Below are 57,671 nucleotides of genomic sequence, written 5' to 3'. Positions count from 1 at the left end.
CTTATGCAAGAAGTGAGAAAACATAATATCAGAGTCAGCGCGTTAACGCCGAGCACTGTCGCTAGTGATATGTCTATCGAATTGAACTTAACAGACGGTAATCCTGAAAAAGTTATGCAGCCTGAGGATCTTGCTGAGTACATGGTGGCACAATTGAAATTAGATCCTCGTATTTTCATCAAAACAGCGGGATTATGGTCAACAAATCCTTAAAAATGAAAACCTGTCTTTCGACAGGTTTTTTTATTTGAATGAAATCAGTACCGGTAAAATGAGATATGTAAACCCTGGCAATCGTTTAAATTGAAGATAGCAGTAAATGCAGGCTATAATAGAACTAAGAAAACTATGTACCAAATGTTCAGTTGAAATTTATTTTTTCCGCTACACCTATAATCAGTAAACATGAAATGACTGGACTATCAGTCTTTAATATAAAGAAGGAAAACAATAAAAGAAAATTGAATATTTAGTACATAGTGTTGTCAGTGACAGAAGAAGGAGTGCATATGATGAAAGAAGAAAAAAGGAGTTCAACAGGCTTTTTAGTGAAACAGCGCGCATTTTTGAAGCTTTATATGATAACGATGACAGAGCAAGAGAGACTCTATGGGTTAAAGCTGCTTGAAGTACTTCGGTCTGAATTTAAAGAGATTGGTTTTAAACCAAATCATACAGAAGTATACCGGTCTTTGCATGAGCTTCTTGATGACGGGATATTAAAACAAATTAAAGTAAAAAAAGAAGGGGCTAAGCTCCAGGAAGTCGTCCTCTATCAATTTAAAGATTACGAAGCTGCCAAGCTATATAAAAAACAGCTGAAGATAGAGCTGGATCGCTGTAAAAAACTGATTGAAAAAGCTCTCTCAGATAATTTTTAATAGAAACAAACACCCGGCGCAGCAGTGTGAACCGGGTGTTTTCTGCTTTTCATTATACATATTTGTCGAAAAGAAACAATACAAATCAATGATGACCTTCAAACTTGACATCATTTCCTCACGTGGTAACATTTTAAACGTGTGAAAATGCGAACAAAAAAGCGAACAAAGGAGATGTTACCGATCTTTGATCAAAAGAAAGTTGCCTTTATAGGAGCAGGATCTATGGCGGAAGGAATGATATCAGGTATCGTTCGTGCCAACAAAATCCCGAAACAAAACATCTGCGTTACAAACCGCAGCAATACAGAGCGATTAACTGAACTTGAACTTCAATATGGCATTAAAGGCGCCTTGCCGAACCAACTATGTATTGAAGACATGGATGTGCTCATTTTGGCAATGAAGCCAAAAGACGCCGAAAACGCTCTGTCATCACTAAAATCACGTATTCAACCCCATCAATTAATATTGTCGGTCCTTGCCGGCATAACCACCTCTTTTATTGAACAATCATTGCTTAATGAACAGCCGGTTGTCAGAGTGATGCCCAACACTTCCAGTATGATTGGCGCTTCTGCAACAGCTATTGCCCTTGGCAAATATGTGTCGGAAGACCTGAAGAAGCTGGCCGAAGCATTGCTCGGATGCATGGGCGAAGTCTATACAATCCAAGAAAATCAAATGGATATATTCACCGGAATTGCAGGCAGCGGACCCGCGTATTTTTATTATTTAATGGAATTCATTGAAAAGACAGGCGAGGAAGCGGGCCTCGATAAACAGTTATCTCGAAGCATCGGCGCACAGACACTTTTAGGTGCCGCAAAAATGCTCATGGAAACAGGAGAACATCCTGAGATCTTAAGAGATAATATCACGTCACCGAACGGAACGACAGCAGCGGGGCTGCAAGCCTTGAAAAAGAGCGGCGGCGGAGAAGCGATTTCTCAAGCAATAAAGCATGCGGCTAAGCGTTCAAAGGAAATCAGCGAAGATATCGAAAAAACTGCAGCGCCGCTATCAGGAGTGATAAAGTGACGCCTGATACAAGCATGAAAAGAGTCGTTGTGAAGATTGGCAGCAGTTCATTAACAAGCCTTCATGGAGAAATCAGCATTCGAAAATTAGAAGCGCTGGTCGACCAGATCGTCAAACTCAAAGACGCCGGTTATGAAGTAATTTTGGTTTCCTCAGGCGCAGTGGCGGCGGGATATCGGAAGCTCGGATTTATCCAAAGGCCCGAGAAGCTTCCAGAAAAACAAGCATCAGCTTCAATCGGCCAGGGATTGCTGATGGAGGCTTATTCAAAGCTGTTCTTGGCACACGGCTATGTCGCATCCCAAATTTTAATTACGAGAAGCGATTTTTCTGATGAATATCGATACAACAATGTCAGGAATACAATGAATGTACTGCTCGAGCGCGGCATCATCCCGATCATAAACGAAAATGATACAGTTACCGTCAATCGGCTCAAGTTTGGCGACAATGATACACTCGCGGCAAAAGTCGCAGGATTGATTGATGCAGATATGCTTGTGATTTTATCAGATATAGACGGATTATATGACGGCAATCCGCGCACAAATCCAGAAGCGAAAAGGATACAGCGGGTGAGTGAAATAACACCTGACATCGAAGCATTCGCAGGTGACACTGGAAGCATCGTTGGCACCGGCGGCATGCGCTCTAAGCTTGATGCGTTTAAAATCGTAATGGCGTCTGGCATTAAAGGTTTCCTTGGTCAGGCAGATGCTGGCGATATTTTATATCACGCCGTTCATGAACAGGCGGAAGGCACCTATTTTGAAGCAGAAGGAACGCTTCCGTTGAATCAAAAGGAGAAATGGATCGCTTTTAATTCCGGTCCGGAAGGTGAAATGTTTTTATCAGATGACTGTTCACGAAAAATAACAAACGGCCAATCGAGTTTATACCTGGACGGTGTACAGAAGATTAAAGGGAAATTCAAAAGCGGTTCAGTTGTTCGGCTGATGGATTCAAAAGGGACGGAAATCGGCCTTGGAATCGTCAATTACTCTTCTGTACAGCTTCAAGAACCGGAAAAGAAAAAGGAACTGACAAACAGAGCTCTAATTGATCAAGAAGCCTTTGTTTGCCATGTGGATTTTTCTTTACCTGTAAATTAATTTGCAGAAAAAAACCCGAAGCTTCTATATAGAAGCTCGGGTTCATTTTTTTATTGATACTGCTCCAGCTTAGAGAAAAATTGAATGACAAACTCATAAAAATCATTCGCGGAAGGCGCAAGCTCTCTATTTTTCGGTTTAATGATTCCGACAGTCCGTTTTACTTGAGGGAACTCAATTGGAATTTTCACAGTAAAACGAGGTGTTGTTTCAGCAAAAGTACTTTCAGGCAGAAGGGTAACGCCCATTCCTGCGGACACTAACCCTTTGATAGCATCCAAATCCTCACCCTCCGTGGAAACGAGAGGAGCAAAGCCTGCTTGTTTGCAAGTATCGATTGCCATCTCTCTAAGTACAAATCCTTCCGGGAACAATACAAATTGGTCGTTGCGCAAATCGATTAAATGAACCGTTTTTTGTTTAGCAAGCGGATGATTTAATGGAACAAGCGCGTAAATTTTTTCAGTAAATAATATTTTTCCCGTTATGTCAGAGAAATTCGTCGGCACCGGTCCTAATAAGGCCAGATCAATATCGCGGTTTCTGACAGCTTCAATCAGAAACTTATAGGAGCCTTGGCGCAGCAAAAATTCGACGTGCGGATATTCTTCTTTAAACGCTGAAATGACAGTCGGCAAAAGCTGGCTGGCGAGGCTTGTAGGAAAGCCGATCTTTACCGTTCCGCGATGCGGGTCAAGATACTCATCAATTTGCTCTTTCGCATAATCAATGGCTTTCATCGCCGTTTTCACATGAATCAAAAATTCTTTTCCGATTGGCGTGAGTTTGATATTTCTCCCTTCACGCTCAAATAAGGTCACATTTAATTCTTCTTCAAGATTGGCAATTTGTCTGCTGATTGCTGATTGGGCCACATGCAAATGATCAGCGGCTTCTGAAACGTGTTCTCTTTCAGCCACCTCCATGAAATAACGCAGTTGGCGCAGCTCCATGTTTGTCTCACATCCATCTATCTCATTTTGAGATTCTTTTGATCTAAATTATATATTGTTTATATCGTTTTGAAAACCTACAATGATTATAGAGTTGTTAGATTTTATGACCGGTATTATCGGAAATTGATCGGGGGAGAGGAATTATGACGTACAATCAAATGCCAAAAGCTCAAGGTCTCTACCGTCCTGAATTTGAACATGATGCATGCGGAATCGGCCTATATGCACACTTAAAGGGCAAGCAGACTCACGACATTGTCAAACAAGGACTTAAGATGCTTTGCCAGCTAGACCATAGAGGAGGGCAAGGCAGTGATCCGGATACAGGAGACGGAGCCGGCTTACTGGTTCAAATCCCTGATGCTTTCTTTAGAAAAGAGTGCAAAGACATCAATCTGCCAGAAAAAGAACGTTACGGGGTAGGAATGGTCTTTTTCTCACAGAAAGAAGATGAAAGAAAAAAAATTGAAAAGCAAATCAATGCACTGATTGAACAAGAAGGCCAAGTCGTTCTTGGATGGAGAACTGTACCTGTAAATGTCGGAAAAATCGGAACAGTGGCGCAAAAAAGCTGTCCGTTTGTCCGTCAGGTATTTATCGGCGCAAATTCTGATCTAAAGGAAAATTTATCTTTTGAACGAAAATTGTATGTCATTCGTAAACAGGCTGAAAATTGGGGAGTAACGGAAGGTCTTGATTTTTATTTTGCCAGTCTTTCAAGCCAGACCATTGTTTACAAAGGCCTTTTAACACCTGAACAGGTTGATGCATTTTATTCTGATCTGCAAGACGAAGCATTCGTTTCTGCTTTTGCGCTTGTTCATTCACGCTTCAGTACCAATACATTCCCTACATGGGAAAGAGCGCATCCTAACCGCTATTTGGTTCACAACGGTGAAATTAACACCCTTCGCGGAAATATCAACTGGATGAGAGCACGTGAGCAGCAATTTGTTTCTGAAAGCTTCGGTGAGGACTTAAACAAGATTTTGCCGATTCTCAATGCTGATGGCAGTGACTCTTCCATTTTGGATAACGCATTTGAGTTTTTTGTGATGGCTGGACGCAAACCGGCACATACGGCAATGATGCTCATTCCAGAGCCTTGGACGGAAAATACGCATATGTCCAAGGAAAAAAGGGCGTTTTACGAGTACCATAGCTCCCTGATGGAGCCTTGGGACGGACCGACAGCCATTTCATTTACTGACGGTAAACAAATCGGGGCAATCCTTGACCGGAATGGTCTCCGTCCAGCCCGTTATTATGTCACAAAAGATGATTATATTATTTTCTCATCTGAAGTAGGCGTTATTGAAGTTGAACAGGAGAACGTTTTATATAAAAACCGCCTTGAGCCTGGGAAAATGCTTTTAATCGACCTGGAAGAAGGCCGTATTATCTCCGATGAGGAAGTCAAAACACAAATTGCAACTGAGTATCCGTACCAAAAATGGCTTGAAGAAGAGCTTGTACAAGTAAATCCTGATCCGGAGTCAAGAGAAGAAGAACAATTTAGTGATCTTCTTACTCGCCAGAAGGCATTCGGATACACATATGAGGATATCCAAAAATATCTAATTCCCGTTATTAAAGAAGGCAAAGATCCCCTTGGTTCAATGGGGAATGACGCGCCGCTTGCTGTACTTTCTGACCGAGCGCAATCACTGTTTAACTACTTTAAACAGCTGTTTGCACAAGTAACGAACCCGCCAATCGACGCGATTCGTGAGCAGCTTGTCACTTCAACGATGACTTGGCTCGGTGCGGAAGGCGATCTTCTTCATCCAAGTGAACGAAATGTTCGCCGGATTAAACTGTATACACCTGTTTTATCCAATGAACAGTTTTACGCATTGAAAACGATTGTTCATCCTGATTTAAAAAGCCAAAAAATTGATGTGCTGTTTTCAGAGGATCTTGAACGCGGATTAAAGGACATGTTCACACAAGCAGAGAAAGCCATCAGCCAAGGCGTAAGTTTGTTAATTTTATCAGACAAAAAGATGAACGAACGACTGACACCAATTCCGCCGCTTCTGGCAGTAAGCGCGCTGCACCAGCACTTAATCCGCAAAGGGCTGCGTACGAAGGTCAGCATTATTGTGGAATCGGGAGAAGCACGTGAAGTGCATCACTTTGCAGCGTTAATCGGTTATGGCGCAGATGCGATTAACCCTTATCTCGCTTATGCGACCTACAAGCAGGAAATTGATGAAGGCCGTTTGGATATCAGCTATGAAGAAGCGGTCAGCAAATATGGAAAAAGCATTACTGAGGGCGTCGTAAAAGTGATGTCCAAGATGGGAATTTCAACTGTGCAAAGCTACAGAGGCGCCCAAATCTTTGAAGCGGTAGGAATCAGCCGCGATGTGATCGACCGCTATTTCACAGGTACTGCATCACAGCTAGGCGGCATCGATTTACAAACAATTGCAGAAGAGGCACAGCGCCGCCACCGGGAAGCGTATCAGGATGATTACAGCAAAACGCTTGAACCGGGAAGTGACTTCCAATGGAGAAATGGCGGAGAGCATCATGCCTTTAATCCGAAAACGATTCATACTTTGCAATGGGCGTGCCGCAGAAATGATTACAATCTGTTTAAACAGTATACAAAAGCGGCTGATGAAGAACGCATCGGATTTTTGCGGAACTTGTTCGCATTTGACGGAAACCGCAAGCCTTTGAAGTTGGAGGAGGTTGAATCCGCTGAATCGATTGTCAAACGTTTTAAAACGGGTGCGATGTCATTCGGGTCCTTGAGTAAGGAAGCGCACGAAGCTTTAGCAATCGCAATGAACCGTCTTGGAGGAAAAAGCAACAGCGGTGAAGGCGGAGAAGATCCCAAACGCTTTGTTCCAGATGAGAACGGCGATGATAGAAGAAGTGCGATCAAACAAATTGCATCCGGACGGTTTGGTGTCAAAAGCCATTACCTCGTCAATGCTGATGAGCTGCAGATTAAAATGGCTCAAGGTGCTAAGCCGGGTGAAGGCGGTCAGCTTCCTGGCAACAAGGTATATCCATGGGTTGCCGATGTCCGCGGGTCAACGCCAGGTGTCGGATTAATCTCACCTCCGCCACACCATGACATTTATTCGATTGAGGATTTAGCCCAGCTGATCCACGATTTGAAAAATGCCAACCGTGACGCAAGAATCAGCGTAAAGCTGGTGTCAAAAGCAGGTGTAGGAACAATCGCTGCAGGTGTTGCCAAAGCGACTGCAGATGTCATTGTGATCAGCGGCTATGACGGAGGTACAGGCGCTTCTCCGAAAACCAGTATTAAACATACAGGGCTTCCGTGGGAGCTTGGCCTTGCAGAAGCACATCAAACACTAATGCTGAACGGACTTCGTGACCGTGTTGTATTAGAAACAGACGGAAAGCTCATGACGGGCCGCGACGTTGTGATGGCTGCCTTGCTCGGCGCCGAAGAATTTGGTTTCGCAACGGCTCCGTTAGTTGTACTCGGCTGTGTCATGATGCGTGCCTGCCATTTGGATACATGCCCTGTCGGTGTAGCGACACAAAACCCAGAGCTTCGCAAAAAGTTCATGGGGGATCCTGACCATATTGTGAACTATATGCTGTTCATTGCTGAAGAGGTTCGTGAGTACATGGCTGCGTTAGGCTTCAAGACATTTGATGAAATGATCGGCCGCACTGATGTACTTCATGTAAGTGAACGGGCGAAGGGGCACTGGAAAGCAAGCCAGCTTGATTTGTCTACACTTCTTTATCAGCCTGAAGGGGTGCGGACGTTCCGATCGCCGCAAAATCATAAAATTGATCAATCGCTTGATATCACAACAATTCTCCCGGCTGTACAAGAAGCCATCGAATCTGGAAAAGAAGCTGATATTTCGATTGAAATCAATAATACAAATCGTGTAGCCGGAACGATAACCGGCAGTGAAATCTCAAAGCGTTACGGAGAAGAAGGGCTTCCTGAAGATACAATCAAGCTGCACTTTACCGGATCAGCCGGCCAAAGCTTTGGAGCTTTCGTTCCTAAAGGGATGACGCTTTATTTGGACGGAGACTCAAATGATTACGTCGGAAAAGGGCTTTCTGGCGGTAAAATCATCGTCAAGTCACCAGAAGGATTCAACTCTGCTTCGGATGACAATGTCATTATCGGCAACGTGGCTTTTTACGGTGCGACAAGCGGAGAAGCATATATTAACGGACGTGCTGGTGAACGCTTTGCCGTTCGAAACAGCGGTGTGAACGTAGTTGTAGAAGGTATTGGCGACCACGGCTGTGAATACATGACTGGCGGCAGCGTTGTCGTTCTCGGTGATGTAGGCAAAAACTTTGCGGCAGGTATGTCCGGCGGAATCGCTTATGTACTGGCCGAAGATGTCAAAGCGTTTAAACGCAAATGCAACCTTGAGATGATTTTATTTGAATCATTAGAGGACGAGAAAGAAATCCAGCAAATCAAAGCAATGCTTGAAAGACATACTGCATATACAAACAGCCAAAAAGCAGAAGATTTGCTTGATCAATGGGAAGACAGTGTGAAAAAATTCGTCAAAGTCATTCCGAAAAACTATAAACAAATGCTTGCAAGCATCCAAGAGCAAAAAGCTGCAGGTTTATCAGATGAAGAAGCCATCATGTTCGCTTTTGAGGCCAACACGAAGCCAAAGCAGAATACAGCAGCATCGGGACAAAAACAAGCGGTAGTACAGTAAGGAAGGGGAGAGGAACATGGGGAAACCAACTGGATTTATGGAGATCAAACGAGAAAAACCTGCGGAGCGGGACCCTCTCACTCGCTTAAAGGATTGGAAAGAATATTCTGCTCCTTTTTCAGAAGAAGCATCGAAACGGCAGGGGGCGCGGTGCATGGATTGCGGTACACCGTTTTGCCAGATCGGTGCGGACATTAACGGATTTACATCCGGCTGTCCGATTTACAACTTAATTCCTGAATGGAATGATCTTGTCTACCGGGGCAGATGGAAGGAAGCATTGGAACGCCTGATGAAAACAAACAACTTTCCTGAATTCACAGGGCGGGTATGTCCCGCTCCTTGTGAAGGATCATGCACTTTAGCGATTTCAGACCCGGCCGTTTCAATTAAAAATATCGAGCGAACCATTATCGACAAAGGATTTGAGAACGGCTGGATTCAACCTAGAATTCCTAAAAAACGAACAGGCAAAAAAGTGGCCATCGTCGGGTCAGGCCCAGCCGGACTGGCGAGTGCTGACCAGCTGAATCAAGCGGGACATTCCGTCACTGTTTTTGAAAGAGCAGACAGAGCGGGCGGCCTTTTAACATACGGCATTCCAAACATGAAGCTTGAGAAGGGCATTGTAGAACGCCGAATTAAATTGCTGACGCAAGAGGGAATTGATTTTGTCACGAACACAGAAATCGGTGTTGACATTACAGCTGATGAGCTAAAGGAGCAATTTGATGCTGTGATCTTATGCACAGGCGCTCAAAAACAGCGGGACCTCTTAATTGAAGGACGCGACTCAAAAGGAGTCCATTACGCGATGGACTACCTCACACTTGCAACAAAAAGCTATTTAGATTCTAATTTTAAAGACAAGCAATTCATTGATGCCAAAGGGAAAGATGTCATCGTAATCGGAGGCGGAGATACAGGAGCTGACTGTGTGGCTACCGCTCTGCGTCAAAAAGCCAAAAGTGTGCACCAATTCGGCAAACACCCGAAACTTCCGCCAGCCCGCACGAATGACAATATGTGGCCTGAACAGCCACACGTCTTTACGCTTGAATATGCATACGAGGAAGCAGAAGCAAAATTCGGAAGAGATCCGAGAGAATACTCCATTCAAACGACAAAAATGGTCGCGGATAAAAACGGAAAGCTGAAAGAGCTTCATACCATCCAAATGGAAAAAGTGAAAAATGAGCATGGTAAATACGAGTTCCGCGAGCTGCCTGGAACGGAAAAAGTATGGTCTGCTCAGCTTGTCTTTATCGCTATCGGCTTTGAAGGCACAGAACAGCCGCTGTTGAAACAGTTCGGAGTTGATTCAGTAAATAACAAAATCAGTGCAGCATATGGGGATTATCAAACAAATATCGATGGTGTATTCGCCGCAGGGGATGCAAGAAGAGGCCAAAGCTTAATCGTATGGGCGATTAATGAAGGCCGTGAAGTGGCGCGTGAAGTGGATCGATATTTGATGGGGAGTTCAGTTCTTCCGTAAATAAAGGGGATTATCATATAAGAGAAACCGGTCTGGCTGCCAGCCGGTTTCTTTTTTTATTCCATTACGATCCCGATGTTTCCAAACTGTCTGCCTTCCTGCATTCTTTTATATGCTTCACATGCTTTTTCTAAAGGATATATCCGGTCAATTACAGGCCGCAGCTTATGTTTGCCAATGAAAGCGAGCATATCGTGAAATTCCTCACCGCTTCCCATCGAGGTTCCCAAAACATTGACCTGAGGAAAGAATAAAGAACGCACCGGAAAACTGAGATTATCCCCTGAGCTTGCCCCAAAGCTGACAATACGGCCATTTGGTTTTACATGGCGGAAGTATTCCGAAAAGAGGGCAGGTCCTATGCTGTCAAGAACAACATCCGCCTTTTTTCCCTGCAACTGCTCATCCCAATTGTTGTAGCTGTCAAATGCGTAATCAGCACCTAATTGCAGCGCCCTTTTTCTTTTCTCCTCACTGCGGGAGGTCACGCTTACTGTTGCCCCAATCGCTTTAGCCATCAATAAAGCGTAGGTTGCCACACCGCTGCCGATGCCGGGTATCAATAGATGCTCGCCTTTTTTTAATTGCCCCTTTGTAAACAGAGCCCGATATGCGGTTAAAGCGGATAAAGGTAGAACGCCCGCTTCTTCCCAAGATAAATAAGCAGGTTTTTTGATTGCATTTTGTGAAGGAATGATCACATATTCAGCAAGTGTTCCGTCTGAAGGACCTCCCAGAATCTCAGGTACAGGTGGAACAGTCTCTGTCAAATCCCAGTTCAATGTCGGGAAAATGACTACTTCTGTCTGAACAGTAACATTTTTCACGCCTTCACCAATCTCTTCGATGATACCCGCGCCGTCAGAACCCAGTATTATGTGAGGATCTTGTTCAGATTTGTTTTTCATAAGAAACAAGTCACGATGATTCAGGCCTGCAGATTTCAATTTAACCTTTACCTCTCCGTATCCAGGCTTTGTTGATGGAACGTCCTGAACTGATAACCCCAGAAGACCGGCTTTTCCGTTGTGAATTACAGCTTTCATGCTGTCTGCCTCCTCATTGAATTGTATTTTCATATCTTTACATATTTTACATAGCGGTTTTCTTCGAGTAAAATGAACAAATATGATAGCCAATATCACTTTTCATCATAGCAAGCAGGTGAGAGCGCGTGGAAAGCGGAGATTTAAAGATTTTTCAGGCTGTTGCTCGCGAAGGAAGCATAACGAAAGCAGCCCAAATGCTGAATTATGTTCAGTCGAATGTGACAGCCAGAGTGCATAACCTTGAGGAAGATTTGAATATCAGGCTTTTTCATCGAACGAATCGGGGAATGAAGCTGACTGCTGCAGGAGAAAATCTTTTACAATATGCAGATCAAGTATTATCGCTGTTAGACCAAGCTGAAAAATCAACCCGAATGAGCAGGCAACCAAAAGGGCCTTTGCGGATCGGGTCACTGGAAACGACGGCGGTAACGCATCTGCCTGAGCATGCAGCATCCTTCCTCAGGCGTTTTCCTGAAGTGGATTTATCAGTGAACACAGCTGATACGCATCATTTGATTCAACAGGTTCTTGATCATAAAGTTGATGGCGCTTTTGTATATTGGCCGGTTGAGCACGCTGCAGTTAGACAACTCCATGTCTCCCATGATGAATTAGTTTTGATTTCATCACGAGAAGGGACGGCAGAAGACATGCTTCAGCAGCCGATGCTCTTTTTTGGGGCTGGCTGTTCTCATCGTGACAGGGTCAAAAGATTACTAGAGGAAGCAGGCATACACAATCAAAAAATCATAGAGTTTGGCACATTGGAGGCTATTATAAAAGGTGTTTCCGCCGGGATGGGTACGGCGCTGCTCCCAAAGTCCGCTGTTGACTGCTCCGAGCATCGTACAAATGTATGGATTCATAAACTGCCGCCAGCATATCAAGACTTAGAGATCGTCTTTATATACAGGAAAGACTTTTTTATTACGAGTGCGTTTCAGACATTTCTTGATGAGATAAACGAAATGAAAAGATGAAGATAGACGTGCATTAGCAGAATAAAGATTTTGTCAAAGAAGCAGTCATCATTCTTGCAATCAGGGATACAGAGCATTACCAATGCCCGTTGTTATAAAGATCTGCATTAAAAAACTGTACTCATTTGAAGCGAGTACAGTTTTTTAATTTATTTACGTTTTAAATTAATGCCGATCGCCGCGCCGTTTCTGCTTGAATCAGCTACACCTTTAAAGGTGCCGTTTTCATGGTCGATCGATATGCTTTGCACGTTTCCAATATCCACCGGACTTGTGCCAAATTTGTGGCCCATGCCGTTCAGCTTGCTGAGGACATCTTTAGGAACTCCGTCTTCGTAACGGTAAGAGCTCATACTGTTTGTGTAAATTCTCGGCTCTTCAACAGCTGCTTTTAATTCCATACCATATTCAATGTGGTAGAGAATGGTTTGCAAAACGGATGAAATAATTGTGGCCCCGCCAGGAGATCCAACAGTGAGGACAGGCTTGTCATCCTTAAATAAAATCGTCGGGGTCATGCTGCTTAAAGGCCGTTTGTTTGGCTGTACTTCGTTAGCTCCGCCTGGTATCGCATCAAAATCCGTTAATTCATTGTTTAAAATAACACCGTAATCAGGGACCATAATACCCGTTCCGAATAGCTGTTCGATTGTTGTTGTGTAAGAAACAACATTTCCCCATCGATCAGCAACTGTAAAGTGGGTTGTTTGGCCTTCTACTTTGTCTTTCGGCTGTTCAACTTGTTTATAGTTTGCTGATCCTTCTTGGTATTTCCAAGGGTCACCGGCTTTCGGTTTTTTATTCACTTGATCTAGGTTGATTAATTGCTGGCGTTCTTTAATATAATCGGGATGAAGCAGGCCTTTGAGAGGAACATTAACAAATTCGGGATCACCTGCGTAAGACGCACGGTCGGCATATGACAAATGCATCGTTTCAGCAAGCAGCTGATATTTTTCCCATGAGCGGACATCGTATTGTGAAAGGTTAAAATCATCAAGGATTTTCAGCATTTGCAATAAGAAAATACCGCCGGAGCTTGGAGGAGGAGTAGTAGCGATTTGATAGCCTTGATAGTCTCCCCAAATCGGTTCATCAATCGTAATGTCGTAATTTTCTAAATCTTTTTCTGTCATTGATCCGCCGAAATCCTGGACAGTGTCAGAAAGCGTCTTGGCGAATTTTCCTTTATAAAAAGTGTCAGTGCCTTTGGAGCGAATAAGCTTAAATGTTTTAGCCAAATCCTTTTGAATAAGGGTATCTCCTTCTTTAAGCGGTTCGCCATTTGGTAAAAATACATCTTTTGCGGCAGTCCGTGAAAGCTTTTCCTGATAATCAGAAATGGCCTCTGCCAACACCGAATCAATCGGAAAGCCTTTTTCAGCGAGTTTAATAGAAGGGGTAATTAATTGCTTCATCGAACGGGTTCCCCATTTATCCAAGGCTTCTTCCAGCCCTTTCAGAGTGCCTGGAACACCAACGGCAGTACCTTTTGTTACACGTTCAGAGAAAGGAATTGCTTTGCCGTTTTCGTCCAGAAACATATCAGGAGTTGCGCCTGCTGGAGCACGCTCACGGCTGTCGATTATCGTTGTATCCTTCGTTTTTCCGTCATACACCATCATAAAACCGCCGCCGCCAATACCTGACATCATCGGCTCTGTTACATTGAGTGCAAATTGAATGGCAACCGCTGCGTCAATAGCATTTCCTCCTTTTTTCAGCACATCAGCACCGATTTCAGAAGCAAGAGGATGTGCGGTCGCAACCATGCCGTCTTTTCCAACATCTACTTGTTTGTACTCATCGTAGCTTTTGGGCGGTTTTTTAGCTTCCGCGTGAAAAGGGACACTTCCAGCGACTAACAGAACACTAAGCAGAGCTGTTAAACAGACGTTCCACGTTCTTTTCATGTTCTCCCTCCTATATGAAGCTGTATTGTTACAATCTTAGCGTAAAAAAATTACAGCGTTTTCACAAGTGACAAATGGTATATTATATAGTACATAAAGCCGTTTTTCTGTGCAAAATTGATTATATTGATATGAGCCATGTGCTATATTAGAATCAGCATACGGATTAAGAAGGGACTGCTATATGTATTTAACGATTGAAGAAACAGCAGAATATACAAATCTTTCAGAGGATTATATTAAAAGCTTGGTGCTCGAAGGAAAAATCAGAGCCGTTCATGACGGGGAGCAATTTTTGATTTATAAGGAACAGTTCAAAACGCATCTCGAACAGCTGGAGAATTACAAAGCACTGGTGCAGGAAATATTAAATGAACCGATCCCGGAAGATATTGATGTAAAGGATGAGGATTAGGACACAATTTGAAATTGTGTCTTTTTTTGTATATTTTTGCGGGAGCTCCAGAAAATTGGAAGTGTCAGATTTCGTTTTAAGAGGTTTTTTGATGATTAGTAGGGGGATAAGTATCCAAGAGGTTAAAAGCTTTATAAGAGTCTTTAAAGCTTATTTTATAGGGTGAAGGTTGGAAGAAGCTTTTTTAAAAGCTTATGTAACACTATGTATATTATGTTACATAAATGCCGCTGCACTTTGACATTCAACGTTTTTCAGCTATAATAGTAACATAGACCTCAAAACGTTACATAACGGTTTTTAAGGAGTTTTTTGATGCATATTGTACAGCCGATTCGCAGTCTAGAGAAAATCCAAGAAGTCAAACAGTATTTGCTTAACAAAAACAAGCGGGATTATTTTCTGTTTATCTTCGGCATCAACAGCGCGCTCCGCATTTCTGATATTCTGCCGCTGCAAGTGAAGGACGTTCAAAATAAAGATCATTTATGGGCGACTGAAAGCAAAACGAAAAAGAAAAGAAAGATTCTTATTTTAGAATCGCTGAAACAGGAAATATACGAGTATACAAAAGACATGAAGGAAAACGAATATCTTTTTAAATCAGTGCGGACCAGGAAGCCGATTTCCCGCATTCAGGCCTACAGAATTTTAAGAGAGGCTGCTGCGGCGTGCGGACTTGAGGAGATAGGGACGCATACACTCCGGAAAACGTTTGGCTATCATTTTTATCAGCGAACGAAAGACATCGCCGAGCTGCAGAGAATACTGAATCATTCATCACCATCAATTACAATGCGGTATATCGGTATTGATGAAGATACGACAAGAGCCGCATATAAGGTTTTTGGAGGGCTTTAATACAAATCGCTTGAAAATATTGATCATCAGAGCTACTATATAAATACCAAAAGCTCTAGTAGCACAGCGGATAGTGCAGCAGTTTCCTAAACTGCAGGTCGGGAGTTCGAATCTCTCCTAGAGCGTTATATTCACAAAAAGACAACAGGCACTTTTCGCCTGTTGTCTTTCTTTATGCAAACCAAATAAAAAACGCCCGCTTATACCGGGCGTTTTTCTTATATAACTGCGTCAAATTGATTGACTTTCCATTTTTTATTTTCTTTCACAAATGTCACTTTCCGTTTTGCAGAAGGGGATCCGTCTAATGTAGGGACGGTAAATTCGTATGTGATTGTGCTGCCTTTTTTAGAGATCAGTTTAGCAGTTGATTTTTTCCAATTCAAAAGATTGTCTCCGTCACCGATTGGAACAGCAAGTTTTCCTTTTGAAACAGTGAAATGATAATCTTTAAAGCCTTTTTCGATTGCTGTTTTTGTAAAAATAGGAGTTAAATAATTCACCGCTTTTGCTTTAGTGCCTAGATCGCTGCACATGTATACATATTGAAGATTTTGATACTCGAATGTGCCTGATGGGCAAACTGCTTTTTTCACCTTCGGATTGTGGCCGCTCATGGTGTTCCAAAAATGTTCTCTAGCGGATAATGCCAACTGTAATGCTTGTTTTTGTGATAAATCGCTTGATGTATTTTTCGCAAATGCATTTGTGCTTAATGACAGAATAAGTGCAATGGTTGTTAGAAATAGAAGACATTTTTTCATTATCGCTCTCTCCTTCAAAATCTCTTTCTCTTATGTTACAAATGTTACAATAATTACGGGTAGATTACAATACTTTTGCATAAATTATTTTTTTATTCTTTTACTCACAAAAAATACGCCATTACTTGCTAGTTTATTCTTCATAAGCTAAAAAGATGTGTAAAATTAGAAGAATCGGGAAGGGTTTCATATGTGCAGTGATGAATAATAACATGTTACATATCCTGTTTTTGTCAAAAAGAGGGCATGTTTAAAAACGATTTCAAATAAAGGAGTCCTTTAATATGGAAACATCACAAGAACCTCTTGTAACTCAAAAGAAAAGCAAACCATCAGTTTGGCGGTCGATGTCACTCTTTTTAGTGCCGCTTCTGCTGAGCAATGTGCTGCAATCAGTCGGCCAGCTAGTCGGGATGATGGCTGTAGGCAGATGGCTCGGTGTTGATGCAGTGGCAGCTGTATCATCCTTTTTCCCGTTATTTTTTCTTTTAATCTCATTTACAATTGGGATCGGTTCAGGAAGTTCGATTCTGATCGGACAAGCTTACGGAGCGAAAAATGAGGAACGGCTAAAGGCTGTTGTCGGGACGACGCTCACGTTTACATTTTTATTAGGCGTTGTGTTAGCCGTTATCGGCAGTATTTTCACCCTGGATATCCTTCGTTTAATGGGCACGCCTGAAAATGTCATTCATGTCAGCGCTAACTATGCACGTATTTTATTTTATGCTATGCCATTTATGTTTTTATATTTTGCATATACTACCTTTTTGCGCGGAACAGGAGATTCCAAGACACCGTTTTATACGCTGATTGTGAGCACGGTCATCAACATCGCGCTTTTGCCTGTTTTAATCCTTGGCATGTTTGGTTTTCCGAAACTGGGCATATACGGCTCGGCATATGCAACTGTCATTTCCACGATTGCGACTTTTCTCGTGTTAATGGTGTATTTACGAAAGCGAAAACACCCGCTGCAATTTGATAAAACAGTGCGTCGTTATTTGAAAATGGATAAGGAACTGCTGGTTCTCCTGCTGCGTCTTGGGGTCCCAGCAAGCATCAATATGATTCTTGTCTCATTATCAGAGATAGCGGTTATTTCATTCGTCAATCATTACGGCTCTAATGCAACAGCTGCATACGGAGTGGTCAACCAGGTGGCCAGCTATGTACAGATGCCGGCCGTCAGCCTTGGTATTGCGGTTTCTATTTTCGCTGCGCAATCGATTGGGGCAAACGAGTTTGACCGCTTAAAGCAGGTCATTCGCGTGGGGATTTGGCTGAATTATATCATTGGCGGCGTACTGATCATACTGATCTATGTTTTTTCACATCAGATTTTGTCGTTATTTTTAACCGAGCAAGAGACGCTTTACATTGCACACCGTCTTTTGATGATTACATTGTGGAGTTATTTGCTGTTTGGAAATGCCCAAATTATTTCTGCAACGATGCGGGCAAGCGGAACAGTTTTATGGCCGACCGTCATCAGTATTTTTGCAATCTGGGGAGTAGAGGTGCCTGTCGCTTTCGTCCTTTCTCACTATACAAAGCTTGAAATACTCGGCGTCTGGGTTGGTTATCCAGCTGCGTTTGCCGTCAGCTTGCTGTTGATTTATGGGTATTATCAATTCGTCTGGAAAAAGAAACAAATCACACGTCTCATCCAATAGCCTCCGAATCACACCGTTCATAAGTTGAACGGTGTTTTTTTATTTGATAGGGGAAAATATAAAATGGAGGAAATATGGTACAGTACATTGAATTCTTATACTAGCAATGAATCAAGGAGAGGTTGAGTAAACATGGCAAACTTTATTGAGAAAATCACGTATTTGGGAACGCCGGCCATCAAAGCGGGCAACGAACATCTAGAAATGATTGTTGTCCCTGAGTGGGGGAGCAACGTCATTTCTCTCGTGGACAAAAAAACAAAAGTCCAGCTTTTGCGTGAACCGGAAACAGCAGAAAGTTTTCACGACACACCAACATTGTATGGCATTCCAATCCTGTTCCCGCCTAACCGCATAAGTGACGGTACATTCAGTTTCCGGGGCAGAACGTATCATTTTGATATCAACGAGAAGGATAAACACAACCATCTTCATGGGTTTCTTTACCATGAAAATTGGAACGTAGTGACCGCGAAGAAAACTGATGAAGAAGTGATTGTTGAAACAGAAATTGATCTTTCTGAGCTCCCCCATGTGTATAAGCAATTTCCTCACCATGCCGTCGTTCGGATGACATACACGGTAAAGGGGAATACTCTATTTAAACATGCGACGGTCATGAACAAAGGAAAGGAAGCGTTTCCTTGGGGAATTGGTTATCATACTACATTTGTGTTTCCGGCAGAAAGCTCGTTATTCTCCCTGACAGCAGATCAGCAGTGGGAGTTGGATGAACGCCTGCTGCCGACCGGGAAACTGATGGATGTACCGAATAAAGAAGCTTTGCATGAAGGAATGGATTTGCGCCACAAGCAGCTGGATGATGTCTTTTTATCTTCTTATCAGAAGAGGGACGGAGAAAACCAGGCAGTCATTTATCATCAGCATGCACATATCAGCATTATTTATAAGGCAGATGAACAGTTTAACCATTGGGTTGTATACAATGCGGACGGAAAACAAGGGTATTTATGCCCTGAACCTTACACATGGGTGACAAACGCAGTGAATCTTGATTTACCTTCGTCACTCACTGGTTTACAAGTGCTGGAGCCGGGAGAAGAAACGACAGCTAAAAGCAGTATCACCATTGAACTGAATCATCAATAGCCAATGATGAAGCGCAGAGAGGCGGGGAAATGAATGAAAAAAAGCATAAAGCTTTATGTTGCTGTTTTACTGCTTTTCGTCGTTGCTTCGGTGCCTTATATGCATCAGGCTGCGCTTGCCGCTGAAAAACAAGATGCACTTTCCGAGCAGATCGATAAGATTTTAGCTGATCATCCTGCCCTCGAAGGCGCAATGGCCGGCATCACCGTTCGCTCTGCGGAAACAGGTGCTGTTCTATATGAACATTCAGGAGACACCCGAATGAGGCCTGCCTCTTCTCTAAAGCTTTTGACAGCGGCCGCGGCACTTTCTGTCCTTGGCGAGAATTATTCTTTTACAACCGAGGTCCGGACGGATGGAACACTGAAAGGGAAAAAGCTGAATGGTAACCTTTATTTGAAAGGGAAAGGCGATCCGACACTTTTACCATCTGATTTTGACAAAATGGCTGAGAAATTGAAACATTCCGGCGTAAAAGTAATTAAAGGCAATCTGATCGGTGATGATACGTGGCATGATGACATGCGATTATCACCTGATATGCCTTGGAGCGATGAATACACATATTATGGCGCGCCAATCTCCGCTCTAACAGCGTCTCCGAATGAAGACTATGATGCAGGCACTGTGATTGTTGAGGTCACCCCAAATCAAAAAGAAGGGGAAGAGCCTGCCGTGTCTATCTCTCCGAAAACCGATTATATAACGATAAAGAACGGTGCTGAAACGACTGCTGCCGGTTCAGAGAAAGACCTCACAATCGAAAGAGAGCATGGAACAAACACGATTACAATTGAAGGGAGCGTACCGGTTGACGCAAACAAGACAAAGGAATGGATTTCTGTCTGGGAGCCTGCCGGATATGCCTTAGATTTATTTAAGCAGTCACTAAAAAAACAAGGTATTACTGTGAAAGGGGACATCAAGACGGGTGAAGCACCTAGTTCTTCAGATGTGCTGCTCTCTCATCGCTCAATGCCTTTATCGAAACTTTTTGTGCCGTTCATGAAATTAAGTAATAACGGACATGCCGAAGTGCTCGTAAAAGAGATGGGGAAAGTGAAAAAAGGAGAAGGGAGCTGGGAAAAGGGGCTCGAAGTGTTAAACAGTACGCTTCCGGAATTTGGTGTTGATTCTAAATCACTCGTCTTAAGAGACGGATCAGGAATCTCACATATTGATGCTGTATCCTCAGATCAACTTTCACAGCTGTTATATGACATTCAGGATCAGAGTTGGTTCTCGGCTTATCTAAATTCTTTACCTGTTGCGGGCAATCCTGACAGAATGGTGGGCGGAACGCTGAGAAACCGCATGAAAGACACTCCTGCACAAGGAAAAGTAAGAGCAAAAACCGGATCGCTCAGTACGGTAAGCTCTCTATCGGGGTACGCAGAAACAAAGAGCGGAAAAAAACTTGTTTTCTCTATTCTTCTAAATGGATTGATTGATGAAGAGGATGGAAAAGATATTGAGGATCAAATCGCTGTCATTTTGGCAAATCAATAATAGCGGCAGACCTGTTTTCCAAGAGAAAACAGGTTTTTTTTATGTCTGTAATAACGCTTTGTCGAACCTTCCAACAATTAGAAGAATCATGCACAAAAGAAAATTAGTCCGATTAAAAAGTAGTGTATAAGACCTTATGTAAAACAATACTTTTATCACTTTATATCCGGAAATTTGATAAAAAAAGAAACGAAAAATAAAGAAATAATACTATATTCAAAAAAATGTTATAAAAATTTAATGTTTTTTATTGTACTTTAAAAAATATCCGTTAATATAGTGCATATATGGATTATATAGTCATATAATTTCTTTTATTGACATTTTTCTGCTTTTTTCTACTTTTTCTTATCCTCTTATTATGAGAACTGGAGGGAATCCGTTGAGCGAACATACTTATTCTTTAACCCATGCCCAAAGGAGAGTGTGGTTTACTGAACTGCTGGAGCCAGATACCAGCATTTGCAATCTCACAGCCTGTGTGAAATTCAAAGGCAATATTGAGCTTCATACTCTCGAGGGAGCGCTGAATCATTCCATCTCCCGCAACGACGCCATTAGATTTCAGCTGTTAGAAGGAGAAGAGCTTGAGCCGCGATTGCACCTTACTGAATATAAATATTATCCACTTAGAATAATTGATTTTTCAAATGTTGAAATGATAGAAATAGAGCAATGGATTCAGGATCAAGCGAGCATTCCATTTAAACTGTTCAACTCGCCTCTTTATCAATTTTACCTCCTTAGAATTGACTCTCATGAAGTTTGGCTATTTGCGAAATTCCATCATATCATAATGGATGGAATCTCTTTAAATGTGATGGGAAATCAAATTATAGATCTTTATCAAAAAATGAAAAAGAAAGATCCTTTACCTGATCAGCCGGAACCTTCTTACTTGAGTTACATCGAAAAAGAGAGTCAATATCTACAATCTCCGCGGTTTGCAAAGGACCGTTTATTTTGGACACAAACCTTTGAGCACCCGTTGGAATACCACTCGTTAGCCGACCAGACGTCCTTACAAAAACAGAGCACATCTGCATCCAGAGACACCATCATTCTTTCACCTGATCTAGAGCAAACGATTCGAAACTTCTGCGAAGAACACAAGATCAATATCATTTCCTTATTTATGGCTTCATTTTACATATGCATTAGCCGAATCACTTCTAAAAAAGATCTTGCCATTGGCACCTACTATGGCAACAGAGGGTCAAAGGCTGAAAAAGAAATGCTCGGCATGTTCGTTAGTTCTCTTCCAATCAGAATAACGGTTGATCCTGACACAGATTTTCTTTCCTTTGTCCGCACAATAGGCAGGGAACAGCTTTCTGTTATGCGTCATCAACGGTTTCCTTATAATTTGCTTGTAAATGAATTAAGAAATGAACAGAAGGATTTACACAACCTTATCGGTATATCTATGCAGTATCAGCCACTTCAGTGGCATAATGCAGATGATTTTGACTATGAAACAGCGCTTTATTTCAGCGGATACACCGCGAACGAGCTTTCAGTTCAAATACAAGAACGGATAGACAATGGAACCATTCAATTAAATTTCGACTATCAAAATACCTTGTTTTCTCTTGAGGATATTAAACGAATACAATCTCATCTGCTTACCATACTGGAAAACGCCCTTCAACATCCGCACAGCTTTATAAGAGAATTAGATATGACGAATACAAGAGAAAAGCAAAAATTGTTGTATGAGTTTAACAAGACGGAAGCTGTTTCGCCTAAAGCTTTCACCCTGCATGGGCTGTTTGAGCGACAGGCAGCTTTCACACCGGAGCGGCTGGCCATTCGCTTTTCAGGCGGTTCGCTGACATACGCTGAGCTTGATATGTACGCCAGCCGGCTGGCTGCGCACCTTGCGGCACGTGGCGTCACAAACGAAAGTATCGTCGGTGTCCTGTCTGAACGCTCACCTGACATGCTGATCGCTGTCCTTGCTGTATTGAAGGCCGGAGGGGCGTATTTGCCGCTTGATCCTGCGTATCCAAAGGAGCGGCTGAGCTACATGCTGAAAGACAGCGGGGCATCGCTCTTGCTGACACAGCCGGGATGCTCCGCACCGAACTTTTCCGGAGAAACGCTTGAAGTGGACATGACATCTCTTGCGAGCGAAAAAGCAGAAAACCATCTGTTTACTCCTGCTGACGGCGGTTCTCTCGCCTATGTCATCTATACATCGGGCTCTACCGGGCAGCCGAAAGGAGTGGCCGTTGAGCACCGTCAGGCTGTTTCCTTTCTGACCGGCATGCAGCACCAGTTTCCGCTTTCAGAAGATGACATTGTCATGGTGAAAACCTCTTTTTCCTTTGATGCGTCTGTGTGGCAGCTGTTTTGGTGGGCTCTTTCCGGTGCTTCGGCGTATCTGCTTCCGCCCGGCTGGGAAAAAGACTCCGCATTGATCGTAAAAGCCATTACTCAGGAAAAAGTGACAACGGCTCATTTTATTCCGGCTATGCTGAATAGCTTTCTGGATCAAGCAGAAATGTTAGCGCTTGGTGACGGGACAAACCTAAAGCGTGTATTCGCCGGAGGTGAACCGCTTGCGCCGCGTACGGCAGCCCGTTTTGCTTCTGTATTGCCGCAGGTATCATTAATCCATGGCTACGGGCCGACAGAAGCAACGGTAGACGCGGCATTTTACGTATTGGATCCAGAACGGGACAGAGACCGTTTGCGGATTCCGATTGGGAAGCCCGTACCTGGTGCGCGTTTGTATGTTTTAGATCCGCATTTAGCCGTACAGCCTTCCGGTGTCGCCGGCGAACTATACATTGCCGGAGCGGGTGTTGCCAGAGGTTATTTGAATCGGCCGGCATTAACGGAGGAGCGTTTTCTAGAAGACCCGTTTTACCCGGGTGAACGTATGTACAAAACAGGAGATGTGGCGCGCTGGCTCCCTGACGGGAATATTGAATTCCTGGGACGGTTGGATGATCAGGTGAAAATTCGCGGCTACCGGATTGAACCGGGAGAAATTGAAGCGGCACTAAGAAGTATAGAAGGTGTAAGAGAGGCGGCCGTTACCGTACGGACAGACAGCGGCGAGCCGGAATTATGCGCTTATGTAGAAGGGCTCCAAAGAAACGAAGTCCGAGCGCAGCTTGAGAGCCTGTTGCCGGGCTACATGGTCCCAGCCTATATGATAGAAATGGAACAGTGGCCGGTTACACCAAGCGGAAAGCTCGACCGAAACGCCCTGCCAGCTCCTGGCGGAGCGGCAGATGCGGAGACCTACACGGCGCCGAGAAACGTGACTGAGATGAAGCTTTCTCAGCTGTGGGAGGACGTGCTGAAAAATGGCCCTGTCGGGATTCACGATAACTTTTTTGACCGCGGGGGGCATTCCTTAAAAGCAACAGCGCTTGTCTCACGGATCGCCAAAGAATTCGATGTACAGGTGCCGCTAAAAGATGTGTTTGCCCATCCGACGGTAGAAGGACTGGCTACCGTTATCCGTGAAGGAACGGACAGTCCATATGAAGCGATTAAGCCCACTGAAAAACAGGAAACCTATCCGGTTTCCTCTGCCCAAAAGCGGATTTATGTCCTTCAGCAGCTGGAGGACGGAGGGACAGGCTACAATATGCCGGCTGTGTTAGAGCTCGAAGGGAAGCTCAACCCTGAAAGGATGGACAGAGCTTTCAAAGAGCTGATCAAGCGCCACGAGTCGCTTCGTACCTCCTTCGAACAGGACGCAGGAGGCGATCCGGTGCAGCGCATCCATGACGAGGTGCCGTTTACGTTACAGACTACAGTTCTCGGCGAACGAACCGAACAGGAGGCCGCAGCCGCATTTATCAAACCGTTTGATCTCAGCCAAGCGCCGCTGTTCCGTGCCCAAATCGTAAAGATATCAGATGAGCGGCACCTGTTGCTGGTTGATATGCATCACATCATTTCAGACGGTGTTTCCGTCAACATTCTGATTCGGGAATTCGGCGAGCTGTACAATAATCGGAAGCTTCCGGCACTGCGCATTCAATATAAAGATTATGCCGTATGGCAAGAAGGATTTAAAACAGGAGATGCGTACAAAACGCAGGAGGCGTACTGGCTGAAGCAGCTCGAGGGCGAGCTGCCTGTGCTGGATCTTCCGGCTGATCATGCCCGCCCGCCGGTGCGAAGCTTCGCGGGTGACAAGGTCTCATTTACGCTGGATCAAGAGGTTGCATCAGGCCTTCACAAGCTGGCACGAGAAAACGGAAGCACACTGTACATGGTGCTCCTTGCGGCTTACACCGCGTTCTTGTCACGCTTAAGCGGACAGGAGGATATCATCGTCGGCTCGCCAATTGCCGGCCGTCCGCACAAGGATCTTGAGCCGATACTCGGCATGTTTGTGAACACGCTGGCGCTTCGGACACGCCCGGAGGGCAGGAAGCCATTCGTACAGTATTTGCAGGAAGTGCGTGAGACAGCATTGGAAGCCTTTGAGCACCAGGATTACCCGTTCGAAGAGCTTGTCGATAAGCTTGAATTGACACGGGATATGAGCCGGAACCCAGTGTTTGATGCGATGTTTATCCTTCAAAATGTGGAAAAACAAGACATAGATCTGAGAGAAATAAAAGTCCGGCCTGCCAATTTCGCACATCACATATCTTTATTTGATATCACATTAATAGCTACTGAAATAAATGGATCTATTTGCTGCGAAATGGAATTTAGTACAGAAGTATTCCTGAAAGCTACGATTGAACGCTGGGCTGATCATTTTATCGAATTTCTGCATGAGGCACTTTCAACTCCTGAAACAAGCCTTGCACAAATAAACATACTTAGTGATAAAGAAAAACAAAAAATAGTCTTTGGATTTAACAAAACTCAGGTTGAATTTGCTCAAAAAGATGTTCCTTTTCATCGCATATTTGAAGCGAAAGCTGAAGAAATTCCAGAACATATAGCTGTTATTGATAACGAAACAGAGATTAGCTATCGGCTTCTAAATGAAAGAGCCAATCGTCTGGCACGAACATTGCAAAACAGAAAAGGACCGAAGCCAACTGTGGCTGTTTTAGCCAAGCGGTCAGTTGATGCAATTGTTGGAGTGCTGGCAGTGATGAAAGCTGGCGGAGTGTATATCCCAATCGATTCACATTATCCAAAAGCCCGTATTGAATATATTCTTCGTGATAGCGGAGCAGATATTCTACTTTCACAGCAGGAATTGAAGCATTTGATTTCAAACTTGCCTGAATCTGAGATGTCTCATATCTGCCTTGACGATGAAAGCACTTATGAAGAAAGTAACTGCAACCTTAACTTATCTCCTGCTCCTGAAGAGCCGGTATATATCATTTATACGTCAGGAACGACGGGTGCGCCTAAAGGTGTTATTGTCACCTATCAGAACTTTACTCATGCTGCTCTTGCTTGGCGTCAAATTTATGAACTGGATCGGAAGCCTGTCAGACTGCTTCAAATCGCGAGCTTTTCATTCGATGTCTTCTCAGGAGATTTGGCGAGAACATTGACCAACGGCGGGACTCTAATCGTTTGCCCAGATGAAACACGGCTGGAACCTGCTGAAATATATAAAATCATGAACTCTCAGAGAATCACGGTGATGGAGTCGACACCGGCTCTCATTATCCCGATGATGGAGTATGTATACCGTAACCAGTTCAAGCTCCCTGACTTAGACATACTGATTCTTGGTTCCGACATGGTGAAAGCTCAAGATTTCAAAACATTGACAGACCGCTTTGGTCAAAGCATGCGCATCATCAATAGCTATGGTGTCACAGAGGCAACCATTGATTCGAGCTTTTATGAAACAAGTATGAGTGGAGAGTGTACGGGCGATAACGTACCAATCGGCAGCCCGCTGCCGAATGTACGTATGTACGTACTCAGCCAGACTGATCAAATTCAGCCGATCGGCGTTGCCGGCGAGCTGTGCATCGGCGGGGCAGGTGTTGCGAAAGGCTATCATCATAAACCTGACTTAACGCAAATGAAATTTACAGAAAATCCATTTGTCTCTGGAGAAAGGCTGTACAGAACCGGTGATCGAGCATGCTGGCTTCCAAACGGAACGATCCGGCTTCTTGGCCGAATGGATTATCAAGTAAAGATAAATGGATACAGAATTGAAACAGAAGAAATTGAAAGTGTTCTGCTTCAAACGGGGCTTGTCAGAGAAGCTGCTGTTGCCGTTCAGCATGATAAGAATGGACAGGCTGGTTTGGCAGCATATATTGTGCCTTCAGACGTCAATACGAATGCTCTCCGTGCTGCTTTAACAAAGGAGCTGCCAGCGTATATGATTCCTGCACATCTGATTCCTTTAGAAAACATGCCGCTAACCCTAAACGGAAAGCTGGACAGAAATGCCTTGCCGGCTCCAAATAATTTGTTATCGCGTCCATATACCGCACCAGTTAACGACATACAAAAAACGATGGCGTATATATGGGAAGATGTACTGAGCATGTCACGAGTCGGCATTCACGATTCCTTTTTTGAGCTTGGCGGAGACTCAATTAAAGCATTACAAGTGGCAGCACGTCTGGCAGCTGAAGGCTGGAGCATGACAATACGCGACTTATTCCGTTATTCAACGATTCAGGAACTATGCGGACATATCACACCATTGGCATCTCAAGCGGACCAGGGACCTGCGGAAGGTGAAGCTGAACTCACCCCGATTCAGCGAAGATTTTTCGGACAGGTACATGCTTTTCACTATCATTACAACCAGTCCGTCATGCTTTTCAGTGAAAAAGGAATCAATGCTAACGCGCTTCATCTAGCGCTGCGTAAAATAACCGAGCATCATGATGCCATTCGCATGATTTTCCAACGTGACCAAAACGGCCATGTCATTCAGTTTAATCGCGGAATCAATCACAAGGATCATGAACTGTTTGGCCTTTATATTTCAGATTGGACAAAAGCATCGCTGGAAAGGGCTCACCTTGATGAAAAACTTGCCGCTGAGGAAACCGTCATTCAAAGCAAAATGAATGTAGAAAAAGGGCCTTTGCTGCAAGCAGGTTTGTTTAAAACGGCAGAATGGGATCATTTGCTGATTGCACTTCATCATCTTGTGATAGATGGCGTTTCTTGGAGAATTCTGCTTGAGGATTTAGCTGCAGCATATCAACAGTCTTTAGAAAAGAAAGAAATCCAATTACCGCCAAAAACGGATTCTTATTTATCCTACGCCGATGGTCTTACCCAAATAGCTGAAAGTAAACAATTGCATTCAGAGAAAACGTATTGGCAAACGATTTTAGACGCTCACACTGCTTTTCTTCCTAAGGACATAGAAAATGTGCCGGACAGACTCCAAAAGAACAGCGACGCAGCAGCGTTTGTACTATCCGGGGACTGGACTGAAAAATTGCAGTTTGAAACCCAGCAAGCCTATGGTACTGATGCCAACGAACTTTTGCTTACGGCTTTAGGAATGGCGCTTTCTGAATGGACTGGGCATGACCAAATCGTGATCAGCACTGAGGGACACGGTAGAGAAGGGCATGTGCCAAACATTGATATTTCAAGGACAGTTGGATGGTTTACTTCCATTTATCCTATTCTGCTAGACATGGGTATTCCCGAGCCTTTCGAGGATCAGCTCGCATACCGAATTAAGACGACAAAAGATATGCTGAGAAGAGTACCGAACAAAGGAACTGGATATGGATTGTTAACACACATAGGAGAACTGCGGCATAAAGAGCCTGAGGTCAGCTTTAATTATCTCGGTCAATTTAGCGAAGAGAAGGAAGCTGATACGTTTGAATTATCATATTACCAGCCCCGTCACGAAATAGCGGGTGAGAGAGAACGAGAGTATGAGCTGGACATCAATGCTCTCATTACGGACGGACGGCTTCAAGTAAAAGCGGTATACACCCAGGTGTTCAGCAAGCACTCAATTGAGTGCTTTATGGATCGTTTTCACAGGCATCTTATCGAGACGATTGAGCATTGTTCGCAGAAAAAAGCACGCGAAAAAACACTGAGCGATTTCAGCAATAAGGAATTAACGTTGTCTGCATTATCTAGCATCGAAGATCTCGTGAAAGATCTTTAACTTTTGAAAAGGTGTGTGGAATTGATGGCACAATCGGCACAAATTCAAGATATTTATCCGTTATCGCACATGCAGGAAGGAATGCTGTTTCATTCACTAATGGATTTCAGCTCGAAAGCATATATCGAACAGACCTCGTTTACGATCACAGGGAATCTATGCGTCGACTCGTTTCAAAAGAGCTTAAACCTTCTTGTTTCTAGATATGATATTTTCAGAACGATTTTCATTAAAGAAGTACCAGATCTTACAGGTCCGCAGCAGGTAGTCTTATCAAACCGGGAATTGACAGTATATAGAGAAGATATTTCTCGCCTGGCTGATCAAGAACAGCAGGCGCTGATGGATGCTTTTATGACTAAGGATCGGGAAAAAGGATTTGATTTGCAAAAAGATCCTTTAATGCGTCTTGCCCTTTTTGATAGAGGAGACAGCCAATATACATGTGTCTGGACACATCACCATATCATCATGGATGGGTGGTGTCTCGGCATTATTCTTAAAGAGTTTTTCAGCATGTATGATTCGCTCAAAAATAACTCACCTGTACAGCTTGGCAGCACGGTGCCGTACAGCCGTTATATTGAATGGCTCGGAGAACAAGATCAAGAAGAGACTGCTGCCTACTGGAGCGAATATTTGAAGGAGTACGGCAATACTGCTTCTATTCCCCGAATAAGGCGCCGCACGGCAGAGGGGGATTATAAAGCCGCCCAGGTCAGCTTTTCATTAGCGCCGGATATGGTTGAGAAACTGACAGAGGCTGCCCAAAACTGGGGAGTGACATTAAACACGCTGTTTATGAGTATTTGGGGCGTGCTGCTCCATCGATATAATGCTGCAGATGATGCCGTTTTTGGCTCCGTCATTTCGGGACGCCCGTCAGCGATTGACGGGATTGAATCAATGGTCGGCTTGTTTATCAATACTGTTCCAGTGCGAATCCGATCTGCGGAAGGCATAACGTTTTCTTCGCTGGTCAAAGCCGTGCAGGAGGATATTTTATCATCTGAACAGCATGGGTATTATCCGCTTTATGAAATTCAAAACCATAGTCCATTGAAGCAAGGGTTGATCGATCATATTTTTGTTTTTGAAAATTACCCTGTACAGCTTCATCAGGCATTAAGCGTGGAGAGTGCAAATGACGAAGGCGCTCTGAAGCTGAGTGACATTTCAATGTCGGAACAAACCAATTACGACTTTAATATCGTTATCGTTCCGGGAGAATCATTTTATATCAAATTCAGCTACAACGCAGACGTTTACGAGCGGGAGGAGATGCTGAGGATTCAGGGGCATCTAAAGCAAGCACTGGATTGCATTTTGACAAATCCCGATGTTGCCGTCAGTGACATCAATATCGTCCCGCCGGAGGAGAAACAGGTTATCCAATTGTTTAACGAAACTGAGCGTCCTTATGTGAACAAAACGATATCCCAATTGTTCGAGGAACAAGCCCGCAAAACACCTGAAGCGGCTGCATTAAAAATGGGAGACGATTGCTGGACCTATCGCCAATTAAATATAAGAGCTAATCAGATTGCGCACGCCCTGATAGAAAAAGGCGTTGGATCTGGAGATATCGTGGCTGTGATGATGAACCGGTCAATGGAAATGCCTGCAGCTTTGCTTGGGATTTGGAAAGCAGGCGGCGCTTATATGCCGCTTGATCCACATTTTCCAGAAGAACGCCTTTCTTTCCTGCTGAAGGACAGTCAAGCGGCTCAATTGCTGATAGAAGAAGACCTTATTTCCTTGATCCCTCCGTCCTATGAAGGAAATACGATAACGATAGAACATACAGAAAGTTACCAAACAGAAGCGCCAAATATGCCGCCAGGTGACCTAGCCTACTTGATCTATACGTCGGGAACGACGGGGCGCCCTAAAGGGGTTTTAGTTGATCATCACGGTATTGCCAATACATTGCAATGGAGACGGGAAGAGTATGGCATGACCGTACAGGATATATCCCTCCATTTGTTTTCGTACGTGTTTGACGGCTGTGTAACGAGCTTATTTACCCCGCTTTTATCTGGTGCGTGCGTACTGCTGACAACAGATGACGAAGCGAAGGATGTGCTGGCCCTTAAGCGAAAAATAGCTCGTTATAAGGTCAGCCACATGATCATTGTTCCTTCCCTGTACAGGGTGTTATTGGAAGTGATGACTGCTGACGATGCAAAAAGTCTTCGTATTGTGACATTTGCGGGTGAAGCGGTCACGCCTGATCTACTTGAGTTGAGTCAAATGATTTGTCCTTCTGCAGAACTGGCAAATGAATACGGGCCCACAGAAAACAGTGTGGCAACAACAATATTGCGGCATCTGAATGAAAAAGAGAGGATCACGATCGGACACCCGATCAGAAACACAAAAGTATTTGTTTTGCACGGAAATCAAATGCAGCCGATCGGCGCGGCGGGTGAACTGTGTATTTCCGGCGCGGGTCTTGCGAGAGGATACTACAAACAGCAAGAGCTGACACAGAAAGCATTCTCTGATCATCCATTCCTTGAAGGAGAGCGTTTATACCGAACAGGTGATGCAGGCCGCTTTTTGCCTGATGGAACGATTGAATATATTGGACGTTTTGATGATCAAGTAAAAATTAGGGGGTACCGTATTGAACTGAGAGAGATTGAAACAGTTCTTCGACAAGCACCGGGGGTAAAGGAAGCCGCGGTACTGGCCCGTGATGTTTCTGCTGAGGAAAAGGAGCTTGTTGCTTTTATCGTTCCAGAAAAGGGAAACAGCCTCCCAGATTTGTATCAGCATCTTGCCGGGACATTGCCGTCCTATATGATCCCAGCAAGTATTATCAACATCAGCCGGATGCCATTAACATCCAGCGGCAAGCTTGACAGGTTTGCGCTTCCTGAACCAGAAAACAATACGAATGTCACATATATGGCGCCCCGAACCTTAATCGAAGCTGATCTCGCACATATTTGGGAAGATGTGCTGAATAAACAGCAAATCGGCATTCGTGATGATTTCTTTCAGTTAGGCGGACAGTCCTTAAAAGCGGCCGCACTGGTATCAAGAATACATAAAAAGCTTAATGTCGAGCTGCCGCTCAGTGAGGTGTTTTCTTATCCGACGGTTGAAAGCATGGCGGTCAAATTGATGAGCTTAAAAGAACACGCTTTTACACAGATTGAACCTGCGGATCAAAGAGATGTCTATCCGCTGTCTTTCTCGCAAAAACGATTATATGCTCTTCATCAGCTGGCAGATGACAGCACAGGTTATAACATGCCAGCTGTACTTGAATTACGCGGAAGTCTGAATCGCCAGCGGTTGAGAAGCGTTCTCACAGAACTTGTGAATCGGCATGAAGCATTACGGACTGTTTTTGTGCTTGACAGAGACGAGCCTGTGCAGATCATTTACCCAGAGATAGCTTTTGATCTAAAAGAGCTTGAAATGGAATCAGAACAAATGCTTGAGTCTGCAATCGAGACCTTTATCAAACCGTTTGATCTATCATCCGGTCCGCTTTTTAGAGCATGTGTCATTACAATGGGCAATAATCGCGGCTTTTTGCTGCTCGATATGCACCATATTATTGCCGACGGTGTCTCGATGAGCACTCTTGTCCAAGAATTTACTGACTTATATTGCGGAAAAGAGTTGCCAGCTTTAAACCTGCATTATAAGGATTTTGCTGTTTGGCAGCAAGAGAAGCACCCGAAAGAGCTATACAAAAAACAGGAGGCCTACTGGCTCGGTCAGCTTGGCGGGAGTCTTCCTACACTAGAATTACCGCTTGATAAAACAAGGCCGCGTCTCCCTGATTTCAGCGGTGGAACAATTGAAGTCAACATTGATAAAGACATGGCTGATGAACTGCACCGTTTAATGGCTGAAACGGGAACAACATTGTATATGATTCTTCTGGCTGTCTATTCTATTTTGTTATCTAAGCTAAGCGGGCAAGAGGATATTGTTGTCGGTTCGCCTGCTGCCGGAAGACCGCACGCTGATCTGGAGCGCGTCATCGGGATGTTCGTCAATACATTGGCGATGCGCAGCAAGCCCGAGGGCCACAAAACGTTCAGCTCCTATTTGCAGGACATTCGCCACCTGGCTCTGACCGCTTACGAGCATCAGGATTATCCTTTTGAGGAGCTGGCAGATAAGCTCGATACAAATCGAGAGGTAAATCGCAACCCGCTGTTCGATGCGATGCTTGTGCTTCAAAGCAGTGAAGATTTCCGGTTCGAAGTGCCTGGTCTGTCGATTTCGTCTGTCACTCCTAAACATGATATATCTAAATTCGATTTAACATTACACGCTGAGGAGCATCCGAGTGGAATACGCTGCCGTTTTGAATACAGCACTGCTCTTTTTGAAGAAGAAACCATTACGCAGTGGGCATCCTATTTTATTGAATTGGTGAAAGGGGTAACGGCGGATACCGAGATGAGAATTTCGGACATGCAATTGCTTCCTGCTGCAGAGCGTAGGTTGCTCCTTGAAAAAATGGGACAGTATGCGGCTTATCCGAGAAATGAAAACATAGTAAGCTTATTTGAAAAGCAAGCCGCTAAATATCCGGAGCATATCGCAGTGGTGTGCGGCCATTCTCAGCTTACGTATGGAGACCTGAATGAAAAAACCGAGCGGGCAGCTGCTATGCTGATCAAACAAGGGGTGAGAACTGGCGATATCGTCGGTCTGATGCTCGATCGGTCACCTGATATGATCATTGGCGTTTTATCGATTTTAAAAGCTGGCGGGGCCTATTTGCCGATTGATCCTGAATATCCCAAGGAGCGTATTAGCTTTATGCTCAATGACAGCGGGGCAAAACGGCTGCTGACAGAGCGTGGTCAAAACAAACCTGCTGACTACAATGGGCATATTTTGTATATCGATGAATGTGAAAACGACTCAATTCCGGCTGATGTAAACATTCAAGAAATAGTAACAGATCAGCCCGCATACGTGATATACACATCTGGAACGACTGGCCAGCCAAAGGGAGTCATTGTCGAGCACTGCAATGTGATCAGTCTCTTGAAGCATCAAAACCTGCCTTTTGAATTTAACCATGAAGACATCTGGACGTTATTTCATTCTTATTGCTTTGATTTCTCTGTATGGGAGATGTTCGGTGCGTTATTGAACGGAGGCACATTAGTCGTGGTCTCTAAAGAAACAGCCCGTGACCCCCATGCATTCCGTTTATTGTTAAAAAAAGAGCGCGTCACTGTACTCAATCAGACCCCGACTGCTTTTTACGGCTTGATGCTTGAAGACCAAAATCATACAGATCATTTAAACATCCGCTATGTGATTTTTGGCGGCGAAGCCTTACAGCCCGGATTGCTTCAAAGCTGGAATGAAAAATATCCTCATACTGATTTGATTAATATGTACGGTATTACAGAAACAACGGTCCATGTAACATTCAAAAAATTGTCCGCAGCAGACATTGCAAAAAATAAAAGCAATATCGGACGGCCGCTTTCTACTCTGCATGCTCATGTGATGGATGCCCATATGAACCTGCAGCCGATCGGAGTTCCAGGGGAGCTGTATATAGGCGGAGAAGGTGTGGCACGGGGATATCTCAACAGAGATGAGCTGACCGCTGACCGTTTTGTATCCAATCCTTATCTTCCGGGAGACAGATTATACCGAACAGGAGATCTTGCTAAGCGCCTGTCAAATGGCGAGCTGGAATACTTAGGCCGCATTGATGAGCAGGTGAAAGTCAGAGGGCACCGTATTGAGTTAGGCGAAATCCAAGCGGCACTTCTTCAGTATCCAATGATTAAAGAGGCGGCTGTCATTACCAGAGCAGACGAGCGAGGGCAAACAGCTATATATGCATATATGGTGATAAAAGATCAACAGGCTGCGAATATATCAGACATCCGGGCTTCCCTAAAAAACGCCTTGCCTGACTTTATGCTGCCTGCCCGTATGATACAAATTGACAGCATCCCGGTGACTGTTAATGGAAAGCTCGATCAGAAAGCCCTGCCAGAGCCTGAAAAACACGCTTATACAGCTGATGATATCAGTCCTAGAAATGAGATTGAAACGGTGATGGCTGAAATTTGGGAGGATCTTCTTAATGTAGATGAGCTGGGTGTAAGCGCCAATTTCTTTGAGCTTGGCGGAGACTCTATTAAAGCGCTGCAGGTTTGTGCCAGACTGAAGCAGCGCGGATTTGAAACGACAGTACGTGAGATGTTTGAACATCAGACTCTTGGTGAACTGTCCGCCCGGGTTCGAAAAGACGTACGCGCCATTGACCAAGGCCCGGTCGAAGGCGAGATTACTTGGACACCTATCCAGCAGTGGTTTTTCTCGCAATCTCTGGAAAGCCATCATTTTAACCAGTCCGTTATGATCTACCGGGCTGAACGATTTGATGAGGCTGCGCTTAGAAAAGTACTAAAAAGCCTTGTGACTCATCATGATGCACTGAGAATCGTATGCCGGCATGAAGATGGCAGGCAGGTGCAGATAAACAGAGGAATAGATCTTTCAGATGAGGAGCTATATGCACTTGAACTGTTTGATGTAAAGGATAGCCTAACAGAAGCACGGTACACGATTGAGGAAGCAGCCAGCCGGATGCAAGAACATATTCGTTTGGAAACCGGCCCCTTACTTCACGCTGGATTGTTTAGAACCGAGAATGGTGACCATTTATTTCTGACGATTCATCACTTAGTTATTGATGCGGTTTCCTGGCGCATTTTGTTCGAGGATTTTTCAGCTGCTTACAAACAGGCAGTCTCAGGAGAATCTATTAAACTGCCGCAAAAAACAGATTCATATTTAACGTATTCACAAAGAATAGCTGACTACTCTAAAAGCCGCCAGGTGCAGCGCGAAGCAGCGTACTGGGATGAGTGCGAGAGCCGTCACATCCAGCCTATTCCAAAAGACAATGACGCAGCATCTAACACATTCAAAGATACAGAAGTGATTGATTTTGAGCTATCTCGCCATCACACAGAATTACTACTAACGGCTGCACATAAAGCTTACAGCACGGAGATGAATGATATCCTTCTGACAGCTTTAGGTCTTGCTTTGCAGAAATGGACGGGAAATAACCAATTTAAAATCAGCATGGAGGGCCACGGAAGGGAATCATATCTTGAGGACATCGATATTAGCAGAACTGTTGGCTGGTTCACCTCTATTTATCCTGTGTGGCTTGATATGAGAGATTCCGATCATAAGGACAAAGAAGAGCGGCTGGGCCACCTTATTAAACAGACAAAAGATATGCTGCACCGTATACCGCATAAAGGCGCGGGCTACGGCGTGCTGAAATATATCAGCAAAAGATGGGGCTCTCAGAAAAACAGCCCAGAAATCAGCTTTAATTATTTAGGCCAGTTTGATCAGGATATTCAATCAAATGCCTTTGAGGTGTCTGACATCAAGCCAGGAAATGAGATCAGCCCGAACTGGGAGCGTCCTTATGCACTGGATATCAGCGGCGCCGTTTCTTCGGGGTGCCTGAACATGCACATCATCTATAACAGGGTTCAATTTGAGGAAAAAACAATCCAAACATTTTCCAGGCATTTTAAACAGACTCTGGAAAACATCATTGAGCATTGTACCGGCAAAGAAAACCGAGAGTGGAGCGCATCTGATTTCACTGATGAAGACTTAACGCTTGATGAATTGAGTGAGATCATGGGAGCCGTCAACAAACTATAGGAGAGGAGATTCACTGATGCCGCAGCAACCTGAAATACAGGATATATACCCTTTGTCATTTATGCAGGAAGGGATGCTTTTTCACTCATTGTATGATGAACAGTCGAGAGCTTATTTTGAACAGGCTTCTTTTACGATCAATGGACAGCTCGACTTGGAGCGTTTCCAGAAAAGTATGGATGCTGTTTTTGACAGGTACGATATCTTTCGAACAGCATTCATCTATAAAAATGTAGCCAAACCTCGTCAAGTCGTGCTCAAGCAACGTCATTGCCATATTCATGTTGAAGATATTTCTCATCTCAATGAAAAAGATAAAGAACATTGTACAGAGGCATTCAAAGAACAGGATAAATCAAAAGGCTTTGATCTCCAAACGGATGTACTGATGAGAATATCTATTTTAAAATGGGCGCCTGATCATTATGTCTGTATCTGGAGCCACCATCATATTTTAATGGATGGCTGGTGTTTAGGCATCGTCATTAAAGACTTTCTCCATATTTATCAAGCGCTTGGAAAAGGGCAGTTTCCTGATTTGCCTCCCGTACAGCCGTACGGGACGTATATTAAATGGCTGATGCAGCAAGAGCGTGAAGAAGCAGCTGAGTATTGGAAAAAAAGGCTTCAGCATTTCGAAAAAGCTTCGCCTCTGCCAAAAAGAACAGATCAAATGTCGGACGGGACATTACAGCAGATCACGTTTACCATTCCTGAAAAAGAAACCTCCGAATTACAGAAAATCGCTGTAGCATGTGGTGCGACACTTAACACTGTTTTCCAAGCTTTATGGGGAATCATGCTCCAAAAGTTCAATCGTCGCGACGATGCTGTGTTCGGATCAGTTATATCAGGCAGACCTTCTGAGCTAAAAGATGTGGAAAACATGGTCGGACTTTTTATCAATACCATTCCTATTCGAGTCCAAAGTGATTTTCTGTCTTTTTCTGACCTAGTCAGCGGAATGCAAAAGGACATGACTGAAGCAGAAGCGTATAGTTACTTCCCTTTATATGACATTCAGGCGCAGAGCGCTCTTAAACAAGAGCTGATTGATCATATTATCGTCTTTGAAAATACACCTACTCAACAAGAGATTGAAGAGCTGAATCAAGCTAAATCATTTGATTTCTCCGTGAAAGATTTTGAGATGGAAGAGGTAACTAATTATAGATGCAGTGTCAAAGTGATCCCAGGGCGTACTTTGTACGTTCGGATTCATTTTCATACAGGCACTTATCAACCAAATATGATGTCTGAGATAAAAGATTATTTACAGCACATGATCTCTGACGTCATCTCTGATCCATCTCTTCCTGTGTCAAAGATGACATTGCTAGATGAGGACAAAACACGGAAAATCGTTTCTCAAAATAACAGGACAGTATCTGTTTCACCTGAAGCCCCAACCTTGCATGGGCTGTTTGAACGACAGGCGGCAGTCACACCGGAGCGGCCAGCGATTCGCTTTTCAGGCGGTTCGCTGACATACGCTGAGCTTGATATGTACGCCAGCCGGCTGGCTGCTCACCTTGCGGCACGCGGCGTCACAAACGAAAGTATCGTCGGGATCCTGTCTGAACGCTCACCTGACATGCTGATCGCTGTCCTTGCTGTACTGAAGGCCGGAGGGGCGTATTTGCCGCTTGATCCTGCGTATCCAAAGGAGCGGCTGAGCTACATGCTGAAAGACAGCGGGGCATCACTCTTGCTGACGCAGCCGGGATGCTCCGTACCGAACTTTTCCGGAGAGACGCTTGAAGTGGACATGACATCTCTTGCGAGCGAAAAAGCAGAAAACCATCTGTTTACTCCTGCTGACGGCGGTTCTCTCGCCTATGTCATCTATACATCGGGCTCTACCGGGCAGCCGAAAGGAGTGGCCGTTGAGCACCGTCAGGCTGTTTCCTTTCTGACCGGCATGCAGCACCAGTTTCCGCTTTCAGAAGATGACATTGTCATGGTGAAAACCTCTTTTTCCTTTGATGCGTCTGTGTGGCAGCTGTTTTGGTGGTCGCTTTCCGGCGCTTCGGCGTATCTGCTTCCGCCCGGCTGGGAAAAAGACTCCGCATTGATCGTAAAAGCCATTACTCAGGAAAAAGTGACAACGGCTCATTTTATTCCGGCTATGCTGAACAGCTTTCTCGATCAAGCAGAAATGTTAGCGCTTGGTGACGGGACAAACCTAAAGCGTGTATTCGCCGGAGGTGAACCGCTTGCGCCGCGTACGGCAGCCCGTTTTGCTTCTGTATTGCCGCAGGTATCATTAATCCATGGCTACGGGCCGACAGAAGCAACGGTAGACGCGGCATTTTACGTATTGGATCCAGAACGGGACAGAGACCGTTTGCGGATTCCGATTGGGAAGCCCGTACCTGGTGCGCGTTTGTATGTTTTAGATCCGCATTTAGCCGTACAGCCTTCCGGTGTCGCCGGCGAACTATACATTGCCGGAGCGGGTGTTGCCAGAGGTTATTTGAATCGGCCGGCATTAACGGAGGAGCGTTTTCTTGAAGACCCGTTTTACCCGGGGGAACGCATGTACAAAACAGGGGATGTGGCGCGCTGGCTCCCTGACGGGAATGTTGAATTCCTCGGGCGTACGGATGATCAGGTGAAAATTCGCGGCTACCGGATTGAGCCGGGAGAGATTGAAGCGGCACTAAGAAGCATAGAAGGCGTAAGGGAGGCGGCCGTTACCGTACGGACAGACAGCAGCGAGCCGGAATTATGCGCTTATGTAGAAGGGCTCCAAAGAAACGAAGTGCGGGCACAGCTTGAGAGACTGTTGCCGGGCTACATGGTCCCAGCCTATATGATAGAGATGGAACAGTGGCCTGTTACGCCAAGCGGAAAGCTCGACCGAAACGCCCTGCCAGCTCCTGACGGAGCGGCAGATGCGGAGACCTACACAGCGCCGAGAAACGTGACTGAGATGAAGCTTTCTCAGCTGTGGGAGGACGTGCTGAAAAATGGCCCTGTCGGGATTCACGACAACTTTTTTGACCGCGGGGGCCATTCCTTAAAAGCAACGGCGCTTGTCTCACGGATCGCCAAAGAATTCGATGTACAGGTGCCGCTAAAAGATGTGTTTGCCCATCCGACAGTAGAAGGACTGGCTACCGTTATCCGTGAAGGAACGGACAGTCCATATGAAGCGATTAAGCCCGCTGAAAAACAGGAAACCTATCCGGTTTCCTCTGCCCAAAAGCGGATTTATGTCCTTCAGCAGCTGGAGGACGGAGGGACAGGCTACAATATGCCGGCTGTGTTAGAGCTCGAAGGGAAGCTCAACCCTGAAAGGATGGACAGAGCTTTCAAAGAGCTGATCAAGCGCCACGAGTCGCTTCGTACCTCCTTCGAACAGGACGCAGGAGGCGATCCGGTGCAGCGCATCCATGACGAGGTGCCGTTTACGTTACAGACTACAGTTCTCGGCGAACGAACCGAACAGGAGGCCGCAGCCGCATTTATCAAACCGTTTGATCTCAGCCAAGCGCCGCTGTTCCGTGCCCAAATCGTAAAGATATCAGATGAGCGGCACCTGTTGCTGGTTGATATGCATCACATCATTTCAGACGGTGTTTCCGTCAACATTCTGATTCGGGAATTCGGCGAGCTGTACAATAATCGGAATCTTCCGGCACTGCGCATTCAATATAAAGATTATGCCGTATGGCAAGAAGGATTCAAAACAGGAGACGCGTACAAAACGCAAGAGGCGTACTGGCTGAAGCAGCTCGAGGGCGAGCTGCCTGTGCTGGATCTTCCGGCTGATCATGCCCGCCCGCCGGTGCGAAGCTTCGCGGGTGACAAGGTCTCATTTACGCTGGATCAAGAGGTTGCATCAGGCCTTCACAAGCTGGCACGAGAAAACGGAAGCACACTGTACATGGTGCTCCTTGCGGCTTACACCGCGTTCTTGTCACGCTTAAGCGGACAGGAAGATATCATCGTCGGCTCGCCAATTGCCGGCCGGCCGCACAAGGATCTTGAGCCGATACTCGGAATGTTTGTGAACACGCTGGCGCTTCGGACACGCCCGGAGGGCGGGAAGCCATTCGTACAGTATTTGCAGGAAGTGCGTGAGACAGCATTGGAAGCCTTTGAGCACCAAGATTACCCGTTCGAAGAGCTTGTCGATAAGCTTGAATTGACACGGGACATGAGCCGGAATCCGCTGTTTGACGTAATGTTTGTTCTTCAAAACATGGATCAGGAATCGTTGGAACTGGATGAACTTTGTCTCAAACCTGCAGCAAACAATGGGCATCAAACGTCCAAATTTGATTTAACCCTATATGCCCAGGAACAGCCCCACGGTTTGCTGACGTTCCAAATGGAGTTTAGTACTGACTTATATAAGAAAAAAACGATAGAAAAGTGGCTTCAATACTTCATCAATATGTTACTCTCCATCATCAAAGACAACAAAGCCGCTCTCGGAACAATAAATATCCTGAATGAGGATGAGACCCATTACCTTATCCACGAGCTCAATCGTACAAAAATAGATTATCCAAGAAATGAAACCATCAGCAGACTCTTTGAAATGCAGGCAGAACAAACGCCTAATGCTGTAGCAATTGTCAGCGACACCCAAGTATTTACTTACGAGGACCTGAACAGCTGGGCAAATCAAATTGCCTCAGTTCTACAGATTAAGGGTGTAGGGCCTGATAGTGTTGTAGCCTTGTTGACAGGCAGAACACCAGAACTCATTGCAGGAATGCTGGGCATTCTGAAAGCCGGGGGAGCCTATCTGCCTATTGCTTCTGATCTGCCTGTTGAACGAATAGCTTATATGCTGTCAGACAGCGGGGCGGCATTACTCCTTCAATCTGAAAAAACAGAGAAACAGCTATTAGACATTGAATGTGAACAAATCATAATCGAAGGTATTCAAAAGCAAGGAGAAACGAAGAACGTTGATTCTTCAGCAGGGCCACATTCACTTGCATATATCATTTATACCTCTGGATCAACCGGTAAACCAAAGGGTGTCATGATTGAGCAGCGAAGTGTAATTCGTCTTGTTAAAAACAGCAATTATATTACATTTACACCTGAAGACCGCCTTCTTATGACATCATCAATCGGTTTCGACGTTGGGTCATTTGAAATTTTCGGACCGCTGCTAAATGGTGCCGCTTTGCATCTGTCCGATCAACAAACATTTCTCGATTCCCATCAGCTTAAGAGGTACATAGAACATCAAGGAATCACAACGATTTGGCTGACATCTTCTCTATTCAATCATTTGACAGAACAAAATGAACAAACATTTTCACAGCTGAAACATTTGATTATAGGCGGAGAAGCTTTGTCGCCGAGCCACGTCAATCGAATCAGAAATGTCTGCTCTGAAGTATCGATATGGAATGGATATGGCCCTACCGAAAATACAACTTTTTCGACATGCCTTCACATTCAAAAAACATATGAACTTTCCATTCCGATCGGGCGGCCGGTTGGTAATTCCACCGCTTATATCTTAAATCAATGGGGAGTGCTGCAGCCGGTCGGAGCTGTCGGTGAACTTTGTGTCGGCGGAGATGGCGTCGCCAGAGGATATTTGGGCCGTCCTGATTTAACGAAAGAGAAATTTGTCCCACATCCATTTGCACCTGGCGATCGACTGTATCGCACAGGTGATCTGGCGCGCTGGCTTCCTGATGGCACAATTGAGTACGTTGGCCGTATTGATGATCAAGTAAAAGTCAGAGGCTATCGTGTGGAGCTGGGTGAGATCGAATCAGCACTTCGCCAAATAGACGGAGTCAAAGAAGCGGCGGTGTTGGCACGTACAGGACAGTCAGGGAGCAAAGAGCTGTTTGGCTATATCAGCGTAAAAGCAGGCACGAATGCTGAACAAGTGCGTTCTCTTCTTGCGCGTTCGCTGCCAAACTATATGATCCCGGCGTACATTATTGAAATGGAGACTCTTCCGCTCACATCAAACGGCAAATTGAACCGAAAAGCACTTCCTGAACCAAATTTCACATCTAAACAAACGTACGCTCCGCCTCAAAATGACCTTGAAGACCAACTTGTGTTGATCTGGCAGGAGGTTCTCGGCATCCAGAGGATCGGAATAGAGGATTCGTTTTTTGAATTGGGCGGAGATTCAATCAAAGCCCTTCAAGTTTCTGCACGCCTTGGACGCTTTGGGCTAAGCTTGCAGGTAAGTGATTTATTCCGTCATCCAAAGATAAAGGACTTATCACCATTTATCCGTAAGTCAGAGAGAATCATAGAGCAAGGACCCGTTCAGGGTGACGTTCCTTGGACGCCTGTTCAGCAATGGTTTTTTTCACAGGATATTGAAGAAAGACACCATTTCAATCAGTCTGTCATGCTATTCCATTCTGGATGTTTGTCTGAAAACGCCCTTAGACCAGCCTTGAAAAAACTGGCGGAGCATCATGATGCGCTTCGGATGGTTTATCGCAACGATGGCAGGCGATGGATTCAAATCAACCAAGGCATTCATGAGTCACAGCTATACAGCTTAAGAACCTCTGATCTTTCACAGTCAGAAAGCGGCTGGGAGACGCAAATCAAACAAGAAGTTGCAGATCTTCAGCAAAGCATCAATTTGCAGGAAGGACCGTTGTTGCACGCCGCTTTGTTTAAAACACTGACCGGAGATTACTTGTTCCTTGCGATCCATCACCTTGTCGTTGATGGTGTCTCATGGCGGATTTTGCTGGAGGATTTGTCAGCCGGATATCAACAAGCTACTTCAGGCCAGACGATCCAGCTTCCGCCTAAAACGGATTCCTACCAGGAATACGCAAGACGCATACAGGAATATGCCCAAAGCAGTAAGCTGATTCGCGAAGAGGCGTATTGGCGAAGTGTAGAAGAACAGCAAGCCGCAGAACTGCCATATGAAATACCGCATCATGTGAACATCGACTCCAGCAAAAGGGACTCATTAAGCTTTTCACTGACTGAAGCAGACACCGCCGTCTTGCTGCAAAACGTCAATTACGCCTATGGCACAGATACACAAGATATTCTGTTAACCGCAGCATCCTTGGCGATTTGTGAATGGACAGGCGGAAGCAAGCTCCGTATCGCTATGGAAGGACACGGGAGAGAACACATTCTGCCAGAGTTAGATATCAGCAGGACGGTCGGCTGGTTTACATCCATGTACCCGGCCCTCATAAGCTTTGAAAATCATAGAGATGAGCTCGGAACCGCAGTAAAAACCGTTAAAGATACACTGGGCCGGATACCAAACAAAGGGGTAGGTTACGGTATGCTGAAATACCTTACACATCCTGAAAATAAAAGCATTACGTTTTCAAAAACACCTGAAATCAGCTTTAACTATTTGGGCCAGTTCAACGACATCGAAAGACAGGACACCTTCCGCCCATCAAGCCTTGGTAGCGGAAAGGATATCACTCATACATGGAAGCGTGAGCAAATCATCGAGATGAGCGCAATGGCAGCAGACAAAAAGCTCCATTTCAATCTTAGTTATCCGCCAGCCTGCTTTCACAAAAACACAATGGAGCAGCTTATTAACAGGATTGAACACTTTTTGCTGGACATTATGAAACACTGCGCCGGTCAACAGAAAGCAGAAAAGACACTGAGCGATTTCAGCAGTCAATCATTAACGGCAGAGGACTTGGACAGCATATCCAGCTTGGTGGAAGAATTGTAGAAAATCGTGACAGGGAGACATGAACATGACAAAAGCGAATTCAATTCAGGATATTTATCCGCTGTCTTACATGCAGGAAGGGATGCTTTTCCATTCCCTCCTGCAAAAAGATTCACAGGCGTATGTTGAGCAAGCTTCTTTTACAATAGAAGGAAAAGTCAACCCGCAGTTTTTTCAAAACAGCATCAACGCTCTTGTAGAAAGACATGATATTTTCAGAACGATTTTTATCAGCCAAAATGTTTCCTCCCCCCAGCAGGTTGTTCTGAGAGAACGAAATATCATCGTCCTGGAAGAAGACATTACTCATTTAAACGAGGCGGAGCAATCACAGTTTATCGAGCAATGGAAAGAAAAGGACCGGGACCGGGGGTTTCATTTGCAAAAGGATGTGCTCATGCGCATCGCTCTTATTCAAACAGGAGAGAGCCAGTACTCCTGCATTTGGACCTTTCATCATATCATGATGGACGGTTGGTGCCTCAGCATTGTGCTAAAGGAGTTTCTGCATATTTACGCATCTTATGTAAATGCATCCCCTATAACATTGGAGCCGGTCCAGCCATACGGAAAGTATATCAAATGGCTGATGGAGCAAGACAAAGAGCAGGCGGTTTCTTATTGGGACCATTATCTTTCCGGCCACGAACAGCAAACCGTGCTCCCGAAGCAGAAAAAAACAAAGGGAAAAAGCAGGCAGGAACACGTTACATTTTCATTCTCTAAAGAAGAAAGCAGCAGGCTTTCAGAGCTTGCTGCTAGAGAAGAAGTGACACTCAGTACGATTTTTCATACCATTTGGGGCATTCTGCTGCAAAAATATAATAATAACGATGACGCCGTATTCGGTTCTGTCATTTCAGGAAGGCCCGCAGAAATCGAAGGCATTGAACATATGGTAGGTCTTTTCATTAATACGATGCCGGTTCGGGTGCAGGGGGCAAAAACGCCATTTCTTCAACTTATAAAAGATATGCAAAAAGACCGTCTTGCCGCTGAAGCGTACAGCTACCACCCTTTATATGAGATTCAATCCCGCTCAGCTGTTAAGCAAGGGCTGATTGATCATATTCTCGTATTTGAAAACTATCCGGTGCAGCAAGAGATTCAAATGCTGAACAAACAGGAACATGCTACTGATCTTTTTCAGATTCATAATTTCACTGTCGCAGATGAAACCAACTACAGCTTTTATCTTATGGTGGCGCCAGGGGAAGAAATTCATATCAAAATGAACTATGATGCGGAGCAGCACGATCGGTCTTTTGTGCTCTCTGTCAAAGAGCATCTTCTGAATGCTGTATCACAAATCTTAAATAATCCGAATCTTCCACCTGAAGAAATCGATATCACGACAGATACTGAAAAGCGGCAGCTGATTGGAGAAATCACAGATCGAACACCAGTTTACGAAACCATCCATGCCATGTTTGAAAAGCAAGCGGAAAAGACACCAGATGCTCATGCTGTAATTGATCAAGCCTGCTCATTAACATACAGAGAACTGAATAAAGCGGCTAACAGATTGGCACGGCATTTACGAATGAAAGGCGTTGTGAGACAGGAACCCGTTGCGATTATGATGGATCGCTCTGCGGCGTTTATCACCGGCGTTCTTGGAATCTTAAAGGCAGGCGGCGCCATTGTTCCCGTTGATCCGCATTACCCGGCTGACAGAATCCGTTATATTCTGCATGATTGCGGCTGTTCGCATGTTGTTTCACAAGCGCATCTTTCCTCATCGTTAGAAGACAATTACATTATCACTTATCCAGAAGAAATCGAAAGCAAAGTAGACGGCAGTAACATAAAGTCAGTCAACAATGCTGACGATCTGCTGTATATGATTTATACATCAGGCACAACAGGTAAACCAAAGGGTGTTCAATTTGAGCATCGAAACATGGCTAACTTGCTGAAGTTCGAATATACTCACTCCGGCATTGACTTTGAAGCAGATGTTCTGCAATTTGCGACACCTTCCTTCGACGTCTGCTATCAAGAAATATTTTCTGCGCTTCTGAAAGGCGGCACACTCCACATCGTGCCAGAAGCTATAAAAAGAGATGTGCCTCAGCTGTTTGCATTTATAAACAAGCATCAGACGAATATTGTGTTTCTCCCAACTGCTTTTATCAAAATGATTTTCAGCGAGCGAGAACTTGCGAACTCGTTTCCTGATGGCGTCAAACACCTGATCGCAGCCGGGGAACAATTAATGATTTCAGACCTTTTCCAAGATGTGTTGCGTGAACGCGGCATACACCTGCACAATCATTACGGACCTTCAGAAACTCATGTGGTATCTACGTATACCATTCATCCTGGAGACCCTATTCCTGAGCTTCCGCCAATCGGTAAACCGATAGGCTGTACTGATCTATATATTTTGAATCATCAAAAACAGCTTCAGCCATGCGGCGTACCAGGCGAACTCTATATTTCCGGCGCAAGTGTTGCCAGAGGATATGTCAATCACGATAAACTGACAAGCGACAAATTTTCATCCGATCCATTCAGGCCTGGTGTGATCATGTACCGTACAGGTGATTTGGCCAGACGGCTTGAAGACGGCAACATCGAATATATCGGACGGGCAGACAATCAAGTGAAAATCAGAGGTTATCGAATTGAGCCGCAAGAAATCGAAGTCACGTTAATGAATCATCCGGACATTAGTGAGGCTGCCATTCTCATCCGGCAAGATGAAAACGGTGAACATGAATTATGCGCTTACTATTGCAGTGTACAAAAGCTGAACGCAATAGATTTACGCAGTTATATGGCTAGTGAGCTCCCAGAATACATGATTCCGGCGAAATGGATATGGGTTGACAGCATACCTCTTACCCCAAACGGAAAAATAGATCGCGCAGCACTTCCGGGGCCAGATGCTTCAATCAGCGGAAACCCATATACTGCCCCTCGAAATCTGTTAGAGGCAAAGCTTTCGCAACTATTTGAAGATGTGCTAAAGAATGGACATATAGGCATCCAAGACAACTTTTTTGACAATGGCGGTCACTCGTTAAAAGCAACAGTGCTTATGTCACGGATCGCAAAGGAATTCCATGTGCAAGTTTCGCTTAAGGACATCTTTGCTCATCCGACTGTTGAAGGATTAGCTTCAATCATTCGAGAGGCAGAACAAAATCCGTATGCAGCAATTGAACCAGCAGAAAAAAGGGATACATATCCTGTATCTTCGGCCCAAAAACGAATCTATGTGCTTCAACAGCTTGATGAGGGTGTCGCCTATAACATGCCTGCGGTCTTAGAACTGGAAGGTGCACTGGATGTCGCCAAACTGTCTGCTGTATGTAAAGAACTGATCAGCCGGCATGAGCCGCTTCGAACTTCCTTTGTATCCGGAGCTGATGACGAGCCGGTTCAGCGTATCCACACCGAAGTGCCGTTTACGTTAAGTAAAGAGACCACTATCGAGGGATTTGTCCGTCCCTTTGATCTCAGCCAGGCGCCATTATTTAGAGCAGGCCTTATAGAAGTGTCAAACGAGAAGCATGTATTGCTGGTGGATATGCACCATATCATTTCAGATGGCGTATCCGTTCAGCTCCTAATCCGAGAATTTACCGATCTTTATGCAAACCGGCAGCTTAAGCCATTGCGGATCCAATATAAAGATTACGCCGTATGGCAGCAGAAATTTAAAAAGGGAGACTCGTACCAAAAGCAGGAGACTTACTGGCAGCAGCAGTTTAGCGGGGATCTTCCTATACTGGAGCTTCCAACAGATAAACGACGTCCGGCAGAACGGCAATTCATAGGCGGAAAAGTAACCTTTCAATTGGACAAAGAGATCACGGCCCGCATAAAGCGGCTCGCCCATAAAAACAGAAGCACGCTTTATATGACGCTTCTCGCTTTGTATTCAGCCTTTTTGTCTCGGTTAAGCGGTCAGGATGATATCGTGATTGGTTCACCTATCGCCGGACGGCCCCATGCCGACCTTGAAGCTGTTCTTGGGATGTTCGTCAATACACTGGCTCTCCGCACACGCCCGGCGGGTAATAAGACGTTTGAGGAATTTCTGAAAGAAGTCAGACAGACGGCACTAGAAGCGTATGAGCATCAGGATTACCCGTTTGAAGAGCTTGTGGACAAACTCGGTGTGCAGCGGGAAATGAGCCGGAATCCTTTGTTTGACACAACGCTAGTCCTTCAGAATATGGAACAGCAAAAGCTAAAAATGAATGATGTACAGCTTCAGTGGAACGACTTGGTGCACCCAATATCAAAATTTGATATTTCCCTATACGTTACAGAACATGATTCCGAGCTTTTCTGTCAGTTTGAATACAGTACAGCTTTGTTTGAGAAAGAAACCATCCAAAGGTGGGCCAGCCTTTTCACCACGCTTGTGGAACATACAGCTGCCAGTCCTGAAACAGAATTGGACAATATTCCAATCTTAACAAAAGAAGAAGAGCGAGATTTCATTGAATCATGCCATCTGTTTGAGGAGACGGGCTATTCAATGAATCAAACGCTCCACTATGCACTCGAACAGCAGGCAGCAAAAACGCCTGATCAGGCGGCCGTTATCTTCGAAGATGGAGTGATGACCTATAAAGAATTGAACGAACAGGCTAACCGTATCGCCTGGGAGCTGATCGGACGGGGGGTAAAACCCGAAACGACTGTTGCCATTATAGGAAAGCGTTCACCTGAAATGCTGCTTGGCATTTATGGCATTCTTAAAGCTGGCGGCGCTTATCTGCCCATCGACCCGGATTATCCGGAAGAACGAATCAGCTTTCTGCTGGAGGACAGCGGTACAAACATTCTCCTGCTTCAGTCTGCCGGCCTTCATGTTCCGGAATTTACAGGAGAGATTGTCTATCTCAATCAGACAAATAGCGGACTGGCACATCGTTTGTCCAATCCGAATGTGGATGTTCTCCCGCAATCTTTAGCCTATGTCATCTATACATCCGGCTCTACCGGGATGCCTAAGGGTGTTGAAATTGAACATCGATCAGCGGTGAATTTTTTGAATTCCCTACAGTCCCGCTATCAGCTAAAGCATTCAGACATGATTATGCACAAAACATCGTATTCATTCGATGCTTCAATATGGGAGCTGTTTTGGTGGCCTTATGCCGGAGCTTCTGTTTATCTGCTTCCTCAGGGAGGCGAAAAAGAACCTGAAGTGATCGTGAAGGCCATAGAAGAACAAAAGATCACAGCTATGCATTTTGTGCCTTCAATGCTCCATGCATTTTTAGAACATATAAAATATCGCTCTGTACCGATTAAGACAAACAGACTCAAGCGAGTGTTTTCTGGAGGAGAACAGCTGGGGACCCATCTTGTCTCCCGATTTCACGAGTTGCTTCCAAATGTTTCAATAACCAATTCCTATGGGCCAACGGAAGCAACCGTAGAAGCTGCATTCTTTGATTGTCCGCTGCATGAAAAACTTGAACGGATTCCAATTGGAAAACCTGTTCATCATGTCAGATTATATATCCTGAATCAGAATCATCGGATGCTGCCTGCTGGATGTATCGGCGAACTATACATTGCCGGAGCGGGTGTTGCCAGAGGTTATTTGAATCGGCCGGCATTAACGGAGGAGCATTTTCTAGAAGACCCGTTTTACCCGGGTGAACGCATGTACAAAACAGGGGATGTGGCGCGCTGGCTCCCTGACGGGAATGTTGAATTCCTGGGACGGTTGGATGATCAGGTGAAAATCCGCGGCTACCGGATTGAGCCGGGAGAAATTGAAGCGGCACTAAGAAGTATAGAAGGTGTAAGAGAGGCGGCCGTTACCGTACGGACAGACAGCGGCGAGCCGGAATTATGCGCTTATGTAGAAGGGCTCCAAAGAAACGAAGTCCGAGCGCAGCTTGAGAGCCTGTTGCCGGGCTACATGGTCCCAGCCTATATGATAGAAATGGAACAGTGGCCGGTTACACCAAGCGGAAAGCTCGACCGAAACGCCCTGCCAGCTCCTGGCGGAGCGGCAGATGCGGAGACCTACACGGCGCCGAGAAACGTGACTGAGATGAAGCTTTCTCAGCTATGGGAGGACGTGCTGAAAAATGGCCCTGTCGGGATTCACGACAACTTTTTTGACCGCGGGGGACATTCCTTAAAAGCAACGGCGCTTGTCTCACGGATTGCCAAAGAATTCGATGTACAGGTGCCGCTAAAAGATGTGTTTGCCCATCCGACGGTAGAAGGACTGGCTACCGTTATCCGTAAAGGAACGGACAGTCCATATGAAGCGATTAAGCCCGCTGAAAAACAGGAAACGTATCCGGTTTCCTCTGCCCAAAAGCGGATTTATGTCCTTCAGCAGCTGGAGGACGGAGGGACAGGCTACAATATGCCGGCTGTGTTAGAGCTCGAAGGGAAGCTCAACCCTGAAAGGATGGACAGAGCTTTCAAAGAGCTGATCAAGCGCCACGAGTCGCTTCGGACCTCCTTCGAACAGGACGCAGGAGGCGATCCGGTGCAGCGCATCCATGACGAGGCGCCGTTTACGTTACAGACTACAGCTCTCGGCGCACGAACCGAACAGGAGGCCGCAGCTGCATTTATCAAACCGTTTGATCTCAGCCAAGCGCCGCTGTTCCGTGCCCAATTCGTAAAGATATCAGATGAGCGGCACCTGTTGCTGGTGGATATGCATCACATCATTTCAGACGGTGTTTCCGTCAACATTCTGATTCAAGAATTCGGCGAGCTGTACAATAATCGGAAGCTTCCGGCGCTGCGCATTCAATATAAAGATTATGCCGTATGGCAAGAAGGATTTAAAACAGGAGACGCGTACAAAACGCAGGAGGCGTACTGGCTGAAGCAGCTCGAGGGCGAGCTGCCTGTGCTGGATCTTCCGGCTGATCATGCCCGCCCGCCGGTGCGAAGCTTCGCGGGTGACAAGGTCTCATTTACGCTGGAACCAGAGGTTGCATCAGGCCTTCACAAGCTGGCACGAGAAAACGGAAGCACACTGTACATGGTGCTCCTTGCGGCTTACACCGCGTTCTTGTCACGCTTAAGCGGACAGGAGGATATCATCGTCGGCTCGCCAATTGCCGGCCGGCCGCACAAGGATCTTGAGCCGATACTCGGCATGTTTGTGAACACGCTGGCGCTTCGGACGCGCCCGGAGGGCGGGAAGCCATTCGTACAGTATTTGCAGGAAGTGCGTGAGACAGCATTGGAAGCCTTTGAGCACCAGGATTACCCGTTCGAAGAGCTTGTCGATAAGCTTGAATTGACACGGGATATGAGCCGGAATCCAGTGTTTGATGCGATGTTAGTTGTTCAAAATAATGATTACGAGCCATTGCATCTTCATGATTTGCAAATGAAGCCGGCACAAGTTTCTCATCTCGTTTCTAAATTTGATTTGACACTACAGGCATCTGAAGGCGACGGAAACATTCATTTCCTTTTTGAATATTCAACCGCATTGTTCGAGAAAACCACCATTGAACGCTGGGCATCGCATTTAACAAATGTACTTAGCATCATCGGCAAAAACCCGGAGGTGACACTCAACCATATCGACATCCTGACCCAAGAAGAGCGGCACCAGCTGCTTAATGAGTTTAACACCGGGCAAGCGAATCAATACGGAGTTCAAACAATCAGTCAACTGTTTGAGCAGCAAGCTGCACGAACACCAAAAGCTTCTGCACTTGTCAGCGGAGACAAAACACTCACTTATCAGGAGCTTGACGAGTGGTCCAATGGAATCGCACGTGCATTGCGCAGCCGAGGTGTTAAGCCGGACACACCAGTAGGCATCATGATGCATCGTTCGTTCAGTATGATAGCATCCATACTTGGTGTGTGGAAAGCCGGAGGCTGTTACGTTCCCATCGATCCTGAATACCCGACAGAACGGAAACGCTATATCCTTAGCGACAGCGGAACGAAACTGCTGATGACAATAAATGAAGCGGATCGGGAAGCACTTGCTGACTTTGAAGGAGAGATCTTAGCGATAGAAAGTGTAGAGGCAGACGACAAATCGCCGCTGCCGCAAATGTCGTCTGCCCATCATTTGGCTTATATCATTTATACCTCTGGAACGACTGGCCATCCAAAAGGGGTAATGGTCGAGCATAAAGGTATTGCCAACACTCTTCAGTGGCGGCGAAACGCTTATGCATTCAACGAGACAGATACCATTCTGCAGCTCTTTTCTTTCTCATTTGACGGCTTTTTAACTAGTATGTTTACACCGCTTTTGTCAGGTGCAAAAGCCGTTTTGCTTCATGAAGAGGAAGCGAAGGATATTCTGGCCATTAAGCATCAGCTGTCTCGTCAACGGATTACACATATGATTATTGTGCCTGTTTTATATCGAGCGCTTTTGGACGTAGTGCAGCCGGAAGATGTAAAGACGCTTAGAGTCGTCACACTGGCGGGAGAAGCGGCTGACCGCGAATTGATCGACCGCAGCTTAGCTATATGTCCGCATACCGAACTCGCCAACGAATATGGACCGACAGAAAACAGCGTGGCGACTACCGTCATGAGACATATGGAAAAGCAGGCATACGTAAGCATCGGCCAGCCGATTGACGGGACTCAAGTGCTGATTTTAAATAGCAATCATCAGCTTCAGCCAATCGGTGTTGCGGGAGAGCTTTGTATAGCAGGAACAGGGCTTGCAAGAGGGTACGTCAATCTTCCAGAACTGACAGAGAGAGCATTCACGCAGAATCCATTTAAACCCGAAACACGAATGTACCGAACAGGAGACGCCGCCAGATGGATGGCCGACGGTACACTCGAATATCTCGGAAGAATCGATGATCAAGTCAAAATCAGAGGATACCGTGTAGAAACGAAAGAAATTGAATCGGTCATCCGGTGTATAAATGGTGTAAAAGACGCCGCAGTAGTTGCTCATGAAACAGCGTCAGGACAAACCGAATTAAGTGCTTATGTGGTGGCAAAACCAGAGTTGAGCACAAATGCTGTACGCTCAGAATTACAAAACAAGCTGCCGGTGTTTATGCACCCTGCGTTTATTGAAAGACTGGATTCACTTCCATTGTCATCAAACGGCAAGCTGGATCGCAGAGCACTACCGAAACCCGTATCGAAGAGCGGAGCTGAACGTCCATTCCTCCCGCCAGCCAGCAAAATGGAACAAATACTGGCAGATATATGGAAAGAAGTACTGGGGGCAGAAAAGATCGGAACAGCTGATTCGTTCTTTGAACTTGGCGGAGATTCAATCAAAGCGTTACAGGTATCTGCGCGGCTTCACCGGTTAGGCAAGCAAATGGCAGTGAAAGATTTGTTTAGCCATCCGACCATTCAAGAATTGGCAGCTTATATCCGTGATTCAGATACAAGTTCCAGCCAAGCTGCGGTTGAGGGAGACGTACAATGGTCGCCTGTTCAAAAATGGTTTCTTTCTCAAGATATAAAAGAAAAACACCATTTTAATCAGTCCGTAATGCTGCATCGAAGCACCTCTGTACAAGAAGACGCACTGCGCAAAACGTTAAAAGCAATAACGTGTCATCATGATGCGCTGCGAATGGTGTTTACACAGAATGAACAAGGAAAGTGGGATCAATATAATCGGCCGCTCAGTCATTCGGACGACGCGTTGTACGGCCTTCAGATGATTAATTTATCAGCTCCGGACGGCACTGATGGAAATAGAGCGTATGAGCCTATTATCAAACGCCATGTACTTGATATTCAGCAGAAAATGGATTTGAAGAATGGTCCGCTGCTGCAAGCCGGTCTTTTCCACACAATTGACGGTGATTTCTTATTTTTATCGGCTCATCACCTCGTCGTTGACGGCATCTCATGGCGGGTTTTGCTTGAAGATTTGGCTTTAGGGTATCGCCAAGCTGCAGGCGGGGAAGAGATTCAGCTGCCCCCTAAAACAAGCTCATTTAAAGCGTATACGAAAAAGCTCTCTGACTACGCTGAAAGCCAGCAGCTAATGAAACAGCTCAAGTATTGGCGCGAAGCCGAAGAGTATCAAACAGAGGCATTGCCTTTTGATCACATTGATGGCACTAGAGCACACGAGGGACAACGGTCCACGATTTCGTTTACCTTAAACGAGAAAGAGACAGCAGCACTCTTAAAAGACGCCAACAGCGCATATAACACTGATACGCAGGACATGCTGCTCGCTTCTGTCATTCTTGCGCTGCGCCATTGGACCAATCAATCCGCCTTCAAACTATCATTAGAGGGCCACGGGCGAGAGGATGTATTAGAAGGAATAGATGTGAGCCGGACGGTTGGATGGTTTACCGCCATTTATCCGTTATTGGTTAAATTGAACGCAGACTTGCCAGATTCGGAAGAATACATGGTTCATGTGCTAAAAACAACAAAAGATACACTGAGACGTGTACCTGACAAAGGATTCGGCTACGGTGTCATCAAATATTTGACGCCGCCTGGCAAAAAAGACATCAATTTCACAGGTGCACCAGAAATCAGCTTTAATTATCTTGGTCAATTTGAAAGCGGCCGCTCAGCTGAAGTACCTGAGGAGGACGCCTTCTCATTCTCTCCGCTGGGTGCCGGAGGTGATATCAGCACAACATGGAACCGTGAACAGTCGCTGGATATCAGCGCAATCGCTGCAGAAGGAAAATTGACTGTCAATATGACTTATGACAATGCCCGCTTTCAGCGCAAAACCATCGAACAGCTTAGCGAAACATGCCGTCAATTTTTATTACAGCTGATCGAACACTGCCAGAACAAAAGCGAAACAGAAAAGACGATCAGTGATTATGATGATCAAGAACTGACCGAGGACGCGCTGCAAGAGATCGCTGATATGCTCAGTTTTCACTAATGAATCCGTGAAGAAAGGTGCAGACACTATGGATAACATCAAAAAAATCAAGAACATTTATCCTCTGAGTCATATGCAGGAGGGAATGCTGTTTCATTCCTTCCTCCGTAAAGAGGAGGGGGCATACGTTGAGCAGTCGCTCTTCACCATTAAAGGAAGCCTCAGCTATGAATGGTTTCAGCGCAGCATTCAAGCCATTATCGACCGCCATGATATTTTCAGAACTGTGTTTTTGCCGCACGTCCCGCATTTGTCGGGACCTCGGCAAGTCGTGATGACAGAACGTGAATTCCATTTGTACAGCGAAGACATTTCTCATCTGCCAACAAACGACCAGAATGAGTATATTGAACGCTTTAAGGAGAAGGACAAGCAAAAAGGCTTTGATCTGCAAAAAGACATGCTGATGCGGATTTCTCTATTCAAAACAGCTAAAGATGAGCATGTCTGTATCTGGAGTCACCATCATATTTTAATGGACGGATGGTGCCTAGGTATTGTTATGCAGGAATTTATGCAAATTTATCAATCAATTCATGCAGGAAAACCGCTTTCATTAGACCCTGTCCGTCCGTACAGCACCTATATTTCCTGGCTGACAAACCGAGACAAAGAAAAAGCAGCAGCCTACTGGGATACCTATTTAAAAAACTACAGCACTCCATCACCTCTGCCTCGTGTGTCTGATAAAGAAACAAAAGAAGGTTATCACCGTGAAGATTTGATATTTTCATTAAATAAACCACTGACAGACAAGCTGAAAGAGACTGCAAAACAACACGGCGTCACGCTCGCTACCCTAATTCAGGCGGTCTGGGGTGTGATGCTGCAGCAATATAACCGCACAGACGACGTTGTGTTTGGCGCAGTTGTATCAGGAAGACCGTCAGAAATCCCGGGCGTGGAGCAAATGATAGGGTTGTTTATCAATACCATACCGATTCGAATTAAAACACATCAAGACGAAACGTTTCAAGAACTGCTCATACGATGCCAGAAAGAAATGCTGGAAGCTGAGCCGTTTACCTGCCAGCCTTTATTTGATATTCAGGCAAACACCGCATTAAAACAGGAACTGATTGATCACATTATCGTCTTTGAAAACTATCCGTTACAGCAGAAAATCGCCGATTCCGCTGATCAAACCGATTCACCGCTGCAAATCGATCAAGTTCAAGTATCCGAGCAATCAGGATATAACTTTAATCTTGTCGTTGCTCCCGGCGAAGAGCTTGTCGTCAAGTTCAGCTATAATGCATTCGTTTACGATGCTGCCTGGATCAGCTGTATCAAGAAGCAATTTACGCAAGCGCTTAGCACAGCTGCACAGCACCCTCATATGCCAATTGCTGATTTTTCTTTTCTTGATGCAACAGAAAAAGAGCAGATTGTCACACAGTTCAACAATACAAAAACGGAGTATCCAAAGAATCATACAATTATCGATTTATTTCGCGAACAAGCAGAAAAGACGCCAGACCATACCGCACTTGTGTATGGCAATATGTCTATTTCGTATAAAGAGCTTGATAAACGCTCTAATGCGCTCGCCAGAGAGTTAATTCAAAAGGGATTTCGGAAAAACGAGACAGCCGGAATATTGGCTGCACATTCTCCCGAATTCATGATCAGTGTGCTTGCCGTATTAAAAGCAGGGGGAGCATACCTCCCGCTTGATGAGGAGCTTCCGCCTGAACGAGTCAGCTTTATGCTTGAGGAAACGCAAGCAAAAATGCTGATTGTTCAAAAGGGGCTGGAGCAAAATGCTGCGTTCTCAGGAACATGTATGATTGCAGATGCGCAGGCATTGATGGGAGAGAACCATTTTCCTATCAACACCATCTCCAGTCCAGACGATCTTGCATATATCATGTATACCTCAGGATCAACAGGCCGGCCGAAAGGGGTCATGATCACGAATCGCAATGTCGTGTCCCTTGTCAGAAACAGCAATTACACGTCTGCGTCCGGTGATGACCGGTTTATTCTGACTGGATCTATCAGCTTTGACGCCGTCACCTTTGAAATGTTCGGGTCACTTTTACATGGCGCAAGCCTTCATATCATTGATAAATCGACAATGCTGACACCTGATCGGTTTGGAGCGTATTTGCTTGAAAATGACATCACAGTGCTATTTTTAACGACAGCTCTTTTTAATCAGCTGGCACAGGTACGATCTGATATGTTTCGCGGACTCCATACGTTATATGTCGGAGGAGAAGCACTTTCGCCTGCTCTGATGAATGCTGTCAGGCACGCCTGCCCAGATCTCGCGCTTCATAATATTTACGGGCCTACGGAAAACACGACTTTTTCAACCTTTTTTGAAATAAAGAGAGACTATGCGGGGCCGATTCCGATCGGAAAACCAATCAGCAATAGCACCGCTTACATCTTAGATACAAAAGGACGTCTTTTGCCAATAGGCGTTCCCGGCGAGCTTTGTGTTGGCGGTGATGGGGTCGCTAAAGGCTATTTGAACAAAGATGACCTGACAAATGCTGTGTTTTCTCCTCATCCTTTCTTGCCTGGAGAAAGAATATACCGTACCGGTGATTTGGCGCGCTGGCTGCCTGATGGAAACTTAGAATACATCAGCAGAATTGACAGGCAAATGAAAATCCGCGGAAAACGAATTGAGCCTGCCGAAATAGAAGCGCGACTGTTAGAAATGGAAGGCGTTCAAGAAGCAGCAGTGACATTGAGAGAAAAAGATGGAGAGGCGCAACTGTACACTCATTACGTCGGTGATCACAAAAAAACAGATACGGATTTTCGCGCCGATTTGGCGCGTGTGCTTCCAGACTATATGATCCCGCAGCACTGGGTGCGTGTGGAGCGGATGCCGCTTACCGGAAACGGAAAAATAGACCGCAGCGCGCTGCCTATTCCAGAAAA

At 45.1% G+C, this 57,671-nt stretch carries 21 protein-coding genes and 1 tRNA gene (2 of these 22 only partly in view); 18 read left to right on the top strand and 4 right to left on the bottom strand.

Annotated elements, in window-relative coordinates:
* The 4 genes from KXZ66_RS10725 to proB all read left to right on the top strand — a co-directional run.
* Positions 1–213, top strand: partial view of a 3-ketoacyl-ACP reductase gene (locus KXZ66_RS10725; protein WP_015483302.1) — the final stretch only. The gene continues 504 nt to the left of window position 1, outside the view; the window shows 213 of its 717 coding nt (coding positions 505–717); its start codon lies beyond the left edge, outside the window; its stop codon occupies positions 211–213.
* A 299-nt stretch (positions 214–512) separates the two neighbouring features.
* Positions 513–881 (top strand): replication termination protein, encoded by a 369-nt coding sequence (gene rtp, locus KXZ66_RS10720; protein WP_041849904.1) that lies wholly within the window; start codon positions 513–515, stop codon positions 879–881.
* Between the two features lie 147 nt (positions 882–1,028).
* On the top strand, positions 1,029–1,922 hold the full coding sequence (gene proC / locus KXZ66_RS10715; protein ID WP_010886524.1) for a pyrroline-5-carboxylate reductase: 894 nt from the start codon (positions 1,029–1,031) through the stop codon (positions 1,920–1,922).
* Positions 1,919–3,034 carry a glutamate 5-kinase gene (gene proB, locus KXZ66_RS10710; RefSeq protein ID WP_041849903.1) on the top strand — a complete coding sequence of 372 codons (1,116 nt, stop codon included), beginning with the start codon at positions 1,919–1,921 and terminating at the stop codon, positions 3,032–3,034. The genes proC and proB overlap by 4 nt, the downstream gene beginning before the upstream one ends.
* A gap of 50 nt (positions 3,035–3,084) precedes the next feature.
* Here proB and gltC read toward each other — a convergent pair whose 3' ends face one another.
* On the bottom strand, positions 3,085–3,987 hold the full coding sequence (gene gltC, locus KXZ66_RS10705) for a glutamate biosynthesis transcriptional regulator GltC (protein ID WP_004399246.1): 903 nt from the start codon (positions 3,985–3,987) through the stop codon (positions 3,085–3,087).
* Positions 3,988–4,133: 146 nt separating this feature from the next.
* Here gltC and gltB point away from each other — a divergent pair, with 146 nt between their 5' ends.
* Positions 4,134–8,696: a glutamate synthase large subunit gene (gene gltB, locus KXZ66_RS10700; protein ID WP_219144543.1), complete on the top strand. Its 4,563-nt coding sequence runs from the start codon at positions 4,134–4,136 to the stop codon at positions 8,694–8,696.
* Between the two features lie 16 nt (positions 8,697–8,712).
* Positions 8,713–10,194, top strand: a complete 1,482-nt coding sequence (gltD, locus tag KXZ66_RS10695; protein ID WP_219144542.1) for a glutamate synthase small subunit — start codon at positions 8,713–8,715, stop codon at positions 10,192–10,194.
* Between the two features lie 56 nt (positions 10,195–10,250).
* Here gltD and KXZ66_RS10690 read toward each other — a convergent pair whose 3' ends face one another.
* Positions 10,251–11,240, bottom strand: coding sequence for a zinc-binding dehydrogenase (locus KXZ66_RS10690; RefSeq protein WP_219144541.1), 990 nt, complete (start codon positions 11,238–11,240; stop codon positions 10,251–10,253).
* Between the two features lie 128 nt (positions 11,241–11,368).
* Between KXZ66_RS10690 and yofA the strand changes: the two genes are divergently transcribed.
* Positions 11,369–12,226 carry a LysR family transcriptional regulator YofA gene (gene yofA / locus KXZ66_RS10685; RefSeq protein WP_219144540.1) on the top strand — a complete coding sequence of 286 codons (858 nt, stop codon included), beginning with the start codon at positions 11,369–11,371 and terminating at the stop codon, positions 12,224–12,226.
* A 149-nt stretch (positions 12,227–12,375) separates the two neighbouring features.
* Here the strand turns inward: yofA and ggt are convergent, their stop codons facing one another.
* Positions 12,376–14,139 (bottom strand): gamma-glutamyltransferase, encoded by a 1,764-nt coding sequence (gene ggt, locus KXZ66_RS10680; protein WP_219144539.1) that lies wholly within the window; start codon positions 14,137–14,139, stop codon positions 12,376–12,378.
* Between the two features lie 184 nt (positions 14,140–14,323).
* Here ggt and KXZ66_RS10675 point away from each other — a divergent pair, with 184 nt between their 5' ends.
* The 3 genes from KXZ66_RS10675 (at position 14,324) to KXZ66_RS10665 (ending at position 15,540) form a co-directional block, all read left to right on the top strand.
* Entirely contained in the window at positions 14,324–14,554 is a 231-nt protein-coding gene (locus KXZ66_RS10675) for an excisionase family DNA-binding protein (protein WP_003231472.1), read from the top strand.
* A 315-nt stretch (positions 14,555–14,869) separates the two neighbouring features.
* Positions 14,870–15,415, top strand: a complete 546-nt coding sequence (locus KXZ66_RS10670) for a site-specific integrase (protein ID WP_003231473.1) — start codon at positions 14,870–14,872, stop codon at positions 15,413–15,415.
* A gap of 52 nt (positions 15,416–15,467) precedes the next feature.
* Positions 15,468–15,540: transfer RNA gene (locus KXZ66_RS10665), tRNA-Arg, on the top strand.
* A gap of 93 nt (positions 15,541–15,633) precedes the next feature.
* Here KXZ66_RS10665 and iseA read toward each other — a convergent pair.
* On the bottom strand, positions 15,634–16,179 hold the full coding sequence (iseA, locus tag KXZ66_RS10660) for a DL-endopeptidase inhibitor IseA (RefSeq protein ID WP_151870208.1): 546 nt from the start codon (positions 16,177–16,179) through the stop codon (positions 15,634–15,636).
* Positions 16,180–16,463: 284 nt separating this feature from the next.
* Between iseA and KXZ66_RS10655 the strand changes: the two genes are divergently transcribed.
* From KXZ66_RS10655 to ppsE, 8 genes are all read left to right on the top strand, one after another.
* A complete protein-coding gene (locus KXZ66_RS10655) occupies positions 16,464–17,855 on the top strand; it encodes an MATE family efflux transporter (protein WP_004399508.1) in 1,392 nt (463 codons plus the stop codon).
* Positions 17,856–17,987: 132 nt separating this feature from the next.
* The gene (gene galM, locus KXZ66_RS10650) at positions 17,988–18,965 is read left to right on the top strand and encodes an aldose 1-epimerase (protein ID WP_151870209.1); all 978 of its coding nucleotides are present in this window, start codon (positions 17,988–17,990) and stop codon (positions 18,963–18,965) included.
* A gap of 33 nt (positions 18,966–18,998) precedes the next feature.
* Entirely contained in the window at positions 18,999–20,474 is a 1,476-nt protein-coding gene (dacB, locus tag KXZ66_RS10645) for a D-alanyl-D-alanine carboxypeptidase/D-alanyl-D-alanine endopeptidase (RefSeq protein WP_151870210.1), read from the top strand.
* A 382-nt stretch (positions 20,475–20,856) separates the two neighbouring features.
* Positions 20,857–28,542, top strand: a complete 7,686-nt coding sequence (gene ppsA / locus KXZ66_RS10640; protein WP_167568134.1) for a plipastatin non-ribosomal peptide synthetase PpsA — start codon at positions 20,857–20,859, stop codon at positions 28,540–28,542.
* Between the two features lie 24 nt (positions 28,543–28,566).
* Positions 28,567–36,249, top strand: coding sequence for a plipastatin non-ribosomal peptide synthetase PpsB (gene ppsB, locus KXZ66_RS10635; RefSeq protein ID WP_151870211.1), 7,683 nt, complete (start codon positions 28,567–28,569; stop codon positions 36,247–36,249).
* Positions 36,250–36,265: 16 nt separating this feature from the next.
* Entirely contained in the window at positions 36,266–43,933 is a 7,668-nt protein-coding gene (ppsC, locus tag KXZ66_RS10630) for a plipastatin non-ribosomal peptide synthetase PpsC (RefSeq protein ID WP_167568135.1), read from the top strand.
* A gap of 25 nt (positions 43,934–43,958) precedes the next feature.
* A complete protein-coding gene (gene ppsD / locus KXZ66_RS10625; protein WP_219144965.1) occupies positions 43,959–54,770 on the top strand; it encodes a plipastatin non-ribosomal peptide synthetase PpsD in 10,812 nt (3,603 codons plus the stop codon).
* Between the two features lie 7 nt (positions 54,771–54,777).
* On the top strand, positions 54,778–57,671 hold the 5' portion of the coding sequence (ppsE, locus tag KXZ66_RS10620; protein WP_103803620.1) for a plipastatin non-ribosomal peptide synthetase PpsE. The gene runs 946 nt beyond the window's last position; only the first 2,894 of its 3,840 coding nucleotides appear in the window; its start codon is at positions 54,778–54,780; its stop codon lies beyond the right edge, outside the window.

Origin of the sequence: Bacillus sp. LJBS17, assembly GCF_019334685.1 — a bacterium.
GTDB lineage: Bacteria > Bacillota > Bacilli > Bacillales > Bacillaceae > Bacillus > Bacillus subtilis.
The sequence above is the reverse complement of the archived record's forward strand: the minus strand, read 5'-3'. Positions and strand labels throughout refer to the sequence as shown.

Bases quoted from the DNA above. Each gene is read 5' to 3' on its own strand.
- rtp (WP_041849904.1), top strand. From the start codon at position 513: ATGAAAGAAGAAAAAAGGAGTTCAACAGGCTTTTTAGTGAAACAGCGC.
- proC (WP_010886524.1), top strand. From the start codon at position 1,029: ATGCGAACAAAAAAGCGAACAAAGGAGATGTTACCGATCTTTGATCAA.
- gltC (WP_004399246.1), bottom strand. From the start codon at position 3,987: ATGGAGCTGCGCCAACTGCGTTATTTCATGGAGGTGGCTGAAAGAGAA.
- gltB (WP_219144543.1), top strand. From the start codon at position 4,134: ATGACGTACAATCAAATGCCAAAAGCTCAAGGTCTCTACCGTCCTGAA.
- gltD (WP_219144542.1), top strand. From the start codon at position 8,713: ATGGGGAAACCAACTGGATTTATGGAGATCAAACGAGAAAAACCTGCG.
- KXZ66_RS10690 (WP_219144541.1), bottom strand. From the start codon at position 11,240: ATGAAAGCTGTAATTCACAACGGAAAAGCCGGTCTTCTGGGGTTATCA.
- ggt (WP_219144539.1), bottom strand. From the start codon at position 14,139: ATGAAAAGAACGTGGAACGTCTGTTTAACAGCTCTGCTTAGTGTTCTG.
- KXZ66_RS10675 (WP_003231472.1), top strand. From the start codon at position 14,324: ATGTATTTAACGATTGAAGAAACAGCAGAATATACAAATCTTTCAGAG.
- KXZ66_RS10670 (WP_003231473.1), top strand. From the start codon at position 14,870: ATGCATATTGTACAGCCGATTCGCAGTCTAGAGAAAATCCAAGAAGTC.
- iseA (WP_151870208.1), bottom strand. From the start codon at position 16,179: ATGAAAAAATGTCTTCTATTTCTAACAACCATTGCACTTATTCTGTCA.
- KXZ66_RS10655 (WP_004399508.1), top strand. From the start codon at position 16,464: ATGGAAACATCACAAGAACCTCTTGTAACTCAAAAGAAAAGCAAACCA.
- galM (WP_151870209.1), top strand. From the start codon at position 17,988: ATGGCAAACTTTATTGAGAAAATCACGTATTTGGGAACGCCGGCCATC.
- dacB (WP_151870210.1), top strand. From the start codon at position 18,999: ATGAAAAAAAGCATAAAGCTTTATGTTGCTGTTTTACTGCTTTTCGTC.
- ppsB (WP_151870211.1), top strand. From the start codon at position 28,567: ATGGCACAATCGGCACAAATTCAAGATATTTATCCGTTATCGCACATG.
- ppsC (WP_167568135.1), top strand. From the start codon at position 36,266: ATGCCGCAGCAACCTGAAATACAGGATATATACCCTTTGTCATTTATG.
- ppsD (WP_219144965.1), top strand. From the start codon at position 43,959: ATGACAAAAGCGAATTCAATTCAGGATATTTATCCGCTGTCTTACATG.